This window comes from Allobosea sp. GW821-FHT09G06 (assembly GCF_059416005.1).
Window position 1 is genome coordinate 505,930 of the sequence record NZ_JBWKOI010000003.1, and the last position, 56,428, is coordinate 562,357.

Here is a 56,428-nt window from a genome sequence, read left to right on the forward strand (position 1 = left end):
GCCCGAGCCGCTGCTGCAGGTCGCGCAACTCGCGGCGCACCTGCACGCGCATCTTGGCGTCGAGATTGGAGAGCGGCTCGTCGAGCAGCAGCACCTTGGGCTCGACCGCGACGGTGCGGGCCACCGCGACGCGCTGCTGCTGGCCGCCCGAGAGCTGCGAGGGCCGCCGCTCGGCGAGATGGCCGAGGCCGACGAGGCCCAAAGCCGCCTCGACGCGCCGCTCGACCTCGGCGCGCTTGACGCCGCGTTCCTCCAGTCCGAAGGCGACGTTGCGGCGTACCGTCATATGCGGCCAAAGCGCATAGGACTGGAAGACCATGCCGACATCGCGCTTCCACGGCGGCAGGTCGGTGATCGGCTTGCCGCCGATCCGGACCTCGCCGGTATCCGCATGGTTGAAGCCGGCGATCAGGCGCAGCAGCGTGGTCTTGCCGCAGCCGGAGGGGCCGAGGAAGGCGAAGAACTCGCCGGGCTTGATCGCCAGATTGACGTCCTTGAGCACATGGTTGGTGCCGTAGGACAGGTTGACGCCTTCGATATCGACGGCGACGGCGGGCGTGGTCAGGGAGACGGTCGCGTTCATGATCAGTGGCCCATTCCCTTGGCCTTCTGGCTGCGTTCGATGATGAGGTGGGAGAGGAAGGTGCAGGCCGCGACGAGGATCACCGCGACGACGCCGAGCGCGGCACCGGGGCCGCGCCCCGCCGCCGACTGCATGAAGACATAGAGGCCGTAGGCCAGTGGCGCGTCCGAGTTGGACTGCACCAGCATCAATGTCGCCGAGAGCTCGACAGCGGCCGTCGAGAACGATGTGACGAAGCCGGCAAGGATGCCGCCCGCCATCAGGGGCACGACGATGCGCCTGACCGTGCGCGCCTTGGTGGCTCCCAGGTTCTCGGCCGCTTCCTCGAGCGAAACCGAAATCTGCTGGAGCGCCGCATAGCAGGCGCGCAACGCATAGGGCAGGCGCCTGATCGCCAGCGCCATCACGATGGTGATCCAGAGCGTCGCGAGCGGCGTCCCGTCCGGCAGGGTGATGCCGTAGAAGGTCCTGAGATAGCCGATGCCGAGCACCACGCCGGGGATGGCGAGCGCGGCGGTCGCCATCCAGTCGAGCCATTCACGGCCAACGAGCTTGGTCCGCAGCACGAGATAGGCGATGGCGACGCCGAGCACGACGTCGATGCCGCCCGCGATCGTCGCGTAGATCAGCGTGTTCTTGATGTAGACCGAGCTCTCGCCGAACACGCGGGCGTAATGCGCCGTGGTGAAGGCGTCGGGCAGCGGCGAATACGACCAGATCGTCGCGAAGGAGAGCAGCAGCAGGCCCAGATGCGGCGCCAGCACCAGCGCCAGGATCAGGATGACGATGCCGTAGCCGAACACGGCCTCCATCGGCGTCATCACGCGCTTGGCGAGGCCGCCGCCGCCACGCTGCGTCGTGGCGTAGTCGCGCCCCTTCAGCGCCCGCGCCGAGAGCCACATCGCCAGCACGGAGGCGATGATCAGCACGACCGAGATGACATAGCCCATCGGGTCGGCGATGCCGATCGAGGTCACCCGCAGATAGGCCTGCGGCGCCAGCATGTCCTTGACGTTGAGCAGGAGCGGGGTCGCGAGATCGTCGAAGACCTTGACGAAGACGAGCGAAGCGCCGGCGAGATAGCCCGGCATCGCCAGCGGGAAGACGATGCGCCGGAACAGCCGGAAGCCCGACGAGCCGAGGTTCTGCGCGGCCTCTTCCATGGCGCGGTCGACATTGCGGAGCGCCGCCGAGAGGTTGATCAGGATGAACGGGAAATAGTGGACGGACTGGACGAAGATGACGCCGTTCAGCCCTTCCATGAAGTCGATCTTGAAGCCGAACCAGTCGTCGAGCAGCAGGTTGATCGAGCCGTTGCGGCCGAAGAAGAGCTGCATCGCCACCGCGCCGACGAAGGGCGGCATGATCAGCGGCAGGAAGCCCAGTGTCTGGACGATGGCGGCGCCGCGGAAGACGAAGCGCGTCGTGAGATAGGCCAGCGGCAGGGCGAAGACCGAGGCCCAGACCACCGACATCGCAGAGACATAGAACGAGTTCCACAACGAGCGCATGAACAGCTCGGTGCGGACGAAATCGTAGAAGTTGACCAGCGTGAAGGTCGATGTGCCCTTCTCGGTGAAGGCGACATAGATCACCGTCGCCACCGGCAGCACCAGGAACATCAGCAGGAAGGCGGCGATCGCCAGCGCCAGCGCGATCTGGCCGGGCGTGCCGGCGATGCGACGGGGGCGGGGTGCCGAAGTCGGAATGGCTGTCATGAGATGCGGCCGGGCTGTCATCCCGTGCGCGCTGCGGCATGCAAATGCCGCTGCGCAGACACGGGACCGTTTTCAGGAAAAGGCGCCTATTGGTCACGCGGTCCCGTGTCCGCGCCGCAGCTTTTCACGCTGCAGCGCGCACGGGAAGACACGCGAAACTACGAAGACACGCGCGAGCGAGCCTACTTCGCCGCCTTGAGCGCTTCTTCCGCCTTCGCCTTGGCCTTGGCGTAGTTGTCGCGGGCGAAGCTCGCCCATTGCGCCTCGACCTCGGCTTGGCGGGCACCCTTCTCCTTGCCGCCGGTGAAGGCGCCGCGCAGCTCCGCGCTCGCGGCCTGCGCCTCGCTGACCGGCATGGCGGCGAGCAGCACGCGGGCTTCCTCGGCCAGCGCCTTGGCCTTGTCGTTCGGCTTCTTGGCGAGCGCCGCATCGACCTCGTGCAGCACCTTGTTGACGCCCTTCAGCGCGTCGAGTTGGAAGGAGATGATCTGGTCGAACAGCGTGTCGACGACCGCGGTGCGGCCTTCCGACTTGTCGACGTCGAAGCCGATCATCTTCTGGAAGCGCGGATCGGTGAAGGGGTTCGGATAGTCGGCGCCGGCCTTGGCATAGACCGCCGGGTTGACCGGCAGGCGGCGGATGCCGGGCTCGAGCAGCACTTCCTGGCCGGCGGGCGAGAGCAGGAACTCGACGAAGGCCTCGGCCGCGGCCTTGTTCGGTGGGTTGGCGATGATGCCGACATTGGCCGGGACCACGGTCGTCACGCTCGGATAGACGAATTTGACCGGGAAGCCCGAGGCCTGGGCCGAGAAGGCGAAGAAGTCGATGACGACGCCGACGCCGACCTGACCGGAATTGACCTGCTCCGGCACGCCGAAGGAGCGCTCGTTGATCGAGCGGAAATTGCCGGCCATCTCCTTGATGGTGCGCCAGCCCTTGTCCCAGCCCTCGCCCTGCAGGATCGTCTCGATCGTCAGATGCGTCGTGCCCGAGCGGGACGGGGCCGCGATCGCGACATGGTCGTAGAAGACCGGCTTGGCGAGGTCCTGCCATTCCTTCGGCTCGGGCAGCTTGTTGGCCTTGGCATAGCGGTCGTTCCACATGATGCCGTAGCCGGAGGCGGCGAAGCCGAAATAGAAGCCCTGCGGATCGTTGATCGGATAGGAGCCGATCTTCTCGGGGATGCCGGTCGCCTTGGGCTTGTAGGCGGTGAGCAGCTTCTTGCCCTTCAGCACCTCGAAGGCATCGGGCGCCGAGGCCCAGAACAGGTCGACCTGGTTGTTCGCCTTGGTCTCCTCGACATATTTCACGCCGGCATTGGTGTTGCGGTTCTGCACTTCGAGCGTGACGCCCGGAACCGCCTTCTCGAAGGCCTTCTTGATGGGATCGGTGACGTCCTTGGAGAAGGAGGTGACCACCGTGACCTTGCCGGCCGGCGCCTGCGCCAGCGCGATGGTCATGAACGAGGCGCTCAGCGACAAGCCGAGGGTGGCCGCGAGCGCGGTTCTACGATTCAGCATGGCTTCCTCCCGAAGCGAATTTTTGTGGTCGACGTCGAGGTCGATGCCATTGTCTCAGCAACCGCGATGCCAAATGCCGGCGGCATTGATTTCGTTGCGGAATTCGGGAGGAGGGGTCTTCAGTTACCCCATTTCGGGGGCGTTGCGGTAACCTGCCGAGACCCCGGATGGGTCATTGCGGTAACATCCGGCTCAGTCCGCGAGCGCAGCCGTCCCGCTCAAACCGTAGCGGCGCATCTTGAGGTAGAGCGTCTTGCGGGTGATGCCGAGCGCCGCGGCCGTGACGCCGATGCGCCCGTTATGGCGCTTCAACGCGGCGCCGATCCCCTCCGCCTCGGCGATGGCGACCAGCTCCTCCAGCGTGCGCTCCGCGCCATCGGATGTGCCGGCGCCGGCATCCGCATCCTCGAAATCCTCGTCCATGCCGAGCAGGCTGCGCTCGGCGGCATTGCGCAATTCGCGGACATTACCCGGCCAGTCCTGCCGCGCGAGCCGTTGCAGCAGGTCGCGCCCGAGCAGCGGCGTGGAGCGGCCGACGCGCGCGGCGGCGAGCGCGAGGAAGTGCTGGAACAGCAATGGGATATCCTCGCGCCGGTCGCGCAAAGGCGGCAGGCGCAGCGTCACGACATTGAGCCGGTAGACGAGGTCCTCGCGGAAGCCGCCGGCCTTGGCCAGCGCGGCGAGGTCGGTCTTGGTCGCAGCGACGATGCGGATATCGACCGCGATCTCCTTGTTGGAACCGAGGCGCTCGATCCGCCGCTCCTGCAAGGCGCGTAGCAAGCGCACCTGCGCCGCCATCGGCATCGACTCGATCTCGTCGAGGAAGAGCGTGCCGCCGCTGGCATGCTCGATCTTGCCGATCCGCCGCTCCCGCGCCCCGGTGAAGGCGCCGGCCTCGTGGCCGAACAATTCGCTCTCGATCATCGTCTCAGGGATCGCGCCGCAATTCACCGCGACGAAGCGCCCGCCGCGGCGATTGCCGAGATCGTGCAGCGCGCGTGCCGCGACCTCCTTGCCCGTCCCCGTCTCGCCGAAGAGCAGCACGTCGGTATCGGCATCGGCCAGCAGGGCGAGCCGGCTGCGCAGGCGCGCGACGGCCGGCGAATGGCCGACGACGCGCGCCGCCCACGGGTCTTCGGGATGGGAACCGGCCTTGAGCGAGCGGTTCTCGATGATCAGCCGGCGGTATTCGCTGGCGCGCCGGATCGTCTCGATCAGGCGGACGGGGTCGGCCGGCTTTTCGACGAAATCCCAGGCCCCTTCGCGGATCGCCTTCACCGCCATGGGAACATCGGCATGGCCGGTGATCAGCACGACGGGGATCTCCGCATCGATCGCCGTCACGGCCGCGAGCAGCCCGAAACCGTCGCGGCCGGGCATGCGGACATCGCTGACCAGGACGACGCAAGCCTCGCGGCCGAGCTCGGCCAGCGCCGCATCGCCCGAGCGCTTGGCGATAACCGCAAACCCTTCCAGCTCCAGCGTCAGCCGCCAGGCTTCCAGCACCTCGGCATCGTCATCGACGAGGACGACCTTGGGAGCGCTCATGCGTCGATTTCCAGCGGGGCCATGACGTGGGCTGTCGTCCCTTCGAGGGTGATCAGGAAGCGGGTGCCGGCGGGGCCGGTCTCGGCCACCGCGAGCGTGCCGCCGAGATCCTTGATGATGTTGTAGGACAGCGAGAGGCCGAGGCCGAGCCCCGAGCCCACCGGCTTGGTCGTGAAGAACGGGTCGAAGATGCGCTCCAGATGCGCCCGGTCGATGCCGGGGCCGCTATCGGCGACCCAGATCTCGACCTTGTGCCCGGTACGGCGTGCGCCGATTGCGATCGTCGCATCCTCCATGCCCGCGACGGCGTCGAGCGCGTTGGCGATGAGATTGACCAGCACCTGCTCCAGCCGGATCTCCTCGGCATGGACATGGAGGCGCCCGGCCGGCAGCTCCCGCGTGAGCGTCACGCGCTCGGCTTCGAAACGCGGCTCGAACAGCGACAGCGCGGTTTCGATGGTGTCGCCGACAGAGACGGGGCTGAGCACCACGCCGGGCTTGCGGGCGAAGCGCCTGAGATGCGCGATCAGGTCGGCCGCGCGCGTCGTCAGCGCCTGGATGCGGCCGATGGCCTTCCGCGCTTCCTCCGGTCGCCCGCGGTCCAGCAGCAGAGCGCCGTTATGGGCGTGGGAGCGGATCGCGGCGAGCGGCTGGTTGAGCTCGTGGCTGAGGCCCGCCGCCATCTGCCCGAGTGCGGCGAGCTTGGCCGCCTGGATCAGGTCGTCGCGCGTCTGTCGGAAGACGACGAGAGCACGGGCGAGGTCGCCGAGTTCGTCATTGCCCGCCTTCGGCAGCAGCGCCGAGGACTGGCCGCTGGCGATGCTGGTTGCCGCCTCGGTCAGGACGCGCAGGCGCGCGACGAGATGGCGCCGGACATAGAACCAGCCGATCAAGAGCGCGCCGATGAGCGAGGCCGCCGCGATGGCGAGCAGCAGGTTGCGGCCGAGTCGGATCGCCTCGGCCGAGCGGTCGGCGGCCTCCTTCGCCACGGTTTCCGTGCGCTGCACCTCCTGCGAGACCAGCGTGCCGAGTTCGGTGACGAGGCGGCGGCTTTCCGAGATCAGCCGCTGCGCGTCGGCCAGCGCCGCGAGTTCCGTGCGCTTGAGACCGGGCAGGCCGGTCGTGGTATCGGCGAGCCCGATCAGGCGCTGCGTGATCTGCCGGACCGTGATCGTGTCGGCCCAGCCGGCCAGCGCCTTGGCTTCGATCTCGAGCTGGTCGACGGCCTCGCCGATGACATGGCCGGTCTGCTCCATGTCTTCGCGGGTCTGCACCGTGCCGAGCCGCCCGAACAGGCCGACGATCAGGTTGGCCTGGGCGTTGAGCGTCATCAGCGCTTCGCTCTTGCGGGTTTCCTCGCGGATTGTGTTCGGCTTGCTCGATGACGCTTCGCTGCCGATCTGGCCGAGCGCCGTGTCGATGTTGAAACGGGCATCGTCGGTCAGCGGCTCGATCTCGTCGATCAGATCGGCCTGGAGCCAGCGCAGTTCCTCGCTGACGCCGCGGATGCGCTCGGCCAGCGTGAAGCGGCGTCCCGATACGTCGTCGATGGCGTTGAGGTTGCGGCGGATTTCGGCCGCCACGGCTGTCAGCTGCGGCGCGTCGAAGCCGCTTCCGGTCCGCTCGGACAGAACCTTGTCCAGCTCGCTCAAGCGCTCTCCCACCACGCGCCTGCCGCGATCATAGCCGTCACGCCGCTCTGCGTTGGCGAGTTCCGGCATGCCGGCGATGACGCGAGCACTGGCCTCGGCAAGCCGCGCGGCGGAGGCAAGGCCGGGCAGATGCTCACGGGCAATCGCCGCCAGTTCCTTGCTGAGCCTCTCATAGGAGATGACGCCGACGATGCCGGCGCCGACCGCGAAGAGGCCGACGCCGAGGAAGGCCGCAATGAGACGCCCGCCGATGCCGAATCGTCTTTTGGGCAGGGCAGGCGTCATGGCCGCGCCCCGGTCAGATTATCTTCGCGCCAGCCCAAAGCCGCCAGCCGCTCGGCCGCTTGCTGCAGGCTGTCGCCGGCTTCCGACGCACGAGCCACGATCGCATTGCGGATATCGGCCTCGATCCGCGCCTGTTCGTCAGGGACGGGAAGGCCGCGCGGCACCCGGACGATATTCCGGAAGCGCTCCGTCTTCTCCAGCTCCGCAGCCGAGACAGGCGGTTGTGTCAGCGTGGCGCGTGCCTGTGTCAGCAGCTTGGCTGTCTGCTCGTCGGGGCGGGTGAGCAGCGCCGCCTCCATCGCCTGCAAGCTGCGCCAGAGCCTGGCATGCTCGGTGCGGCGGAAGGTGATCCATTCGTCGAAGATCAGGTTGACCAGCTCGTAGCGCCCGGCCGAGAGCCCGGCATCGAAAGCCGTCCGGTTGAAGATGCCTTCCGTCGCCGAGAGATGGGGCGGCGCCTCGTCCGCCCCATAGGCCGAAGGCGAGACGGCGAGGCGCCCGATCCGCGGCTCGCGCAGCATCGCCTGGCCTTCCGGCGAGAGCACGAAATCGATGAAGATCTCGGCCTCCTTCGGATTGGGGGAGGTCGCGAGCCTCGCGATGCTGGCGGGTGCGAACAGCGTCTCGCCCGGCAGCACGAAGCGATTGCCCTCGCCCTCGGCCGTATTGGCCTCCGTCAGGAAATCGATGGAGATGCCGATGCCGAAGCGGCCGCGGGCGACGCCGGCATTCACGCCGAAGCTGCGCGCCGTGATCGTCGCGAGGTTGCCGCCGATCGCCGACCAGAGCGCCCAGCCGCGTTCCCAGCCCAGCGATTGCAGGAGAGCCTCGACCATCAGATGCGTGGTGCCGGAGCGAGCGGGTGAGGTCAGGCCGATATGCCCGGCATAGACCGGCGCCGCGAGATCGGCCCAGTTGCGCGGCACCGGCAATCCGCGTGCCGTCAGATAAGCCGGGTTGTAGACCAGCCCGTAGCCTGAGACCGCGAAGCCGAGATAGCGGCCGTCGGGATCGTTCACCGGGTAGCCGGCGATGGTCTCGGGCGCGCCGGTCTTGCGCGGCTGTACCGGCGCCAGCAGGTTCGCTCGCTTCAGCAATTCGAAGGCGTCAGGCGCCGAGGCCCAGAACAGGTCGGCTTCCGGCCGCTTCTGAGCGCGGATGTCGATGACGGCGGCCGTCGTCTTCCGCTGCACCACCTCGACTGCGATGTCGGGATGCTTCTTGCGGAAGGCATTGCGGAAGGGCTCGAAGAAGGATGGCGGGAAGGATGTGATGATCTGGACGCGTCGACCCTCGGCCATGCCGCTGGCGGGCCAGCCGAGAGCCAGCAAGGCGAGGAGGACAAGCCTGAGCGTGACGGCGGAACGACCCATGAAGCCGTCATATAGCCGGCTTGCGGGTCCGGCTAGGCTGCCGCGTCTCAGTCGAATTCCTTCTTGAATTTCTCGCTGACGGTCGCGGCCGTGCGGAAGCGCGTAATCGCGAACGGCTCCAGCGGCGTCGGTGTTTCGCCGTCGAGGATCAGCTCGCTGAGACACAAGCCGACGCCCGGCCCGATCTGGAAGCCATGGCCGCAGAAGCCGAAGGCGTGGAACAGGCCGGGCGTCGTCCCGCTCGGGCCGATCACCGGGATCATGTCCGGCAGATAGGCCTCGATGCCGGACCAGACGCGGATGACATGGCATTGCGCCAGCATCGGCGCGACGCGGGCGAGCGCCCGCATTGCCGCCAGCGTCTTGGCGGGGGGCACCGGCGCGCGGTTCGCCTGCGGATCGGCCGCCGTGCGCGGATAGCCGGCGAGGATGATATTGCCGCGCGGGATCTGGCGGAAGATCACGGAGCCGTCGATCGCCTGCACCGAGGGCTCGATCCGGTAGGGGAACGGCTCGGTCACGAATTGCGGCGGCCCGGCCGGAAAGACCGGAGCGGTCTCGCCGAAGCGTTCGGCAATCTCCAGCGCCCAGGCCCCGGCACAATTGACCAGAGCGCCACAGCTTATCCGGCTGCCGTCGGCAAGCGTGAGCGAGAAGCCATCGCCCTCGCGGTCAACGGCTGTGACGCGCGTATTCTCCAGGATGGTGGCGCCCTGCCTTGCAGCGGCCCGCGCCACGGCCGGTGTCGCCAGCCGCGGATTGGAGGTGGCGTCGCGTGCCGAGAAGGTCGCAGCGACGGCGCGTTCGCTCAGCCAGGGCCAGCGCCGGCGCAGATCGGCAGGGCCGATCCGCTCGATCGCGAGCCCGTAGGATTCGGAAACCTCCGCATAGCCTTCGAGCTTTGCGTGCTCTTCCTCGTCATAGGCGAGGTAGAGATGGCCGGTCTGCTCGAATTCGCAGTCCTCGCCGATCAGCGCGTCGAAATCCTCCCACAGCGCCTGCGAGCGCAACGACAGCGGATACTGGCCGGGAAAGCGGCCTTGCAGGCGCAGGTTTCCGAAATTGACGCCGCTCGACTGCTCTCCGACGACGCCCTTTTCGATAAGCGTCACGCGCTGGCCGCGCCTTGCGAGGAAGAAGGCGGTCCAGACACCGATCAGGCCGCCGCCGACGATCGCGACATCTGTGGTGCGCGTGCTCATGCCGGTTCTTCCGCGGCGGCGAGCGCGATCGGCTTGACCGGAGCCTGACCGCGCAAACGGCCGGCGGCTTCGCCGCCTTGCCCGGTCCCGGCCGCGACGATCTCCTGCAAGGCCGGCCCACAGACGCGGCCCTGGCAGCGCCCCATGCCGCAGCGGGTCATCGCCTTGACGCGGTTGACCTCGACCGGGCCGAGCGCCTTCGCCATCGCGGAGCGCACTTCGCCGACGGTGACGTTCTCGCAGCGACAGAGCGTGACGGGATCGGGCAGGGCGGCGATCTGCTCCCTCGGCCAGGCGAAGGCCCGCGCCAGCCCGCGCTGGAAGCTACGCAGCCGCGCAGCCCGCCGCGCCAGCGGCCTGATCGCCGCGATATCCTGTGTTCGCCCGAGATCGGCGAGGATGGCATGGGCGGCGAGCGCCCCGCTGGCCTCCGCCGCATCAGCGCCACCGATCCGCACCCCGTCGCCGGCGAGGTAGAGCCCCGGCCGAGCCCGGCCGAAACCGTCGATCTTCGGCAGGAACAAACGGAAATCCGGATCGTAGGCGAAGTCCGCCCCGGCGAGGTCGGCAAGCTGCGTCTCGGGCTTCAGGCCATAACCCAGCGCGATCGCATCGCAGGCGAAGCGCCGCTCGCGCCCGCTGCCGTCGCGCAGGGCGAGAGCCTCGACGCGGCCATCTCCTTCCACCGTGACCGGCGTCACGCCGTGCAGCATCGGAACACCCGCGCGCAAAGCCGCCGCCATGTACCAGAGCCCGCGCAGCAGCGTGCGTGGCGCCCCGAGCAGGGCGGGCATCGCGGCGAGCTTGGCGGAGAATGGCGTCGTATCGGCGATCACCGCGATCTCGGCGCCCATCGCGCGATACTGCTTCGCTGCCAGCGTCAGCAATGGCGAGGAGCCGAGGAAGGCGACGCGGATGCCGATCAGGCAACCCTGGTCCTTGAGCGCGACCTGTGCCCCGCCGAGCGTGAAGACACCGGGCGTCGTCCAGCCCGGAAAGGGTGCGATCCGGTCCATGGCGCCGCTGGCGATCAGCAGCTTGTCGCATTCGAGCGTCTCGGCCTTGCCGTCACGCAGCAGGTGCAGGCGCTGGCCGTCGATCGCCCAAGCCAATGTCTGGGGCCGGTAATCGATATGCGGATGCAAAGCGGCAAAACGATCGTGAAGGGCCGCGTATCGCCCCGCCTCCGAGCCCATCAGCTTGGTCATGTCGAGGGCGAGGTCGTCGGCTGGGCGGCGATAGCCCTGTCCGCCGGCGCGGGCGCCTTCGTCGATCAGTATGGGTTTCAGCCCGTTGGCGACCAGCAATTCGGCGGCGCTGATTCCGGCCGGGCCGGCACCGATGATAACGATCTCAGCCATGGGCAGGTGCCATGCCCTGCGGTTCGGCGAAGAGCTCCAGCCCATCGCTGACGGGCGTGGTGCAGGCCCTGATCCGGCCGCCAGTCGCGCTCCAGACCCAGCAATCCTGGCAGGCGCCCATCAGGCAGAAGCCGGCGCGCGGCTCGCCCCCGAATTCAAGCCGGCGGACGAACGCACCGTTCTCCAGAAGCGCGGCGAGAATACTGTCGCTTGCGGTCGCGTTTATAGGCCTGCCATCGAAGCTGAGGGTCACCGCCGTTCCAATCCGACGAGCCACACGGCGGAACTGCGCCTGCGAGCGTTCCATTCTGCCTCGAATTTATTTCAATGCGATAGAACTATGTGGATTTTGATAAATCAGATTGCTCCCTGTCAAGGCCGCATGCCCCGTTTTCTCAGACGCGCGAGATGGCGTGGGCGGCCGCGATCACCAGCGAGGAGAAGCGCGAGACGACCTCCTCATGGCTGTAGCGCGAAGTCGAGGTCGCGATGTTGACGGCCGCTTCCGGCCGGCCCTGGTGGTCGACGACCGGCGCGGCGATCGAGGCGTCGCCGATATAGACCTCCTCGAAGGCGGTGGCGTAGCCCTGGGCTGCCGACTGGCGCAGTTTCTCGCGCAACGCCTCGCGCTGCCATGTCGTCGAGGGCGTATGCGCCCGGCGGTCGGAGGCATCGATGATCGCCATCGCCTCGTCTTCCGGCAGGCGCGACAGCATCGCGATGCCCGGCGCCGTGGCATAGGCCGGCATCCGCGTGCCGATGATGACGTCGGTGTTGAGGACGTGCCGGCTGAGGAAGCGCGAGACGAAGATGATCTCGGTCTCCTCGCGCACGGTGAGGTTCACCGTCTCCTCCGTCTCCTTGCTGAGATGCATGAGGTAGGGCATCGCCCGGTCGAGCAGGCGGCTGCTGCGGACGAAATGATAGCCGAGATCGAGCGTTTTCGCCGTCAGTTCGAAGCGCTTGGTCTGCGCGTCCTTGCGGAGATAGCCGAGCTTGGTGAGCGTATGGGTGAAGCGCTGCGCCGCGCTGACATCCATCCCTGTCTCCGAGGCGACCTGCGACAGGTTCAGCGTCTGGTGCTGGCGGCCGAAGGCCGAGAGCACGCGGAACGCCTTCTCCACCGAATTGACCATCAGCGCGTCGTCCTTGCGGCCGGCCTGGTCGGCTGAAGCAGCCGCGCGCTTGCGGCCGGTCTGTGTCTCTTCGGGCATCGTCATCGCGGCTGCTCTCCTTGGCGCGATCAATGGCTGCGGCGGGCGGCCTTGACAAGGTGAGCCGCCTCCGTATTATTTGCAATAGAAATTATCGCATTGTAATAATTACCCATCGGAGGGCGCTATGAAGGACTCTGTTCTGGCTGAAGTGCGTGGCGCGGTCGGCATCATCACCCTCAACCGCCCCGAGATACTGAACGCCTGGAACGCGCCGATGCGTGAGCGGCTGGTGGCCTGCTTCGACGAGATGGAGGCGAACGAGGCGGTCCGCGCCATCATCCTGACGGGTGCCGGCGAGCGCGCCTTCGGCGCCGGCCAGGACCTCAACGAGACCAAGACCTTCGATCCGGACCGCGCCGAATTGTGGATGGGCGAGTGGGAGCGGCTCTATGACCGCATGCGCTCGCTCTCGAAGCCGCTGATCGCCGCGCTGAACGGCGTCGCGGCGGGTTCCGCCTTCCAGGTCGCGCTGCTCTGCGACCTGCGCGTCGGCCATGCCGGCGTCACCATGGGCCAGCCCGAGATCAACTCGGGCATCGCCTCGGTCACCGGTCCCTGGATCATGAAGGAGATGATCGGGATCGCCCGCACCATCGACCTGACCCTGACCGGCCGTATGATGGATGCCGACGAGTGCTTCCGCATCGGCCTGATCAACCGGATCGTGCCGAAGGAGCAGGTGATGCCGGCTTCGCTCGCATTGGCCGAGGAACTCGCCGGCAAGCCGCCGGTTGCCATGCGCCTCAACAAAGCCCGCTTCCGTGAGGTCACCGAGGCGAGCTTCCGCGAATGCCTCACTGCCGGCATCCGCAACCAGCGCGCCGCCTACGCTACCGGCGAGCCGGCGCGGATGATGGAAGCCTTCCTCGCCAAGCGCGCGGCGCGAAAGACGGCCTGACCACGATACCGGACCATCCGATCACCCACGGGGAAATGCGGAAAACCGCTTGAAAGGGGAGTAGACGATGACGAGCCTGACCACGAAGCCGACCCGGCGCACCCTGCTGCAACTCGCGGGCGGCGTCGCTGCCGGCGCGGTTGCCGCGCCCTATCTGACGGGCACGGCGCGCGCCGCGACCCAGATCACGGTCGCCGATCCCGGCGGCCCGTTCGGCCCGGCCTTCCGCAAGGCCTTCTACGATCCCTTCGAGAAGGCGACCGGCAACAAGGTCGTCAACGTCGCCCGCGAGGCTGAGCCCACCGCCCAGTTCAAGGCGATGGTCGAGACCAAGTCCTATACCTGGGACGTCTGCACGCTGACGCTCTCGGCCCGCGACATCCTGAAGGCGCAGGGCCTGCTCGATCCGATCGGCTTCGCGCATGCCGACGTGCCGAAGCTGATGCCGCAGGCGATCTCGCCCGAATTCATGGGCACCGACGTCTACTCGACCGTCTTCGCCTATCGCACCGACCGCGTGAAGAACGCGCCGGCGAGCTGGGCCGACTTCTTCAATGTCGAGAAGTTCCCCGGCCGCCGCGCGCTGCGCAAGAACCCGATCGACACGATCGAGCAGGCGCTGCTCGCCGACGGGGTGCCGCTCGACAAGCTCTATCCGCTCGATGTCGATCGCGCCTTCAAGGTGCTCGACAAGATCAAGCCGCATGTCGCGGTCTGGTGGACCGGCGGGGCGCAGTCCACGCAGCTGCTGCAGAGTGGCGAGGTCGATATGCTGCCGGGCTGGAACGCCCGTTTGCAGGCGGCGATCGATGGCGGCACGCCGGCCAGGATCGTCTGGAACCAGGGCCTCTACTCGGTCGAGGGCTGGGGCCTGCCCAAGGGCGGCCCGAAGGCGGATGTCGCCCGCCAGTTCGTGCGCTTCTGCTCCGATCCGAAGGCGCAGGCCGTCTTCACCGAGGCGCTGGCCTATGGCCCGACCAATCTCGACGCCTATCAGACCATCCCCGCCGAGCGTGCGAAGGTGCTGCCGACCTCGCCGGTGAACCTGAAGCAGATGGCGATCGCCAACGAGGATTGGTGGAGCGCCAACCGCGCCAAGGTCTCCGAGCGCTTCAACGCCTGGCTCCTGACCTGACGGCGATGGGGACGGGTGCCGGAATGACCGCGATCCAGCCGAAATCGGCCAAGCTCGTCGTAGAGGGGCTGTGTAAGCGCTATGGCGCGACCACGGCCCTCGAGCCGAGCTCGCTCAGCGTCGCCGAGGGCGAGTTCCTCACCTTGCTGGGGCCTTCGGGCTCCGGCAAGACGACGCTGCTCCAGCTCATCTGCGGTCTGGTCGAAGCCAGCGAGGGCAGGGTGGTGATCGACGGGCGCGACCAGTCGAACATGCCGGTCCACCAGCGCGATATCGGCCTCGTCTTCCAGCACTATGCGCTCTTCCCGCATCTGACGGTGGCGGAGAACATCGCCTTTCCGCTCAAGATGCGCGGACGCCCCTCGGCCGAGATTACCAATCGGGTCGCATCCACGCTCGATATGGTCCATCTCGGCCATCTCGCCGGGCGCTTCCCGCGCGAATTGTCGGGCGGCCAGCAGCAGCGCGTCGCGCTGGCGCGCTGCTTCGTCTACCAGCCCTCGATCATTCTGATGGACGAGCCGCTCGGCGCCCTCGACAAGAAGCTGCGCGAGCACATGCAGATCGAGATCAAGCGTTTGCACCGCGAGAGCGGCGCGACCATCGTCTATGTCACGCATGATCAGGAGGAGGCGCTCGCGATGTCCGACCGCATCTGCCTGATGAACCATGCGAAGATCGAGCAGCTCGGCACGCCGCGCGAGATCTACGAGCGCCCGCGCACGGCCTTCGCCGCCGATTTCATCGGCATCTCCAACATCTTCCGCGGCCAATGGGACGGCAACGGCGCGCTCGATACGCCGCATGGCCGCTTCGCCCTGCCGAGCGGCGCCAATTGCCAGAGCAAGGACGCGGCGCTGGTCATCCGGCCGGAGAACCTCCATCTCGGCGAACGCGACGGCAACGCCGTCCGCGGCCGGGTCAGCGAGATCGTCTATGCCGGCTCGGAGACGCGCGTCATCGCCGCGCTCGGCGATGGCAGCCCGCTCGTGCTGCGGCTGGGTCCGGACGATCCGGTGCCCGCCATTGACCAGGCCATCGTCGCCGGCTGGGCCCGCGACAAGGCGGTGCTGGTCGCATGAGCGCTGTCGCGGCAGGCACGGCTCCGTCGCGCCGGAGCAAACTGAAGTTCGGCCCGCTCTGGCTGGCGGTGCCCGGCCTCGCGTTCCTCGCGGTCTTCTTCGCCTGGCCGGTGGCGCAACTGCTCGGCCTCAGCCTCGTCGATCCCGAGACCGGCGGCTTCTCGGGCGGCGCCTATCAGCGCATCGCCGCGACCGATGTCTATCTGCGCGTGCTCGGCATCACCTTCCGCATCGCCGGCTGGACGGCGTTCTGGTCGCTGCTGATCGGCTACCCGCTGGCCTATTGGCTGGCGCGCCTGCCCGATATGTTCCGCGGCCGGATGCTGCTCTTCGTCATGGTGCCGTTCTGGACGAGTTATCTCGTCAAGACCTTCGCCTGGATGATCGTACTCGGCCGCAGCGGCATCATCAATTCGCTGGCGACCGGCTCCGGCCTCGTCGACCAGCCCCTGCCGCTGCTGCACAACATGTTCGGCGTCATGGTCGGCATGGTCCATGCGATGGTCCCGCTCGCGGTGATGACCATGCTGCCGGTGATGACCGGCATCGATCGCCGCCTCGTCCAGGCCGCGCAGACGCTCGGCGCCGCGCCGGCACGGGCCTTCTGGCTGGTCTATTTCAAGCTCTCCCTGCCGGGCGTGGCGGCGGCGGGGCTGCTCGTCTTCATCTCCTCGCTCGGCTTCTTCATCGTGCCGGCCTTCCTCGGCGGGCGGCAGGAGACGATGCTCGCGCAGCTCATCATCACCCAGGTGCAGGAACTGCTGAACTGGTCCTTCGCCGGGGCGCTCGCGGCCATGATGCTGGCAGCGGCACTGGTCTCCTGCTGGGTCTACGACCGGCTCTTCGGCATCTCGACCATTGCTGGCGGCTCGGCGCAGGTCGGGGGCGGGCGCATCCGCGATCTCGGCATCGCCATCCTCGGCCTTGTCGGCGATATCGCCGGGCGCGCCGCCGCCGTGGCGCAGCGCGTACTGGGCAAGCGCGTCTGTGCCGCGCTGCTGCCGGGCTTCTGCTGGCTCGTCATCGGCTTCCTCGTGCTGCCGACGCTGCTGGTGATCCCGCTCGCCTTCACCTCCTCGCAGTTCCTCGAATTCCCGCCGCCGGGCTACGGTCTCAACTGGTTCCGCACCTATTTCGAATCGCCGCTCTGGCTGCAGGCAACGCTGCGCTCCTTCGGCGTCGCCTTTGTCACGGCGCTGGCTGCGACCGCGATCGGCGGCTTCGCGGCGCTGGCTCTGGCCCATAGCCGCACGCGCTGGGGCGGGCTGATCTTCGCCTTCTTCCTCGCGCCGATGATCGTGCCGCGCATCGTCATCGCGGTCGGGCTGTTCTATCTCTTTGCCCGGATGGGCCTGATCGCGACCGATCTCGGCCTGATCATCGGCCACACCGTGCTGGCGATCCCGTTCACGCTCGTCACCATCGCCGCTGTGCTCAAGACCTATGACCAGCGGCTCGACCAGGCGGCGGCGACACTGGGCGCCAACCGCGTCCGTACCCTCACCGGCGTGACGATCCCGCTGGTGAAGGGTGGCCTCGTCGCGGCCTTCCTCTTCGCCTTCATCACCTCCTTCGACGAGCTCACCATCGCGATCTTCGTCTCGGGCGGCGTCAAGACGACCCTGCCGAAGCAGATGTGGGACGACATGATCCTGCAGCTCAACCCGACGCTGGCCGCAGTCTCGGTCGTCGTCTTCGTGGTGGTGACGGTGATGCTGCTGCTGGCCGAACGCTTCCGCTCCTCCTCTTCTTCCTGATCCTGACGACCGAAGCGCAACCATGACCTCTCCTGACAAAGACGGCTTCGTTGGCCTTCTGACCGCGCGCGCCGCCGCCGAGCCGGACCGCGTCTATGCCCGCTTCAATGGCGAGCCGCTGAGCTATGGCGAACTCGAGCGGCGCTCAGCGGCCTTTGCCTTGTATCTGCGGGCGCGGGGCATCGTCGCGGGCGACCGCGTCGCGGTGATGATGCGCAATTCCATCGCCACCATCGCCGTGGTCTTCGGCCTCGCGCGGGCCGGTGTCGCCTGGGTCCCGGTCAATGCCCAGCAGCGCGGCGAGGGGCTGAACTATCTCCTGACCCATTCCAGCCCGCGCCTAGTCGTCGCGGACATCGAGCTCGCACCTCAGATCGCCGAGGCGATGGGGCCGGACGCGACCCTGCCGGTGCTGCTGCATGCGCCGGGCGGCGATCTCGATGCAGTGCTCGCCGGAACCGTCAGCTTCGATGAGCCGGCGTCTCCCGCGAATGCCGTCTTTGCGATCATGTACACCTCCGGCACGACCGGGCGGCCGAAGGGCGTCATCGTCTCGCACCGCATGCTGCGGCTGGCGGCCGAGAGCGTGCTCTATCTATCGGACGCCAAGCCCGGCGAGGTCTTCTTCGTCTGGGAGCCGCTCTATCATATCGGCGGGGCCCAGCTCCTGCCGCTGCCGATGATCCGCGACATAACGCTGGCCATGGTCGAGCGCTTTAGCGCCAGCCGTTTCTGGGCGCAGGTCCGCGAGGAGGGCGCGACCCATATCCATTATCTCGGCGGCATCCTGCAGATCCTGCTGAAGCAACCGCCTTCCGCTGGAGATCGCGAGCATGGCGTGCGCATCGCCTGGGGCGGCGGCTGCCCGGCCGATATCTGGACGCAGTTTCGCGACCGCTTCGGCGTCGAGATCCGCGAGTGCTACGGCATGACCGAAGCCTCCAGCCTGACCACCTGTAACACCAGCGGCGTGGTCGGCTCGGTCGGGCGCCCGATGCCCTGGTTCACCGTCAGGCTGCTCGACGGTGAGGGCAGGCCGGTCGCGGCCGGCGAGCGCGGCGAGATCGTGGTCGAGACCAGCATCCCCGGCGCGATCTTCCCCGGCTATCTCGACAATCCCGACGCGACCGCGAAGGCCCTGCGCAACGGCGCCCTCCATACCGGCGATCTCGGCTCCTTCGATGCCGACGGCAACTTGTATTTCCACGGCCGCATGACCGACAGCGTGCGCTGCCGGGGCGAGAACGTCTCGGCCTGGGAGGTCGAACATGTCGCGGCCGAGCATGACGCGGTCGAGGATTGCGCGATGATCGGCGTCGCCGCCGATATCGGCGAGCAGGACATCAAGCTCTTCGTCAAGCCGCGCCATGGCGCGATCATCGACCCGCAGGCCTTGTCAGGCTGGCTCGGCCAGCGCCTCGCACCCTACCAGAACCCGCGCTACATCGCCCTGGTCGATGAGTTCGAGCGCACGGCGAGCCAGCGCATCATGAAGCACAAGCTCTCGCCCCGGCTCGACGATTGCTGGGACAGGGCCGCGACGGGGCGCTGACATGGCCGGCTGCGACATCCTGATCTCCGGCACCGGCGGCTTCGCTGCCCGCATCGCCTTCGATATCGCCGCGACAGCCCGCGAGCCGGTCGAGGTGATCATCGCCGGGCGCAATCTCGAACGGTTGAACTGGCTGCGCACGGCTTCCAATGCCCGCGCCGCGCTCTTCGGAGCCAAGGCACGCTTCACCACCCATGCGATCGACCTGCTGGCGCCGGACGCTTCCGACGCGCTGTTGGCTGCCACCAGCCCGCGTATCGTGGTGCAGGCCGCTTCGATCCAGACCTCACAGGTCATCGCCCAGAGCGGCAATGCCTGGACGCGCCTGGTTGCCGAGGGGGGCTTGAGCGCGACCGCCGTCTTCCAGGCGTTGATCAGCGCCCGCGTCGCCGCCGCGATCACGCGTGCCGGCAAGCCGGTGACGCTGGTCAATTGCAGCTTCCCCGACGTGGTCAACGGCATCATCGCCGCGCTCGGCCATGGCGTAGCCTGCGGTATGGGCAATGTCGCGATCCTGTCCAATGTCTTCGCCGGCTCGGCCGCGACACCCGCCGGGGCCGAGGTCAAGGTGCTCGCCCATTACCAGAACCTCGCCGCCTGGCGTCGTCGCCCGGAGGAGCGTGGCGGGCGCGCGCCGCGCGTCTGGCTGGACGGCAAGGAGGTGGCGGATGTCTACGCCCTCTTTGCCGATATCCAGCTCACGCCCGAACCGGTGATCGAGATTTCCGGCGCGAGCGGCGTGCCGATGCTGCTCGCCATGGCGGCAGGCAAGCCCTGGCAGGGTCATGTACCCGGCCCCGACGGCTTGCCCGGCGGCTATCCGGTCAAACTTGTCGGAGGCAGGCTCGAACTCGACCTGCCCGCTGGATTGGCCCGCGAGGAGGCCATCGCCTGGAACGCCTCTTTCGAAGCGGCCAACGGCCTCGTCGTCTCGCCGGAGGGCAGGGCGAGCTTCACGGGGCTTCTCGGCGGCAGGATCGCCGGCCACATCCCGGAACTGCGGGATGGGTTCGACGTCCGCGATCTGGAATCCGTGTGCGAGACGCTACTCGGCTTGCGCGAGACCTTGATGCGAAGTGCATAACCTGCACTCCGTCGTGGTTCCTACGACTGCCCGGCGGCCTTCGACTGGTGCTGCCGCGCGATCAGGTTGAGCGCGTTCAGCGTCACCTGCGCGGCGAGCAGCGCCGACATGCCACCGACATCATGCGGCGGGCTGACCGTGTTGATGTTCACGCCCACCAGATTGAGCCCGGCGCAGGCTTCCAGAACCGCGAGGCCCTCGCGCGAGGTGGCGCCGCCCCAGGTCGGCGTGCAGACGCCCGGCGCGACTGAGGGGTCGAAGAAATCCATGTCGTAGGAGAGATAGACCGGCCGGTCGCCGATATGGGCGCGGATCTCGGCGAAGACCTTGGCGATGCCGCGCTCCAGCAATTCCGCCAACGGGATCACGTTATAGCCGAGGCTGCGGCCATATTCGCCGACGCCGGGCAGCATCGTCGTGCCGCGCATGCCGACCTGATAGGAGCGGGTCGCGTCGACGAGGCCTTCCTCGGCGGCGCGCCCGAAGGCGGTCGCGGTGTTGTAGCCCTCGATCGGATAGGCGTCGGTATGGGCGTCGATATGGATGGTGACGAGATCGGGATAGACCCGGTGCAGCGCCCGCATCTCCGGCAGGGCGATCGCCCCATCGCCGCCGAGCGTCACGGCTACGGCCCGCGTCTCGGCGATGGCGCCGACGGCGGCCTCGATCGCGACATAGGAGGCTTCGAGATCGCCGGGGCTGACCTTGGCATCGCCGACATCGACCACGCCGAGCGACTCCAGCGGGTTGATGCCGTTGACGAAGTCGAAGGCGCGCAGCAGCAGCGACTGCTCGCGGATCGAGGACGGTCCGAGCCGAGAGCCGACGCGCTGCGGATGCGTGCCGCAATCGAAGGGCAGGCCGAGGACCACCGCCTTGGCGTCGCCGATCTCGGTGCGATGCGGGACGCCCATGAAGGTCTGGGCGAGCGAAAACGGCGCCGTTGTCATCAGTCTACCTGTGTCTTTGTCGGGAGGCAGGGACGGGCGGCGCGGTGCCGCCCGTCAGGATCGAGGCTCAGGACGCGATCGCGTCCATGTAGCGGGCGAGGATCGTTGCGTAGTGCTGCGCGTACCACTCGTTGTCGACGGCGACCTGGCGCGCGAAATTCTCCGGCGAGCCGCAGTCCAGCGCCTTCATCTCGGCCGGCACCAGCCCGGCGGCGGCCGGGTTCACCGGCCCGTTGCCGACGCGCTTGAACAGTTCGATCTGGCTCTTCGGGTCCTGCGCCGAGGCGATGAACTTCCAGGCGCCGGCCTTGGCCGGGTTGCCCTTCGGCACGATCCAGGCGCCGGGGAACAGGATGCCGTCCTCGAAGGTGAACTTGATGTGGTCGCCGACCTCCTTGGCGAGCAGCATCGAGCGCGTGTGCCACAGGTTCCCCATCACGACCTCCTGGTTGCGGAAGAGCTGCTGGCTCTCCGCGCCGGTGGTCCAGAAGATCGTATGCGGCTTGATCTCCTTGATCTTGGCGAGCGCCCGGTCGACATCGATCGGGTAGATCTTGTCGCGGCTGACGCCGTCGGCGAGCAGCGCCGCCTCCAGCATGCCCTCGATATTGTTGCGCAGCGTGCGCTTGCCCGGGAATTCCTTGACGTTCCAGAAATCCTTCCAGTTCTTAGGCGCCGGTCCCTTCAACGCCTTGGCGTCGTAGGTCAGCACGAAGGAATAGAGATACGCGCCGACGCCCCAGTCCGAGCGATGCGCGGCGCGGACCTTGTCCTGCGACACGATTGACCAGTCGACCTTCTCCAGCAGGTTCTGGCGGCCGAGCTCGATCGAGGCCGGCACCGTGCGGTCGCAGACGTCCCAGGTCACCGCGCCGCTCTCGACCATCGCCTTGATCTTGCCGGAGCTGGGCCCCGAGCCGTTGATCAGCGCCTTGGCGCCGGGATTGGCGGCGTTGAAGGGCTGGGCCCAGATCGCGTCATAGGCCGGCACGGCATCGCCGCCCCAGTTCACGATGACGACCTCACTGGTTTGTGCATGGGCCGGCGTCAGCCGCAGGCCGGCCGGGATCGCGCCCAGCATCGCCAGGGCCTGGAGGAAGCGACGGCGATGGACGCGCTTGCCTTCGGTCTGCACACGCAGGATCGCGAGGCAGTCGTCACGGAACTCCTGATGCTCTCTGGTCATGCTGGTCTCCCCTTTGTTGTCAGGCTTTTGCGGAGTTGCTGCGCAGCGTCGAGATCGCGACGGCGGCGAAGGTCAGGACGATCATCACCGTGCCGAGCGCGGCGATGGCCGGGTCGATATTGTCGGCGAGCCCTTCCCAGATTCGGCGGGGCAGGGTGGTGACGGCCCGGCTGGTGACGAAGAGCGCGACGATGGTCTCGTCCCAGGAGGTGATGAAGGCGAAGGCGGCCCCGGCGACGATGCCGGCCTTGATCTGCGGCAGCACGACCCAGCTCATCGCCTGCCGCGGATTGGCGCCGAGGCTGCGCGCAGCCTGCTCAAGCCTTGGATCGACATTGGCGAGCGTGCCGGCGACGGTCAGCACGACGAAAGGCAGCCCTTTCATCGCGTGGATCAGGATCAGCCCGAGATAGGTGTCGAGCAGGCCGAGCGTCGCCCAGGCGCGGTAGAAGGCGACCGCATGCACGATAGGCGGCACGATGATCGGCGCCAGCAGTAAAAGGCGCAGGCGCTTTGCTAACGGCGCTCCGAGACGCCAGGCCCCGACAGCGAAGGCGACGCCGAGCACGGTCGCGAGCACGGTCGCGCCGATGCCGACAATGAGGCTGTCGACGATGCTCTTCGTCCAGCGGCCGTCGGTCACGAGGCTGTTGTAATGGCGAAACGAGATCGCGCTGGTCGGCAGCGAGAGATAGCGCTCCGGCGTCAGTGAGATCGGGATGATGACGAGGATCGGCAGCAGCAGGAACGAGGCCGCGAGCCAGGCGACGATCCGGTTGAGCGAGGGTGCATTGCGGGTCGAGGGGACGCTGAGCGCTGCCATGGCTATTTCCTCAGCGCCTGTTCGACATCCATGAAGCGACTGAGCCACATCACGAGCAGCAGCACGGCACCGAGCAGCACGGTCGCCAGCATCGCCGCGAGCCCCCAGCGCAGCGTCTCGGAGATCTGCACGCTGATGAATTCGGCCACCATGATCGTGCGCCCGCCGCCGAGGATGGCCGGGGTGATGTAGAAGCCGAGCGAGAAGATCATCACGATCACGCCCGCGCCGATCAGGCCGGGCAGGCTCAGCGGCAGGAAGACCCAGCGGAAGGCCTGTCCTGGTGTCGCGCCGAGCGCGCGCGCCGCCGGCACCAGCCGGTCGTCGATGCCGCGCAGGCTCGTATAGAGCGGCAGGATCGCATAGGGCAGCATGTAGTGGACCATGCCGATGATCACGCCGAGCTCGTTGCGCACGAGGCTGAGCGGGCTCTCGATCAGCCCGGTCGACATCAGGATCGAATTGACCAGCCCCTTCGACTGCAGCAGCGCGACCCAGGCGAAGGCGCGGATCAGCGCGCTGATCCAGAAGCTCGCCACCACGATGCCAAGCAGGATCTGGCGCTCGCGCGGCCCGCATTGCAGCAAGGCATAGGCGACGACATAGCCGATCCCCAGCGCCAGCACCGTGGTGATCGCCCCGATCCTGAGCGTCGTCCAGAGCACGCGCTGCACGGCGCCGTTGCTGGCGAGCTCGGCATAGTTCGCGACACCGGGCTTCGGCACGGTGAAGCTCAGCACCAGCACGTTGAGCACCGGCACGAGGTAGAACAGCGCCAGGAAGGCGCAAGGCGCCAGCAGCATCAGCCAGTAGAGCCGCTCGCTTCCGCCGGTGCTGGTGGCAGCCGTCGCGCTCACGGCGAGGCCTCGTTGCCGCGCACGAGGATCGCGGCATCCGGCGCCCAGGAGGCGAGGATCTCCTCGCCCTCCGCGAAGCTGCGCTGCCCGGCCGGCACCGTCGCCAGCAGCGTCTCGCCATCTGCCAGCCTGACCTCGACCTCGATGGAGGAGCCGAGATAGGTGATGTCGGCGACGCGGCCGCTCACCGAACAGGAGGCGGCCCCGGCGCCGGTCGCCGGCGCCGCCAACCTGATCTTCTCCGGCCGGAGCGCGGCGACGGCTGCTTCGCCGGCCTGTGCCGTGATGCCGTTCCCGTTAGCCGTTGCGGCGAAGCCGGGCATGTGGATCTCGACCTGCCCGCCGCTGGTCGCGGCGACCTTGCCGCGCAGGAAATTGCTCTTGCCGAGGAAGCCCGCGACGAACTCGGTGGCCGGCCGCTCGTAGAGCTCGGCCGGCGGGGCGATCTGGAGAATGCGGCCGCGATCGAGGATGACGATGCGGTCCGACATCGTCAGCGCCTCCTCCTGATCATGCGTGACATAGATGAAGGTCGAGCCGACCTCGCGGTGGATCGAGCGGAACTCGGTCTGGAATTCCTTGCGCAGGGCCTTGTCGAGCGCGCTCAGCGGCTCGTCGAGCAGCAGCAATTCCGGCGCAAAGACCAGCGAGCGGGCAAGCGCGACGCGCTGCTGCTGCCCGCCCGACAACTGGCGGGGGTAGCGATGGGCGAAGGCCTGCAGCTTCGCCATCTCCAGCGCGGCCATGATCTTCGGCCGGGCGGCGTCTCCGGTGATGCCGCGCGCCCTCAGGGGGAAGGCGACATTGTCGTAGACGCTGAGATGCGGGAACAGCGCATAGCCCTGGAAGACCACGCCGAAATTGCGCCGCTCCGGCGGCAGCCCGGTCACGTCGCGGCCATCAAGCAGCATGCGCCCGCTGCTGGGCGCGACGAAGCCGGCGATGCTCATCAGGATCGTCGTCTTGCCCGAGCCGGAAGGGCCGAGCAGCGTGATGAACTCGCCGGCCTTGATCGTCAGATCGGTCGGTTCGAGCGCGACGAAATCGCCATAGCGCTTCCCAACCTTGTCGAGGACAAGCGAGTCTTTCACCGATGCGGTCCCATTCCCCATGCCGTTCAGGCTTGGATCCATGGTCCCGTTTTCGCCGCTTACGTCAAAAACGAAATGAGTTAAAAGGTATAAATCTGGGTTATATCTTTTGAGCGGAACAGAGCTTGGACACGCGGCATCTGGAAGCCTTTCGCGCCGTCATCGAGACCGGCTCGATGAGCGCTGCTGCAACCCTGCTGGCGAAGTCGCAGCCGGCGATCAGCAACCTGATCACGCGGCTGGAGGACGAGCTCGGCGTCTCCCTGTTCGAGCGCAAGAAGGGCAGGCTGCAGGTCACGCCCGAGGCGACTTTGTTTTACGAGGAGGCGCGGCGCACGCTCGGCGTGCTCGAACGCACCCGGCAGGTCGCGCGCGACCTCAAGGGCCTGCGTTCCGGGACGCTCTCGCTGGCGAGCCAGCCCGGCCTCGCCACCTATGCCTTGCCGCCGATCATCGCCCGATTGCTGACGCGCTGGCCGGACGGCACGGTGCGCTTCATCACCCGCTCATCGCCGACCGTGCGCGATCTCGGCCGGATCGAGGCCTTCGATATCGGCTTCGCCGAGCATCCGATCGAGAGCCCGGCCTCGATCATCGAGACGATCGAGGTGCCTTGCGTCTGCATGCTGCCGGCCGATCATCCGCTGGCGGCCGAGCCGGTCATCACGCCGGCCCATCTCGATGATGCGCCCTTCATCTCGCTCTATGCCGACCATTTCCTGCATGAGGCGATCGAGCGCGCCTTCGCCGAGCAATCGGCGCGGCTGCGCATGGCGGTGCATGTCGAGTTCTTCGGCACGGCCTGCGCCTTGGTGATGGAGGGCGTCGGCGTGACCATCGTCGACGTCGTCACCAGCCTGCATTTCCGGAAGGTCGGGCTGGTCGCGCGGCCCTTCGCGCCGCGCCTGTCCTATCGCTATGCGATGTTCCAACCGGCGCCGCGGCCGCTCTCGCGCATCGCCCGCGAATTCGTCGAGGCCTTCCGCGAGCACAATGCGGCGCTGATCCGCGAGCACAGCCCCTACGAGGATTGAAGCCGGCGAGGATATCCCCGCCGGCTCCGAAGTGTCAGTTCAGGCTGGCGCGCTTCATGAAGGCGCCGCCCTTCATGATCAGCGGGATATGCCGGCCCTGGCGGGTCAGCAGCGAGAGGTCCTTCAGCGGGTCGCCGTCGACGACGATCAGGTCGGCATGGGCGCCGGCCGAGACCGTGCCGATCAGGCCTTCCATCTTCAGGAGCTTGGCCGCGATATGGGTCGCCGAGGCGATGACCTCATGCGCCGGCAGCGCGCGGCCGCGGATCACGAACTCCTCGGACTGATACTTGTGCATCTCGCCGAGCAGGTCGCTGCCATAGGCCATGGTCAGGCCGGCCTTCTTCATGATCGCGAGCGATTCCATGCCGGCCGAGCGCACGACATCGACCTTGGCGACCGAATCCGGCGGGAAGCCGAGCTTCGGCCCGTCAGAGACCAGCTTGTCATAGGTCACCAGCGTCGGCACGGCGACGGCGCCCTTCGAAGCGGCGAGCTTTGCCGTCTCGGCCTTGATCAGGTTGCAATGCTCCAGCGAATGCACGCCGGCCTCGACGCAGCGGCGGATGGCATCGTCCGTGTAGACATGGGCCGAGACATAGGTGCCGGCCATCCGGGCTTCCTCGACCACGGCCTCCAGCTCGCTCACCGAGAAGCCGAGGAAATGGATCGGGTCGGTCGGTGAGGCACAGCCGCCATTGGCCATGATCTTGATGAAGTCGGCGCCGCCCTTGAGCTCCTCGCGCGCGGCACGGCGCACATTGTCGACGCCGTCGCAGATGCGGCCGAGCGCGCCAAGGCGATGGCGCTCGATCACGCTCGGGCGGTCGTCATAGCGGCCGCGGAAATCGGCATGGCCGCCGGTCTGGCTCAGCGCCTTGCCGGAGATGACGAGGCGCGGCGTCGGGAAATCGCCTTCCTCCGTCGCCTGCTTCAGGCCGAAATCGGCGCCGCCGACATCGCGCACCGTGGTGAAGCCGCGCATCAGCATCGCCCGCATGATGCCGAAGGAGCGGGCGGTGACCAGCGAATCCGGCAGGCGGGCATTCGCGCCGAGATCGGCGACACCGGCGACGACATGGACATGGGCGTCGATCAGGCCGGGCATCAGCGTCTTGCCCTTGAGGTCGACGACCTTGGCCTTGGCCGAGGTCACGGACTTGCCGACCTCGCGGATGGTGCCGCCCTCGACGAGGACGCTGACGGGCGCGCCCGCTTCCGGCGCCGAGCCGTCGACGATGCGGGCATTGGTGAAGAGGGTAGAAGCCACGGGCTTGTTCCTTCGGTCAGGATGCGTCGGGGAAATGGATCAGGCGGCCTTGTTGGCGGCGCGCGCGGCGAGGAAGGCGGGCACCAGCAGCGGTGCGAGACGCTCGACCGGCGCGACATGCTCCTCACGGTAATGGTGCTCGGGCGCGAGCAGGTTGATCGTGCCGACGACCTTGCCGTCATAGATCGCGGGGATGTTGATGACGGAGCCGAGCCCCATGCTCTCGATCAATTCATGATCGAAGAAGGCCCATCGGATGCCGGCCTTGTCCTTGCCGAGATAGGGCTGGCGACCGTCCAGCACATGCTTGCCCCAGGGCGTCGGGCCCATCGTCTTGCGGCCGGAAACCGGGTATTCCGCCGGCCGGTTTGAATAGATGCGCGCAACCTCCTGCCCGTCGACATAGAGCAGCGTGAACAATTCATGGCCGACGAGGCGGCGGGTGATGTCCTCGAAGGCCTTGAACACCGTGTCGGGCTGGCCGGGCTCCTTGATGAGTGCGGAGAGTGTGGCGAGATCGTCGGACATGGGCAGGCCTTCGGTTTAAGCAGCGGTCGGAGGGACCGGCGCCTTCGGGATGCGCTCGGGCAGGATGCCTTGCGGCTTGAGATGCAGGACGAGGATGAGGGCGATGCCGATCAGCATCTCGCGCGTGGCGGCGAGCTGGACCGGCTGCAGGCCCGGCACCCATTCGGTGACGAAGCGCGTCGCCTCCAGGAAGATCACGACGAGATAGGCGCCGAGCACGGCCCCGCTCGGTCGTCCGACACCGCCGGCCGTGACCGCAAGGAAGATGTAGATCGTGATCAGCGGCTGGAAATGATCCGGCGAGACATAGGACTGGAAATGCGCGTAGAGCGCGCCCGCCAGCGCCGCGATCGCGGCCGAGAGCGCGAAGGCCTGGAGCTTGAAGCGCAGCACCGGCTTGCCGGCGAAAGACGCGAGCTGCTGGTCCTCGCGGATCGCCTTGAGCGCCCTTCCATAGGGCGAGGCGTCGAGCCGGCGCAGCAGCGCCCAGACGATGACCAGCACCAGCGTCGCGAGGCCGAGATAGAAATACGCGAAGTTCTGCGTGCCGAGCTCGGCCTTGAGCGGCGCCTTGATGCCGGAGATGCCGTCCGAGCCGTTGGTCAGCCAGCGCTCGTTCAGCGCCACGAGGCGGATGACTTCGGCGAAGCCGAGCGTGACGATCGCGAGATAGTCGTCGCGCAGGCGCAGTGTCGCGAAGGTGACGACGAGCCCGACCGCGGCACCGACGACGAGTGCGGCGCCCCAGCCGATCAGGACCGGCGCGCCGGCACCTGTCGCCAGCGCCGAGGCATAGGCACCGACCGCGAAGAAACCGGCGAGGCCGAGATTGACGAGGCCGGCGCTGCCCCAGATCAGGTTGAGGCTGAGTGCGAGCAAGCCGTAGATCGCGCAGAGCGTCAGGGTGAAGATCAGATAGGACAGCATCAGGCGGCCCTTTCCCCGAGGAGGCCGCGCGGCCGGAAGGTGAGCATCAGCAAGATCGCGACGAAGCCGACGCCGGTGCGGTAGGTCGCGGGCACGACGAGCAGTGCCAGCTCCTCGGCGATCCCCAGCATCAGTGCACCGGCGACTGCGCCGGGGATCGAGCCTAGCCCGCCGAGCACGGCGGCGGCGAAGACCGAGAGCAGCACGCGATAGCCGGTGAGCGGATCGATCGAGGTGTCGAGGCCGATCAACACCCCCCCGACGCCGGTCAGCCCGGCACCCAAAAACAGCGTGACGATCGCGATCTTCGCGGGATCGATGCCCTTGAGCCGGGCGAGGTCGGGATTGTCGGCGACGGCGCGCATCGCCTTGCCGAAGCGGGTGTAGCGCAGGAACAGGAACATCGCCGCCATGATCGCGACGGCCAGCAGCAGGCTCTGGAGCTGCTGCGGGCCGATGCGCAGGTCGCCGAAGCGCATGTCGCGCGCGATCGGCAGGTCGTAGCCGCGCATCTCGTTGCCGAAGATGAAGCGGACGATGTTCTCCAGTACGAGATTGAGCGCGATCGAGGCGATGGCCACGATCAGCGCGCCGTTATTGCGCAGGCGCTTCAGCGAGGTCTCTTCCGCGACGACGCCGACGATCCCCGTCACCGCGAAGGCGACGAGGAGCGCGGCCGGCACCGGCAGCCCCATCGCCACATTCGCCCACCAGGCCGCGAAGGCGCCGATGGTGGCATAGGCCGCGATGGCGAAGTTCGGATAGCGCAGCACCGCGAAGATGGCGGAGAAGCCGATGGCCGGGACGGCGATCAGCGTCCCGCTCATCACCCCGTTGACGAGCGCCTGCAACAACTGGCTCACGCGATCTTCACCAGCGTCAGCTTGCCGCCCTGGACCTGCTCGTAGCGGAACTGGCAATCGGCGATGTCGCCGGTCTCGGTGAAGTCGCAGGGGCCGCTGGCGCCGTCATAGTCGACCGGCTGCTTGGCGGCGATGGCCTTGAGCCCGTCAAGCGCGTTGTCGACCTTGGCGCCGCCCTGAGCCTGGCTGACCTTACGGACCGCGTCCTTGATCGCGGTGCCGGACGTGTCGCCGGCGATGGCGATCGCCATCAGGATCAGGTTGATCTGGTCGTAGACCTGCGTGGTGTACGGATCGGGCGAGGCGACGCCAATCATCTTGACCAGCCGCGCATAGGCCTTGGAGCCTTCGGCCGGCGAGGGGGCGATGGTGAAGGTCTTGTCGACCACCTCGGCCGGCACGCTCTCGACCAGCTTCTGGTTGACCGCATAGCCGAAGGCGACCTTCAGGCCGCCATAGCCGGCGCGATAGGCGTCCTTGAGCATCACCGCGGTGTCGGGCGTGTAGCCGCCGAAGATGATCGCGTCGGGCTTGAAGCGCAGCACCTCGTCGATCTCGCTGCGATAGGCCGGCTTCTTGTCGTCATAGATCAGCGAGCCGGTCTCGCCGCCGGCCTTCTTCACGGCTTCGGTGATGTTGTCGAACTGGCTCTTGGCGAAAGGCGTCTGCGGGGAGAGGAAGAAGACGCGCTTGGCTTTCTCGGCAACGCAGAACTCGCCGAACTTGCGGCCCTGCAGCGTCGTGTTCGGCTGGGTGCGGATCAGGTAGCCCTGATGCGGCAGCTGCGTGATCGAATCGGCGCCGGAGACGGTCGCGAGGAAGGTCTTCGATTCCCAGCACAGCGGCGCCACGGCCGTGGTAACCGCCGACGACCATGTGCCGAGGATGGCCGAGACCTTGTCGACGTCGATCAGCTTGCGGGCGGCGCGCACGCCGGCTTCCGGATTGGTCTGGTCGTCTTCCGAGATCAGCTCGACCTTGCGGCCGAGCACGCCGCCGGCGGCATTGACCTCGTCGACGACGGCCTTGACCGCCTTGACCATGACCGGGCCATAAGGGCCGCCGGCGCCGGTGAGCGGCGTCAGCGTGCCGATCCGGATCGGGGCGCCCTGGGCGAGCGCGCGGCCGGGCAGGGCGGAGAGGCCGGCAAGCGCGGCGGCGCCGGCCAGAAGCGTGCGGCGGTCGGTCGTGAACTCGGTCATGCTATTCCCCTGTTGGTCTTGTTGGTTTGCTGTCGTGTCGTCGTCGTCCTAGCCGCCGAGGAAGAGGCGGCGGATTTCGGGGTCGGTGGCGAGCGCAGGCCCCGCGCCCTCGCGGCTGTTGCGGCCGGAGACCAGCACATAGCCGCGCGTCGAGATCTGCAGGGCTTCGAGCGCATGCTGCTCGACCATCAGGATCGGCAGGCCGCCCTTGTTGAGCGCGACGATGGCGTCGAACAACTCGTCGGCCGCTTTCGGCGAAAGCCCGGCCGTCGGCTCGTCGAGCAGGAGCAGGGCAGGGGCGTTCATCAGCCCCATGGCCATGGCGAGGATCTGGCGCTGGCCGCCGGAAAGCGTGCGCGCCAGCGCCTTGCGTTTCTCGGCCAGCATCGGATAGCGCGCATACATTTGCTCAGCTCGCTCTCCGACCTTGCCGGGCTCCTGGAAGCCGCTGATCTCGAGATTCTCGGCGACCGTCATCGCGCCGAAGACATTGCGCTCCTGCGGCACGAAGCCGATGCCGGCTTTGGCCCGGCCGAGCGCGCTCTCGCGGGTGACGTCGTCGCCCTTGAGCCGGATCGTGCCGTCGCGCGCCTGGACCAGCCCGGCGATGGTCTTGAGCAATGTCGACTTGCCGGCGCCGTTGGGGCCGATGATCGAGACGATCTCGCCCGGCGCGACCGTGAGCGAGGTGCCCTTCAGGATCTGCTCGGCCGCGCCATAGCCGGCGACGACGCCGTCGACGGCGAGCAATTCGCCCTGTGCCGCGCTCAATGACGCCTCCCGAGATAGGCTTCCTGCACGCGGGTGTCAGTGGCGACCTCGTCGAACGTGCCCTGTGTCAGCGTCTTGCCCTCGGCCATGACGATGACGGGCGCGCAGAGCTTCTTGATCAGCCCCATGTCGTGCTCGATCAGGCAGATCGTCAGCCCGTGGCGGTTGAGCGCGACGAGGTGTTCGGCGATCTGCTCGGTCAGGCTTGGATTGACGCCCGCCATCGGCTCGTCGAGCAGCAGCAGCTTCGGCTCGGCCATCAGCGCCCGGCCGATCTCGACCAGCTTCTTCTGGCCGCCCGAGAGCGCGGTCACGGGGTTATCGAGCACATGGTCGAGTTTCAGTCGGCGGGCGATGCCGAAGGCGCGCTCGGACATCTCCGCCTCGCGCCGTTTGGCTCCACCCGTGCCGATCAGACCGGCCAGCAGGCCTTCGCCCGGCTGGTCGGCGCCGTAGAGCATCAGGTGCTGGAAGACGCTGAGCTTGGGAAAGCCGCGCGCGAGCTGGAACGACCGCACCAGCCCCGCGGCGACGAGCTTCTCCGGCGGCATTCCGGCCGTCTCGGTTTCGCCCAGCCGGACCGAGCCGGCTTGCGGCCGGTAGAGCCCCGAGACCGCATTGAACAAGGTCGACTTGCCGGCGCCGTTCGGCCCGATCAGCCCGGTGAAGGAGCCTTGCGGCACCGCGAAATCGACGCCGCGCAGCACCTGCACGCCGTAGAAGCCGAGCTTCAGGCCCTGGATGGTCAGTGCAGCCGTCATGCCGTCGCCGTCTTGCGCGCGCCGGGCACGGCGGCTGGTTTCATCGGGAAATGCTGCCGCACCTGCTGCTTCCAGAACCGTTGCATGCCTTCGTAGTAGGCGGGGTCGTGGGGCCGCAGCACGGTCTGGCTGATCATGCCCCGGAACAGGCACATCGTCGCGTTCATCACCGTGCGGGTATGGTCGGGATCGGTGCCGGCGCGGGCCGCGAGCGCGGTCCAGATCGCGTCGAGCCCGGCGTGGAATTCCTTGACCAGCGGGATCAGGTCGGCGCGGAAAGCCGGGTTGTGTCGGGCTTCCGGCAGATATTCCATGGTCACATAGAACAGCCGGTCGTCCATCATCCGCCAGATGTAGTCGACGATCTCGTCGCTGGAGCCGCCACGCTCGACGAAATCCTCGGCGAAGCGGTGCAGGTCGCGGGTCGACTTGCCGAGCAGGTCGGCGACCGAAGCGGTGATGATGGCCTCGCGGCTGGCGAAATGGTGGGTCAGCGCACCACGGGAGACTCCGGCGACACGGGCGATCTCCGGCGTGGTGGTGCGGGCCAGCCCCAGGTCGTGCAGCAGGTCGATGGTCGCGTTCATCAGCCGCGCGGATGTCTCCGCGCTGCGTTCCTTCTGCGATCGTCGCTTGCCGGTACCGCTCATTCCGACTCGCTCCCCTTGACGATGGGGAAACGGTGCGACTCAACTTACAAACAGTCAAGCCTGTTTTTTGATGATCAAAGAAAGAGCATGCTGCTGGGCGCCGCGCAGGCAAAACCTGCGCGGCTTACCATCACCAGGGCCGGCGCGGCCCGGTATCGATATGGATCAGCCCGTTCCAGTAGACATGGTTGCCGCCGACCTCGGGCAGGGCGCGCACCCATTCCAGCACCACTCGCGGCCTGACGCCGGGGACGCGGAAATCCATCGCCTGGCAGCCCTTGTGATAGGAGCCGCGCCGGGCGCGCCAGGGCGGCCGCCAGGTCGAGGTCACCTTCACCGCCCCGTATTTGTCGGAGATCTTGCCGAGAATCTGTTTCAGCTCCTGCGGCAGGCAGGCGATCGAGGTGCCGGGGTCCGTCGAGATGCCCGGCCGCTCCGGCTTCTCGTTCGGATCGAAATCGGGCTCGGCGCCGGCCTTCTGGCCGGGCGTCAGCTTCGGCCATTCGACGCCCTCGTCGTCATCCGGCTCGCCAGGTTGGGGCGGAGTGGCCTCGGCGGCCGGGGTTTCCGGAGCCGGGGTCGCAGCAGGCGTCTCCTGCGAGGAGGCCGGCACCGGCGTATCCGGAGCAGAGGCGCGCGGCGTCGGTGGCGGCACCACGATCGGCGGCAGCTTGGGCGTGCCTTCCAGGTCGAGGTCGAACGGGCGCTGTGGCGGCAGCGGCGCGCGCATCGGCTCGCCCTCCTGAGCGCAGATCGCGGTGGTCGAGAGCAGCAGGGCGAGCGCTGGCATGGCCAGCACGCGCGGGAGGCGGGCCAGGCTCATCGCGCGGCCGGGCGCCCACGCAAGAAGGGCTGGCGAGCGGGGCGGGGATCACGAAACATCGAAGGCCTTTCGGGATAAAGCGCTCGCGCAGCCGGCAACGATTCGGCACGGTGAACGGATTGCTGCCGCTGCCGCATGCCGAAAGCACGCGGTTTTGTCGATTTTTCGCCGATGCATGGCAGGGCTGCGGCGAGACGTGGCCGGATTTTGCCGCAATCTGCGCTGGGTTCAACCCGGATGCGGCGATTGTGCGGCGCGGCGGAGTCTTGCTTCATTCTAATCGAGGGTCTAAGCGACTGGGACAGCGAGCCGCGCCACGGCCGCCTGAAATGAGTTCGACCATGCAAGCTGCCACGGTGCCTTCCATCCTGAGCGACTACCTGCCGCTGGTGCTGTTCATCGGCGTCTCGGCGGTGATCGGCCTGGCCCTGCTGATCGCGCCCTTCGCGATCGCCTATTCCAAGCCGGATGCGGAAAAGCTCTCGGCTTACGAGTGCGGCTTCAACGCGTTCGACGATGCCCGCATGAAGTTCGACGTCCGCTTCTATCTGGTCGCGATTCTCTTCATCATCTTCGATCTCGAGGTCGCGTTCCTGTTTCCCTGGGCCGTCGCCTTCGGCGGGCTCGGCTGGTATGGTTTCTGGTCGATGATGGTCTTTCTCGGCGTGCTCACCGTGGGTTTCATCTACGAGTGGCGCAAGGGCGCGCTGGAGTGGGACTGACTGTCGGGTTGCGAGGCGGCGTTTCGCATTCGATCCGGCAGGCAAAGGTTCACGAGGAATAGGTCATGGCAGTCACAGCGATCGATCGTGGTGATCCGCTCGTCGCGCAGGCGCCGAGGGGCTTGCTCGGTCCCGACGGCAAGCCGTTGGGGGCGCGTGATCCGTTCTTCGTCGAGATCAACAACGAGCTCGCCGACAAGGGCTTCCTCGTCACCGCGACCGACGACCTGATCAACTGGGCCCGCACGGGCTCGCTGATGTGGATGACCTTCGGTCTGGCCTGCTGCGCCGTCGAGATGATGCAGCTCTCGATGCCGCGTTACGATGTCGAGCGCTTCGGCTTCGCGCCACGCGCCTCACCGCGCCAGTCGGACGTGATGATCGTCGCGGGCACGCTGACCAACAAGATGGCCCCGGCTTTGCGCAAGGTCTACGACCAGATGCCGGAGCCGCGCTACGTCATCTCGATGGGCTCCTGCGCCAATGGCGGCGGCTACTACCACTACAGCTATTCGGTGGTGCGTGGCTGCGACCGCATCGTCCCGATCGACATCTATGTCCCGGGCTGCCCGCCGACGGCCGAGGCGCTGCTTTACGGCGTCCTGCTGCTGCAGAAGAAGATCCGCCGCACCGGCACGATCGAGCGCTGAGCGCTCCGTCGGTCGATGCTGCAGGCGATGAAGGTGAGACGATGAGCGAAGCGCTCGTACAACTCGGCGAAGAGATCAAGGCCGCGCTGCCCGGCGCGGTGACGGAGGCCGTCGTCGCCTTCGAGGAGCTCACGATCCATGCCGAGGCGGCTTCGATCGTCACGGTTCTGCGCACGCTCTACAGCGACCCGCGCTTCCGCTTCGTGAACTTCACCGACCTCGCCGGTGCCGACTATCCCGGCCGCGAGAAGCGCTTCGACGTCGTCTATCATATGCTGGCGCCGCACCATAACCGCCGCATCCGCGTGAAGGTGCAGACCGACGAGGCGACACCCGTCCCCTCCGTGATCGAGGTCTTCCCGGCGGCGAACTGGTTCGAGCGCGAGGCCTACGACTTCTACGGCATCCTGTTCTCCGGCCACCCGGACCTGCGCCGCATCCTCACCGATTACGGCTTCGAGGGTTATCCGCTGCGCAAGGACTTCCCGCTGACCGGTTTCGTCGAGGTCCGTTACGACGACGAGCAGAAGCGCGTCGTCTACGAGCCGGTGAAGCTCAACCAGGAATTCCGCAACTTCGATTTCCTCTCGCCCTGGGAAGGCACGGATTACGTGCTGCCGGGCGACGAGAAGGCGAAGGGAGCCTGATTGATGGCGGCGGGCCTCCAAACCCAGTCCGGCGGCTGTCTCTGCGGCGCGGTGCGTTTCACCGCCGTGCCCGAGAAGGCCGAGATGGATGTCTGCCATTGCGGGATGTGCCGGAAATGGAGCGGCGGCGTCTTCATGGCCGTGCCCTGCACCGATGTGTCGGTCGCGGACGAACAGGCGCTCGGCGTCTACCCGTCCTCCGACTGGGCCGAGCGGGTCTTCTGCAAGACCTGCGGCACGAGCCTGTTCTGGCGCCTGCGCGAAGGCGGTGACGGCCATGTCGCGGTCGCCTTCCAGAGCCTCGACGATCAATCGTCCTTCACCTTCGCCGAAGAGATCTTCATCGACGAGAAGCCTGCCCTCTACGCCTTCGCGGGCGAGCGGCGCCGCAAGACCGGCGCGCAGGTGATCGCCGAATTCGCCGAAAAACAGGCGGACTGAGCATGACCGAGCACAATATCCGCAATTTCTCGATCAATTTCGGACCGCAGCACCCGGCCGCGCACGGCGTGTTGCGCCTCGTGCTGGAGCTCGACGGCGAAATCGTCGAGCGCGTCGATCCGCATATCGGCCTGCTGCATCGCGGCACCGAGAAGCTGATCGAGGCCAAGACCTATCTTCAGGCCGTGCCCTATTTCGACCGGCTCGACTATGTCGCGCCGATGAACCAGGAGCATGCCTATGCGCTCGCGGTTGAGCGCCTCGTCGGCGTGACCGTGCCGCGCCGCGGCCAGCTCATCCGCGTGCTCTATTCCGAGATCGGCCGCATCCTCTCGCATCTGCTGAACGTCACCACGCAGGCGATGGACGTCGGCGCCCTCACGCCTCCGCTCTGGGGCTTCGAGGAGCGCGAGAAGCTGATGATCTTCTACGAGCGGGCCTGCGGCGCGCGCATGCACGCGGCCTATGTCCGCCCCGGCGGCGTGCATCAGGACATCCCGGTCTCGCTGATCCACGACATCGCCGAGTGGTGCGATCCGTTCCTCAAAGTCTGCGACGACCTCGAAGGCCTGCTCAGCGACAACCGCATCTTCAAGCAGCGCAACGTCGATATCGGCGTGGTCGATCTCGAGACCTGCTGGAAATGGGGCTTCTCGGGCGTGATGGTGCGCGGCTCCGGCGCGCCCTGGGACCTGCGCAAGTCGCAGCCCTACGAGTGCTACGAGGAGATGGAATTCGACATCCCCGTCGGCAAGAACGGCGACTGCTTCGACCGCTACCACATCCGCATGGAAGAGATGCGCCAGTCGGTGCGCATCATGAAGCAGTGCTGCGACAAGCTCCTGGCGCCCGATGGCGGCGGCCCGGTCTCCTCGCTCGACGGCAAGATGGTGCCGCCCAAGCGCGGCGAGATGAAGCGCTCGATGGAAGCGCTGATCCACCATTTCAAGCTCTATACCGAGGGCTACAAGGTGCCGGCCGGTGAGGTCTATGCAGCGGTCGAGGCGCCGAAGGGCGAGTTCGGCGTCTATCTGGTCTCCGACGGCACCAACAAGCCCTATCGCTGCAAGATCAAGGCCCCGGGCTTCGCCCATCTCCAGGCCATGGATTTCATGTGCCGCAAGCACATGCTCGCCGACGTCTCCGCGATCCTCGGCTCCCTCGATATCGTCTTTGGTGAGGTGGACCGCTAATGTCCGTCCGTCGTCTCGCGCCCGATCCGGTCCAGCCCGCTTCCTTCGCCTTCACCGCGGCGAACGAGAACTGGATCGACCAGCAGATCGCCAAGTACCCCGAAGGCCGCCAGGCGTCCGCCGTCATCCCGCTTCTGTGGAAGGCGCAGGAGCAGGAGGGCTGGGTCTCGCGCGCCGTGATCGAGACCGTCGCCAAGCGTCTCGGCATGGCGCCGATGCGGGTGCTGGAGGTCGCGACCTTCTACACGATGTTCAACCTGCAGCCGGTCGGCGAGTTCTTCGTCCAGCTCTGCGGCACGACGCCTTGCGCGCTCCGCGGCGCGGAAGCGCTGAAGAAGGTTTGCGAGGACGTGATCGGGCCGCAATCGACCGTGACCGCCGACGGCAAGCTCTCCTGGCTCGAAGTCGAATGCCTCGGCGCCTGCTGCAACGCCCCGATGGCACAGATCAATGTCGACTACTACGAGGACCTGACGCCGGCGAATTTCCGCCAGCTCCTCGACGATCTCCGCAACGGCCGCGCCACCAAGCCTGGCCCGCAGAACGGCCGCACCGGCTCCGAGCCGGAAGGCGGCCCGCAGACGCTGACCGACAAGGCCCTCTATGACGGCTCGATGATCGGCGCCGGCGATTGGCAGAAGCGCATCGCCGAGCAGCGCAAGGCCGCTGCCGAAGCCGCCGCCGCCAAGGCCGCCGCCGAGGCGGAAGCCAAGAAGGCAGCCGAAGCCGAAGCCAGGAAGGCCGAGGCGACCCCGGCCGCCGTCGCCGAGAAGCCCGCCACCGAGACGGCCGCAGCCGGCCGTCCGCAGCCCTCGGCCCCGGCTCAGCCGTCCAATGCGGCCAAGGATACTCCGGCCGCCAATGGCAAGGTCGAGAAGAAGGACGTCGCCGAGGCTGCCAAGCCTGCCGCTCCTTCTGCGGGGAAAGCCGAGCCGGCGCCGGCTGCTGCTGCCGAGAGCAAGCCCGAACTGCTCAGCGCCGCGCGCGGTGGCAAAGGCGACGATCTCGAACTGATCTGGGGCGTCGGGCCGAAGCTCGGCAAGATGCTCAACGAGATGGGGGTCTGGCATTACGACCAGATCGCCAAATGGACACCGGCGGAGCTCGCCTGGGTCGATGCGCGGCTGACCGGCTTCAAGGGCCGAGCGCTGCGTGACGACTGGATTGCTCAGTCGAAGAAGCTCGCGACGGGTTGGCGCCCGGAGTCGAAGCTTGGCGATAAGCCGGCAGAGTGAGGCACTAGGACATGCTCGCAGATCGCGATCGCATCTTCACTAATCTCTACGGCCTGCATGACCGTACCCTGAAGGGTGCGATCCAGCGCGGCGCCTGGGATGGCACCAAGTTCATCCTGGAGCAGGGCCGGGACTGGATCATCGACGAGATGAAGAAGTCCGGCCTGCGCGGCCGTGGCGGCGCCGGCTTCCCGACCGGGCTGAAATGGTCGTTCATGCCCAAGCAGAGCGACGGGCGCCCGCATTATCTCGTCGTCAATGCCGACGAGTCGGAGCCGGGCACCTGCAAGGATCGCGAGATCATGCGCAACGACCCGCATACGCTGGTCGAGGGCTGCCTGATCGCCTCCTTCGCCATGGGCGCGCATGCGGCCTATATCTATATCCGCGGCGAATATGTCCGGGAGCGCGAGGCGCTGCAGCGCGCCGTTGACGAGGCCTATGAGGCCAGGCTCATCGGCAAGGACAACGTCCACGGCTATCCCTTTGATCTCTATGTGCATCACGGCGCCGGCGCCTATATCTGCGGCGAAGAGACGGCGCTGCTGGAGAGCCTCGAGGGCAAGAAGGGCATGCCGCGGCTGAAGCCGCCATTCCCGGCCAATATGGGCCTTTATGGCTGTCCGACCACGGTGAACAACGTCGAGTCGATCGCGGTCGCCCCGACCATCCTGCGCCGCGGCGCCGCCTGGTTCTCCTCGCTCGGCACGCCGAACAATGTCGGCACCAAGCTCTTCTGCGTCTCCGGGCATGTGAACAAGCCCTGCAACGTCGAAGAGGCGATGGGCATTCCGTTCCGCGAATTGATCGACAAGCATTGCGGCGGCATCCGCGGCGGCTGGGAAAATCTCAAGGCGGTCATCCCCGGCGGTTCCTCGGTGCGCATGGTCCCGGCCGAGCAGATCATCGACACGCCGATGGATTTCGACTCGCTCTCGAAGCTGCGTTCCGGCCTCGGCACGGCGGCGGTGATCGTGATGGACAAGTCGACCGACATCGTCCGCGCCATTGCCCGCATCAGCCATTTCTACAAGCACGAGAGCTGCGGCCAGTGCACGCCCTGCCGCGAGGGCACGGGCTGGATGTGGCGCGTCATGGAGCGCATGGCTGAGGGCCGCGCCCAGAAGCGCGAGATCGACATGCTGCTCGACGTCACCAAGCAGATCGAAGGCCACACCATCTGCGCGCTCGGCGACGCCGCTGCCTGGCCGATCCAGGGCCTGATCGCGCATTTCCGTCACGAGATCGAGCAGCGCATCGACGACTATGCCGCCAACCCGCACAGCGAGCCTGTGCGCCTGATGGCGGCGGAGTGAGACCATGACGAAACTCCTCATCGACGGCATCGAGGTCGACGTTCCCGCTGAGTACACGGTGCTCCAGGCCTGTGAGGCCGCGGGCGTCGAGGTGCCGCGCTTCTGCTTCCACGAGCGCCTCTCGATCGCCGGCAACTGCCGCATGTGCCTCGTCGAGGTGAAGGGTGGCCCGCCGAAGCCGCAGGCCTCCTGCGCCATCGGCGTGCGCGACCTGCGCCCCGGCCCGAACGGCGAGCCGCCGGTCGTCCTGACCAAGTCGCCGATGGTCAAGAAGGCCCGCGAAGGGGTGATGGAGTTCCTGCTCATCAACCACCCGCTCGATTGCCCGATCTGCGACCAGGGCGGCGAATGCGACCTGCAGGACCAGGCGATGGCCTATGGCGCGGATACCTCGCGCTATGCCGAGAACAAGCGCGCGGTCGAGGACAAGTATATCGGCCCGCTGGTCAAGACGACGATGACACGCTGCATCCAGTGCACGCGCTGCGTCCGCTTCACCACCGAGGTCGCCGGAGCCTCCGACCTCGGCGCCATCGGCCGCGGCGAGGACATGGAGATCACGACCTATCTCGAGCAGGCGATGGCGTCGGAGCTCCAGAGCAATGTCGTCGATCTCTGCCCGGTCGGCGCGCTGACCTCGAAGCCCTACCAGAACAAGGCCCGTCCCTGGGAGCTCTCCAAGACCGAGAGCATCGACGTGATGGACGCCGTCGGCTCGGCCATCCGCGTCGACTCGCGCGGCAAGGAAGTGATGCGCATCCTGCCCCGTCTCAACGAGGCGGTGAACGAGGAGTGGATCTCCGACAAGACCCGCCATGTCGCCGACGGTCTGAAGACCCAGCGTCTCGACCGGCCCTATATCCGCGAGAACGGCCGCCTGCGTCCGGCAAGCTGGAACGAGGCTTTCGCCGCCATCGCCGGCAAGGTGAAGGCGACCAGCCCTGAGAAGATCGGCGCCATCGCCGGCGATCTCGCGGCTGTCGAGGACATGTTCGCGCTGAAGAGCCTAGTTGCCTCGCTCGGCTCCGCCAATCTCGACGCCCGCCAGGACGGCACCAAGCTGCATCCGAAATTCGGCCGCGCCTCCTACGTCCTCAACGCCGGCATCGCCGGCATCGAGGATGCGACCTCGCTGCTGATCATCGGCTCGAACCCGCGCCGCGAGGCGCCGATCCTGAACGCCCGCATCCGCAAGCGCTGGCTGCGCGGCGACTTCAAGGTTTCCGTCATCGGCGAGAAGGCCGACCTGACCTACACCTATGATTACCTCGGCGCCGGCCCGGAGACGTTGGCTGAGGTCGTGAAGTCGGCCCAGGCCGCTGGCGGCAAGCCGATGGTGCTGGTCGGGCAGGGCGCTCTCGCCCGTGCGGATGGCGAGGCCGTGCTCTCGCTCGCCGCCAAGGCGGCGCAGGCGCTCGGCGCCATCACCGAAGGCTGGAACGGCTTCGGTGTGATCCACACCGCTGCGTCCCGCGTCGGCGCGCTCGATCTCGGCTTCGTGCCGGGCGCGGGTGGTCTCGATGCGGCTGCGATGGTCAAGCCGGGTGCGCTCGACCTGCTCTTCCTGCTCGGCGCCGACGAGATCGAGGTGCCGGAAGGCGCCTTCGTGGTCTACCAGGGCACGCATGGTGACAAGGGCGCCCATCGCGCCGACGTCATCCTGCCGGGCGCGGCCTATACCGAGAAGTCCGGCACCTATGTGAACACGGAAGGCCGCGTGCAGATGGGCGACCGCGCCACCTTCCCGCCGGGCGATGCCCGCGAGGACTGGGCGATCTTGCGTGCGCTCTCCGCGACGCTCGGCAAGACGCTGCCCTTCGACTCGCTCGCCGGCCTGCGCAAGGCGCTCTACGAGGCGCATCCGCATTTCGCGGCGCTCGACGGCCTGCCGGTCAATGACGCTGCGGAGATCGGCTCGCTCGCCGGGCTCGGCGGCAAGACCGACAAGGCGGGCTTCGCGCCCGTCGTCGCCGATTTCTATCAGACCAACCCGATCGCGCGTGCCTCCGCCATCATGGCGGAATGCTCGGCGCTGGCCTCCGGCCGGCATCAGCAGGCGGCGGAGTAAGCGGCCATGAACTGGGACCTCGTCCTCGATATCGCGATCATCCTCGGCAAGAGCCTGCTGCTGCTGGTCTGCCTGCTGGTCTTCATCGCCTATATCCTGCTGGCCGACCGCAAGGTCTGGGCGGCGGTGCAGCTCCGCCGCGGCCCGAACGTGGTCGGACCCTGGGGCCTGTTCCAGAGCTTCGCGGACCTGATCAAGTTCGCGCTCAAGGAGCCGATCATCCCGTCCGGCGCCAACAAGGGCATCTTCCTGCTGGCGCCCTTCATTTCCTGCCTCTTGGCGCTCGGCGCCTGGGCGGTGATCCCGGTGGCGGAAGGCTGGGCGATCGCCGACATCAATGTCGGCGTGCTCTACATCCTCGCGATCTCCTCGCTCGGCGTCTACGGCATCATCATGGCCGGCTGGGCCTCGAACTCGAAATACCCGTTCATGAGCGCGCTGCGCTCGGCGGCACAGATGGTGTCCTACGAGGTCTCGATCGGCTTCGTCATTATCACCGTGCTGCTCTGCGTCGGCTCGCTCAACCTCTCGGCGGTGGTCGAGGCTCAAGCGAACCGGGGCCTGGCCCACGCGCTCGGCGTGCCGTGGCTCTCGATCCTGAACTGGTACTTCATCCCGCTCTTCCCGATGTTCGTGGTCTTCTTCATCTCGGCGTTGGCCGAGACGAACCGGCCGCCCTTCGATCTGGCCGAGGCGGAATCCGAGCTCGTGGCGGGCTTCATGGTCGAGTATTCCTCGACCCCGTATCTGCTGTTCATGCTCGGCGAATACGTGGCGATCATGACCATGTGCTCGCTGACCACGATCCTCTTCCTCGGCGGCTGGGCTCCCCCGGTCGCGCTGCCGCCCTTCACCTGGCTGCCCGGCGTGTTCTGGTTCGCGCTCAAGGTCTGCCTCGTGTTCTTCATGTTCGCGCTGGTGAAGGCCTTCGTGCCGCGCTACCGCTACGACCAGTTGATGCGCCTGGGCTGGAAGGTCTTCCTGCCGCTCTCGCTCGCCTGCGTGGTGATCGTGGCGCTGGTGCTGCAGTTGACCGGCTGGGGCCCGGTCGCGGGATGAGTTGGGCCGGCCCGCTCGGTGCCCTGATCGGCTTCGGGCTCGGCCTGCTGGAATACCGGCTGATGTCGGCCGTGGTGATCGGGGCGCTCCGGCGCACGGATCGCTCGGAGACGCAGGCGGAGAAAGACGATTACGAGCGCCGTATCCGCATCCTGCGGGCGGTGCTGGTTGTGATGACGATCGGCTTGATGCCGATCCTGGGTTTCGTGATCGGCCGGGCGTTGTTCGGCTGAGGATGTAAAGGACGAAGGCGATGTCACTCGCGCAAGCCGCAAGGGGCCTGCTGCTGAAGGAGTTCGTCGGGGCTATCGGCCTGTCGATGCGCTATTTCTTCAAGCCGAAGGCGACGCTGAACTACCCGTTCGAGAAGGGCCAGCTCTCGCCGCGCTTCCGTGGCGAGCACGCTTTGCGCCGCTATCCGAACGGCGAGGAGCGCTGCATCGCCTGCAAGCTCTGCGAGGCGATCTGCCCGGCGCAGGCCATCACGATCGAGGCCGGCCCGCGCCGCAACGACGGCACGCGCCGCACCACCCGTTACGACATCGACATGACCAAGTGCATCTACTGCGGCTTCTGCCAGGAAGCCTGCCCGGTCGATGCCATCGTCGAGGGGCCGAATTTCGAGTTCGCGACCGAGACCCGCGAGGAGCTGTTCTACGACAAGGACAAGCTGCTCGCGAACGGCGCGCGCTGGGAACGCGAGATCGCGCGCAACATCGCGATGGACGCGCCCTATCGGTGATTGACCGACCACCGGTGCCATCCCGCGATGGTGCCGAAGGACGTGACTGAGGATGCAGACCCGCCGCGCGGTTGTCCCGCCCGGCGGGCCTGATTATAGACGCTCCAAATTGCTCGGGGTCTTTTGAGTCCCGGAGCACGAACCAAACGAGGACCGCGCCGAAAAGGGGCGGGAAGGGCTGGCCGAGATGAATGCCGCAGCGGCTTTCTTCTATCTCTTCGCAGGGGTGACCGTGGCATCCGCCTTCATGGTGGTGACCTCGCGCAATCCCGTGCATTCGGTGCTCTACCTGATCCTGGCCTTCGTCAACGCGGCCGGGCTGTTCATGCTGCTCGGCGCCGAGTTCCTCGCGATGCTGCTGATCGTCGTCTATGTCGGCGCGGTCGCGGTGCTCTTCCTGTTCGTGGTGATGATGCTCGACGTCGATTTCGCCGAGTTCCGTCAGGGCTTCCTGAACTACCTGCCGATCGGCGCGCTGATCGGCTTCATCTTCGCCGTCGAACTCCTGCTGGTCGTCGGCGCCTGGGTCATCGATCCGCAGATCGTCAAGGCGCCGGTCGCCGCGATCCCGGCGGGCATCTCGAACACCGAGGCGCTCGGCCGCGTGCTCTACACCCAGTATGTCTACTACTTCCAGGCGGCCGGCCTCGTGCTGCTCGTCGCCATGATCGGCGCGATCGTGCTGACGCTGCGCGACCGTCCCGGCATCAAGCGCCAGCACGTCCCGACCCAGAACGCCCGCACCAAGGACGCGGCGATGGCGGTCAAGCAGGTGCCTTCGCGCACTGGGGTTCCCGAGGAGATGGCGTGATGACGATCGGACTGGGCCATTATCTCGCGGTCAGCGCCATCCTGTTCACGCTCGGCGTGCTCGGCATCTTCGTCAACCGCAAGAACATCATCGTCATCCTGATGTCGGTCGAGCTCATCCTGCTCTCGGTCAACCTGAACTTCGTCGCCTTCTCGAGCTTCCTGAACGACATCGTCGGCCAAGTCTTCGCGCTGCTCGTGCTCACGGTGGCGGCGGCTGAGGCCGCGATCGGCCTCGCCATTCTCGTCGTCTACTTCCGCAACCGCGGCACGATCGCGGTGGAAGACATCAACATGATGAAAGGCTGAGCGCGCCCCCGCGCCTGGACCTCACTGCCATGTATCACGCGATCGTCTTCCTCCCTCTCATCGGCTTCCTGATCGCCGGCCTGTTCGGCCGGCTGATCGGCGCGCGCGGCTCCGAGATCGTCACGACCTCGCTGCTGATCGTCTCCGCCCTGCTGTCCTGGGTCGCCTTCTTCAATGTCGGCTTCGGCTCCGGCACCACCCGCGTGCAGATCGCGAGCTGGATCTCGTCGGGCCAGCTGCAGGTCGACTGGGCCTTCCGCGTCGATACGCTGACAGTGGTGATGCTGGTCGTGGTCAACACGGTCTCCAGCCTCGTTCACCTCTACTCGATCGGCTACATGCACGAGGATCCGCACCGTCCGCGCTTCTTCGCCTATCTCTCGCTCTTCACCTTCGCGATGCTGATGCTGGTGACGTCGGACAACCTCGTCCAGATGTTCTTCGGCTGGGAAGGCGTGGGTCTCGCCTCCTATCTGCTGATCGGCTTCTGGTACCAGAAGCCCTCGGCCAATGCCGCGGCGATGAAGGCCTTCATCGTCAACCGCGTCGGCGATTTCGGCTTCTCGCTCGGCATCTTCCTCGTCTTCGTGCTGTTCGGCTCGGTCGGCTTCGACGCGATCTTCCCGCGTGCCGGCGAGCTGGCGAGCCAGAGCTTCCGCTTCCTCGGCTATGACTGGAACGCGATGACCCTGACCTGCCTGCTGCTCTTCATGGGCGCGATGGGCAAGTCGGCGCAGTTCCTGCTGCACACGTGGCTGCCGGACGCGATGGAAGGCCCGACCCCGGTCTCCGCGCTCATTCACGCTGCGACCATGGTCACCGCCGGCGTCTTCATGCTGGCGCGTCTGTCGCCGGTCTTCGAATACGCCCCGGTCGCGCTGACCGTCGTCGTCGTCATCGGCGCCACCACCGCCTTCTTCGCGGCGACGGTCGGCCTCGTGCAGAACGACATCAAGCGCGTCATCGCCTATTCGACCTGCTCGCAGCTCGGCTACATGTTCGTCGCGCTCGGCGTCGGCAATTACGGCGCCGGCATCTTCCACCTCTTCACCCACGCCTTCTTCAAGGCGCTGCTCTTCCTGGGCGCCGGCTCGGTCATCCACGCGATGCATCACGAGCAGGACATGCGCCACATGGGCGGCCTCAGGAAGCATATCCCGATCACTGCCGCTGCCATGACGATCGGCACGCTGGCTCTGACCGGCTTCCCGTTCTTCGCCGGTTATTTCTCGAAGGACGCGATCATCGAGAGCGCCTATGCCTCGGTGGCGCATGGCGGCTTCGCCTCGTCCTATGCCTTCGTGCTGCTGGTCGTCGCGGCCTGCATGACCTCGTTCTACTCCTGGCGGCTCTATTTCATGACCTTCGAGGGCGCGCCGCGCTGGGGGCATGGGCATGACTCGCATGGTCACAGCCATGACGACCACGCGCATGCCGCACACGGTCAAGACGACCATGCGCATGGCCATGACGACCACGGCCACGGCCACGGTCATGACCATACGCCGCATGAGAGCCCCTGGGTGATGCTGATCCCGCTCGCCGTGCTTTCGGTCGGTGCGGTCGCGGCCGGCTTCGTCTTCAAGGAAGCCTTCATCGGCCACGACTTCGAGAAGTTCTGGAAGGCGGCCCTGTTCATGGGCAAGGACAACCACATCCTGCACGCCATGCATGAAGTGCCGAAATGGGTCGTCTGGTCGCCCTTCGTGGCGATGGTGATCGGCTTCGTGCTGGCCTATCTGATGTATGTCCGCTGGCCGGAAATCCCGGGCAAGCTGGCGGCCGCCAATCCCGCGCTCTACAAATTCCTGCTCAATAAGTGGTATTTCGACGAGCTCTACGACTTCCTGTTCGTGCGTCCGTCGAAATGGCTCGGCCGCTTCCTCTGGAAGAAGGGCGATGGCCTGGTCATCGACGGCTTCGGCCCGGACGGCGTCTCGGCCCGTGTGGTCGACGTCACCAATCGGGTGGTCCGGCTGCAGACCGGCTATCTCTATCACTATGCCTTCGCCATGCTGATCGGCGTCGCTGGGCTCGTGACCTGGTATCTCGTGGCGCGCGGGTGAGATGATGTTGGGTTTCGGTATCCTCACCGGTCTTCTGATCCTGCCGCTGGTCGGCGCTGCCCTGATCCTGGTGCAGCGTGGCGATCAGTCGGCCGTCGATTCCAATGCGCGCTGGATCGCCCTGTTCACCACGGGCCTGACCTTCCTGCTGGCCTGCGTCGCCTGGTATCGCTTCGACATCGCCAATCCCGGCTTCCAGCTGGTCGAGACGCACGCTTGGGTCTCGGACGCCATCAAGTTCAAGCTCGGCGTCGATGGCTTCTCCTTCCCCTTCATCGTGCTGACGGCCTTCCTGATGCCGTTCTGCATCGTCGCGTCCTGGACCTCGGTCGAGAAGCGGGTGCGCGAATACATGATCGCGTTCCTCGTGCTGGAAGCGCTGATGATCGGCGTCTTCGCGGCGCTCGACCTCGTGCTGTTCTACCTGTTCTTCGAGGCAGGCCTGATCCCGATGTTCCTGATCATCGGCATCTGGGGCGGCAAGCGGCGCGTCTACGCCTCCTACAAGTTCTTCCTCTACACGCTGCTCGGCTCGGTGCTGATGCTGCTGGCCGTGATGGCGATGTACTGGAACGCCGGAACCACTGACATCCCGACGCTGCTGGCGCATAAGTTCCCGTCGCAGATGCAGCCCTGGCTGTGGCTTGCCTTCTTCGCCTCCTTCGCCGTGAAGATGCCGATGTGGCCGGTCCATACCTGGCTGCCCGACGCCCACGTCGAGGCGCCGACCGCAGGTTCCGTCGTGCTGGCGGCGATCCTGTTGAAGATGGGCGGCTACGGCTTCATCCGCTTCTCGATCCCGATGTTCCCGGAAGCCTCGGCGCTGTTCGCGCCGCTGGTCTTCGCCCTCTCGGTCGTCGCCATCGTCTACACCTCGCTGGTGGCGCTGATGCAGGAGGACATGAAGAAGCTGATCGCCTATTCCTCGGTCGCCCATATGGGCTTCGTGACGATGGGCCTCTTCACCCTGACGCCGCAGGGCATCCAGGGCGCGATGTTCCAGATGGTCAGCCACGGGCTGGTCTCCGGCGCGCTCTTCCTCTGCGTCGGCGTGATCTACGATCGCATGCATACCCGCGAGATCGCGGCCTATGGCGGCCTCGTGAACCGGATGCCGGCCTATGCCGTCGTCTTCATGGTCTTCACCATGGCCAATGTCGGGCTGCCCGGCACAGCCGGCTTCGTCGGCGAGTTCCTGACGCTGCTCGGCGCCTTCCGCGCCAATCCCTGGGTGGCGTTCTTCGCGACCTCCGGCGTCATCCTCTCGGCGGCCTACGCGCTCTGGCTCTATCGCCGGGTCGTGTTCGGCGAGCTGGTCAAGCCCGAGCTGAAGGACATCAAGGATCTGAACGTCCGCGAATACGTGACGCTGGTTCCGCTCGTCCTGCTGACGATCTGGTACGGCATCCAGCCGCACACGATCCTCGACGCCTTCGCGGCGCCGACCGAAGCGCTCATCAAGAACTATCAGGCAGCCCTCGCCGTCGCGAAGACGGCGCTGGCGGTCGCGCAGTAAGGTCTCGTCATGGCTCTGCCCGCTCTCGGCCCGGCCCTGCCGGAAATCATCCTCGCCCTCGGTGCCATCGCGATGGTGCTGGTCGGCGCGATCCAGGGCGAGCGCTCGACGCGCCTGCTCGAAGGGCTGGCGCTGGCACTGCTCGCGGTCGCGCTGGTCATGGTCGTGTCCGGCACCGGCAAGATGCTGACCTTCAATAACGGCTTCATCGTCGACGGCTTCGCCCGCTTCATGAAGGTTCTGACGCTGCTTGGCGCCGGTGCGGCCATCCTGCTCTCGGCCGACACGCTGCGCCGCCAGGGCACGATGCGTTTCGAGTTCCCGATCCTCGTCGTGCTCTCGACCATCGGCATGATGATGATGATCTCGGCCAACGATCTCATCAGCCTCTATGTCGGTCTGGAGCTGCAGTCGCTGGCGCTCTATGTCGTCGCTGCCTTCGACCGCGACAACGCCAAGTCGACCGAGGCCGGCCTGAAGTATTTCGTGCTCGGCGCGCTTTCCTCCGGCATGCTGCTCTATGGCGGCTCGCTGGTCTATGGCTTCACCGGGACCGTCACCTTCCCGGGCATCGCCGCGGCGACGGCCGGCGGCCATGCCGGCATCGGCCTGATCTTCGGGATCGTCTTCATCGCGGCCGGCGTCGCCTTCAAGATCTCGGCCGTGCCGTTCCACATGTGGACGCCGGACGTCTACGAGGGCGCGCCGACCCCGGTCGCCGCCTTCTTCGCCTCGGCGCCGAAGATGGCTGCCATGGCGATGGTGATCCGCGTCTTCATCGGCGCCTTCCCGGGCGCGATCCATGATTGGCGCCAGATCATCGTCTTCATCTCGATCGCCTCGATGGGCCTCGGCGCCTTCGCCGCGATCGGCCAGACCAACATCAAGCGCCTGCTCGCCTATTCCTCGATCGCCAATATGGGCTATGCGCTGGTCGGCCTCGCTGCTGGCACGGCCGAGGGCGTGCAGGGCGTGATGACCTATATGGCGATCTATCTCGCCACGACGCTTGCCGCCTTCGCCTGCGTGCTGATGATGCGTCGCGACGGCAAGCTGGTCGAGGACATCTCGGAGCTGGCCGGCCTGTCCCGCACCAATGGCTGGATGGCCTTCGCGATGGCGATGATGATGTTCTCGCTCGCCGGCATCCCGCCGCTCGCCGGCTTCTGGGCCAAGTGGTACGTCTTCCTCGCCGCGATCAACGCGAAGCTCTATGTGCTCGCCGTCATCGGCGTGCTGACCAGCGTGGTCGGCGCCTATTACTACCTGCGCCTCGTCAAGGTGATGTATTTCGACGAGCCGAAGCCGGCCTTCGAGAAGGCTGATCTCGGCGTGCGCACCGTGCTGCTGATCTCCGCGCTCTTCGTGCTGGTGCTGTCGCTGGTGCCGGCGCCGCTGTTCGACTCGGCGGCCGCCGCGGCGAAGTCGCTGTTCTGAGCTGACGACGCGTGCTCGGTGAGGCCGCCCGCGCCGCGGGCTATCGTTTGATCGTCCGCGATGAGGTCGGCTCCACCATGGAGGAGGCCCGTCGCGCGCTCGATCAGGGCGAGCCGGGCAGGCTTTGGATCGTCGCCCGCAGCCAGAATTCCGGCCGTGGCCGCCACGGCCGGCAATGGGGCTCGCCGCCCGGCAATCTCTACGCCAGCCTGCTGCTGACCGATCCATGCGAGCCGGCCCTGGCGCCGCAGCTCGGCTTCGTCGTGGGGCTCGCCCTGCACGATGCCGCCGCGAAGCTGCTCGGCCCGGCCGCCTCCGGCCTCAGGCTGAAATGGCCGAACGACCTGCTGCTCGACCGCGCCAAGACCTCAGGCCTGCTGCTGGAGGGCGAGAGCCGGGCAGGGCGCTTCAACGTCATCGTCGGCTGCGGGGTCAACATCGCCTCCTGCCCGACGGATACGCCCTATCCGGCGACCTTCCTGAAGGCCGCGGCGCCGCAGGCCAATGTCGAGGCCATGCTGACCGGCCTGAGCGATGCCTTCGCCCAGCGCTTCGCCGTCTGGTCGCAGCCCGGCGGCTTCGGGCCGACCCGCGCCGCCTGGCTGGAACGCGCCGCCTTCCTTGGCGAGACCATCACCATCCGCCTGCCTGAAGGGCCGCTCACCGGCATCTTCATCGGTCTCGATCCGACCGGGCGCCTCGAACTCGAAACAGAAGCCGGCCGCCGCATCATCGATGCCGGCGACCTCTTCTTCGGCCCGCCCGCCTGATCGTGCGACCCCGCTCGACCTCCGTCGATCTGGAGGCGGCCCTTTGGGCATGCTAGGGCTCGTTGCCATCACGCGGCATTAGATCAAGCCATTGCCAGAATCAGGATTGCCAGTGACCCGCTCCAGCGACCAGCTCGTCTTCGTTCCCCTCGGCGGCCTCGGCGAGATCGGCATGAACGCCGCTCTCTACGGCTTCGGGCCCGAGGGGCGACGAAAGTGGATCCTGGTCGATTGCGGCCTGTCCTTTGCCGGGCCGGAGGCGCCGGGCGTCGATATCGTGCTGCCCGACCTGCGTTACATCATCGAGGAGCGGGCGAACCTCCTCGGCATCGTCATCACCCATGCCCATGAGGACCATATCGGCGCGCTCGCCGCGCTCTGGCCGTCCCTGCGCGCGCCGGTCTACTGCACACGCTTCGCCGCTGGCCTCCTCGCGACGCGCCGCCTCTCCGAACCCGGCGCGCCGAGTGTCGAGCTCAATGTCGTGCCGCAGGGCGGGGCGATCACGCTCGGCCCCTTCGACATCGAGTTCGTGCCGGTGGCGCATTCGATCCCGGAATCGAACGCGCTCGCGATCCGTACGCCGGCCGGTCTCGTCGTCCATACCGGCGACTGGAAGATCGATCCGACCCCGCGCGTCGGCCTGCCGACCGACGAGAAGCGCCTGCGTGAGCTTGGCGACGAGGGGGTTCTGGCGCTGGTCTGCGATTCGACCAATGTCATGCGCGACGGCACGAGTCCAAGCGAGGCCGATGTCGCCGCCAAGATGAAGGAACTGGTCGCCTCGGCGCCGGGGCGCGTCGCCGTCACCACCTTCGCCTCCAATGTTGCGCGCCTGCGCGCCGTCGCGGAAGCCGCGATGGCCAACGACCGCGAGGTCGTTGTCGTCGGCCGCGCCATGGACCGCGTTATCGATGTCGCGCGCGAATGCGGCTATCTCGACGGCATTCCCGGTTTCCGGCCGGTCGATGCCTATGGCTACCTGCCGCGCGACAAGGTCGTGGCACTGGTCACCGGCAGTCAGGGCGAGCCACGCGCCGCGCTCTCGCGCATCGCCTCGGACGACCATCCCGAGATCGCGCTCTCGCCCGGCGACCGCGTGATTTTCTCGTCGCGCACCATTCCCGGCAACGAGAAGGCTGTCGGCAACATCCTGAACGCGCTGGCCCGCGACAAGATCGAGATCATCACGGACCGGACCCATCTGGTCCATGTCTCCGGCCATCCGCGCCGCGAGGAGATGGCCCGGCTCTATGGCTGGTTGAAGCCGCAGATCGCGATCCCCGCCCATGGCGAGGACCTGCATCTGGCCGAGCACGAAACCTTCGCCCGCAGCCTTGGCGTGAAACATGTCCTGCGCGCCGGCAATGGCGACGTCGTCGCGATTTCGGCCGAGGGCGCCCGCAAGGTCGACGAGGTCCAGCATGGCCGGCTCTACCAGGATGGCTCGCTGCTGGTGAACGCTTTTGAGAAGACGATTCAGGAGCGCCGCCGCCTGTCCTTCGCCGGCATCGTCTCGATCGCGGTTGCCATCGACGAGAAGGGCGGCATTGCCGGCGAGCCGGAGATCGCCGTGCTCGGCCTGCCGCCGCGTACCCTCGGCGGCATCGATTTCGACGAATTCGTCGCCGATACGGTCGGAGACCTCCTCGACAATATCCCCAAGGCCCGCCGCCGCGACCCCGAGGCGCTGCGCAATGCGCTGGAGCGCGGCGTCCGCAGTGCGGTCAACGAGGAGTGGGGCAAGAAGCCGCTGGTGCATGCGCTGGTGGTCGAGGTGTAGAAAGGCAGCACGGCCACGCCGGAGAGGATGAAGATGATCGGACGCCTGAACCACGTCGCCATTGCGGTGAAGGACTTGGAAGCCTCGACGGCGCTCTATCGCGACACGCTGGGCGCACGCGTTTCCCAGCCGCAGGCCGAGCCGGAGCACGGCGTCACCGTCGTCTTCGTCGAACTGCCCAACACCAAGATCGAGTTGCTGGAACCGCTCGGCGCCGACTCGCCGATCGCGAAGTTCCTGGAACGCAATGCCGATGGTGGCATCCACCACATCTGCTACGAGGTCGACGATATCCTCGCGGCGCGTGATCGCCTGAAGGCGCAAGGCGCGCGCGTGCTCGGCTCCGGCGAGCCGCGCATCGGCGCCCATGGCAAGCCGGTGCTGTTCCTGCACCCCAAGGATTTCCTGGGCACGCTGGTCGAGCTTGAACAGGCCTGACGACGATGACCGACATCGCATTTCTCGGCCAGCCGGAAGCCGGCTCGCCGCGTCCCTTCAGCGCCGCCACCGTCGCGGGTGGGCTCGTCTTCGTCTCCGGCCATTCGGCGCCGCATGACCCGGCGCGCGGCATCCATCGTGGCGAGACGCCCGCCGAGGAGGTCCGCAATGCGCTCGGGCGTGTTGCCGAGATCCTGGCCGAGGCCGGGAGTTCGCTCGATCGCGTCGTCCAGATGACGATGCTGATCACTGACCCCGCCGACTACGCCGCCTGCAACGCCGAATACGTGAAGCATTTCCCCGTCGGCCTGCCGGCCCGCCATACCGCGCGCTTCGGCGTGCCGACCGAGGCGAAGGTTGCCTTTTCCTGCATTGCGCTCGCGGGGAAGGCGGCATGAACGTCGTCGGCGGCCTCGCCCTCTATTTCGTGATCTGGTGGATCACGCTCTTCGCGGTGCTGCCCTTCGGCATCCGCAGCCAGGAGGAGGCGGGTGATGTCGTGGCCGGCACGGAGCCGGGCGCGCCCGTGCTGCCGGGCCTGCTGAAGAAGGCCGTCATCACCTCGCTGATCGCGGCGGTGATCTTCGCCGGCGTCTGGTATGTCTGGGTGACCTACGACATCTGAAGCCGCCTCACGCAGGGTTGGTTTAGCGCGACGTTGCAGAATTATCCCATGTCGCGGTTCTTCCCCCTTCGGGCCGCGCAGGGCTCCCGTCGAAGCGGATCGCCTGCTATGGCTGGCGTCGAAGAGCATTGGCGCGTCGAGGTAGGCTTTGCCTAAGTAAGTCCGGTCTCAATCCAGTTCACCCGTACGGCCGATGGCGCTCCGCCATCGGCGTATGAATACGTTCGTCGGGTGGTGGCGAGAGACCGGTTTGGCATTGTTCCACCGTGCCAGTGCAGCCTCCGCTGTCTCTGCTCTTCGACCACCTGAAGCACCGCCACACCGCGCCCGACAAGGGGTTCTCACGCGCCATCTTGGTGAACTTCCGCATGGAAGACCAAGACTGCTATGTGCGCGAAACTTCGGGTCCGATGGACCATCACGCCGCAAATCCCTCCCCAGCCCTGGATCACCTGTAATGGCTGCGGTGGGCCGAGAGCCTTCCGCGCCAGCGGAAAGGCGAGGCTCAACGCCAATGGCCGCAGTCTCGATGCCTGGCTGATCTACAAATGCATCGATTGCGACAAGACCTGGAACCGTCCGATCTTCGAGCGGCGGAACATCCGCGACATCGAGCCCCGCATTCTCGCGGCGCTTCAGTCCAACGACCCGCTCTGGCTTCAGGCGGAGGCGTTCAATCTCGACGCCTTGCGGCGCAAGGCGCAGCGGATCGACGAGTTCCCGGAACGCGATATCGCCAAGGATATCCTCTGCGAAACGCGCGACTGGACGCATCTGGAGATCGAACTGAAGGTTCCGCTTCCGTCGAGCGTGCGCCTCGACCGCTTGCTGGCCTCCGAACTGGAATTGTCGCGCACGCAGCTTCGCGTGCTCCACGAGCAGGGCGGGCTTTGCATTGCTTTGGGGCACGCCGACAGCCTGCGGCGACGGGTCAAAGCCGGCAGCCTTGTCGTGCTCGACCTGACGGCGGAGGCCGGAAGGGAGCAACTCTGGCGGTCTAGGGCAGCAGGGATTGCATGTTGAAGATGATCACGGGGGCTGGTTCGCGCCTCCGTGGTTCCATGGCCGAGCTTCATCTCGGCTTACAGCGGGGAGTGTTCAAAGTAGCGGCTCAAGGTACCGCCCAAGAAAAAAGGCAAGGCCGATGCCTTGCCTTTGGTAGTCCGCTTTTACCGCTGCACCGGCACACGTCTCAGAAAGCGTGCGACTCATTTTGCAAGGCGGGCGTTTGTTCCTCCCAAGACCTGGTCCGCAGCGCTTCGACTGGCGAGGCGCTCCCAGCACCGGAAGGATTAGCCGATTGTGACGGCGCTGTCATCAGTTTAGGCAGCGTCAGCCTGGAATTTTTGCAAGATTAGTCTCCATTGCACTTGTGCAGTGCAGCAAGGGCAGCAGGCTGGCCGACTTGGTGCCTTGTTCCGGCCAAAGGATAGGGCTATCGACCGGCATCCGCCGGGCTCGCCGGCGGCCATGGAGATTTTCATGCTGCGCAGCTCGCTCGCCGCCATTGCCGTCGTCGCCTCGCTCGGTTTCGCCCAGGCACAGACGCCGAAGCCCGATCCCGAGAACACCGTCATCCTCGAGACCAAGGACGGCCCGGTGACGATCCGCCTGCGGCCGGATCTGGCGCCGAAGCATGTCGCCCAGATCAAGGCGCTGGTGAAGCGCGGCTTCTATGACGGCATCGCCTTCCATCGCGTCATCGACGGCTTCATGGCCCAGACCGGCGATCCGACCGGCACCGGCACCGGCAAGTCCGACCTGCCGAACCTGCCCGCCGAATTCACCCCAACGCCTTACACGGCCGGCTCGCTCGGCATGGCCCGTTCGTCCTCGCCGGATTCGGCCAATTCGCAGTTCTTCATCTGCTACGAGGGCTGCGGCTCCCTGACCGGCCAGTACACGCTGTTCGGCGAGGTCGTCTCGGGTATGGACGCCGTGCGCAAGATCAAGAAGGGCTCCAGCGCCAATAACGGCCAGGTCAGCGGCCCCGACAAGATCGTCCGCATGCGCATGCAGGCCGACGCAAAGTAAGAGCCGGCGCGCTTGCGCGTGGGGCGAGCCGGGGAGGGTACGGCGATGGTTCGGACGGCCCTGATCGGGATCGCCCTGGCGCTCAGCCTGAGCGGGGCGTTCGCGCAGGATACGCGCGATCTCGGCCTGCCGCCGCCCTCCGGCTCGCAGAATCCGGTCCTGCCCCCGCCTTCGGGCTCGCAGAACCCGATCCTGCCGCCGCAGAGCGGCCAGCGCTACAATCCCGGGATTGGCGGCCCCTTCACGGGCGGCGACATTCCCGGCCTCGATCAGCGTGGGCTCGGTGCGCCGCGCCCGCTGCGCGGTGGCGGCGAGATCGGCCTGATCGGGTCGATCACGCCCGATAGTCCGCGTGACGGAACCGAAACGGTCGATCGGCTCGACGAGATCGCCCCGGCCATCCAGCGCTGCTGGAACCCGCCGCCATTGCCCGGCGACCTGACCGGCGCGATGGTCTCGCTCCGCTTCAGCCTGCGCCGCGATGGCAGCCTCTTCGGCCAGCCTCGCGTCACCTGGGAGACCAAGCGCGGCGATGCCGAGTTCCAGCAGCGCTTCAGCGACTCCGCCGTCGCCGCCATCCGCTCCTGCACGCCGATGAGGTTGTCGGCGGGCCTCGGAGCGAGTATCGCGGGGCGACCCTTCACCATTCGCTTCCACGGCCGCACGCGGCTCAATGAAAGGCAGACCTGATGTCGCTGGATCCCGAGAACACCATCGTCATGGAAACCACCAAGGGCAAGGTGGTGATCAAGCTGCGTCCCGACCTTGCGCCGGGCCATGTCGAGCGCATCAAGCTGCTCGCCCGCGAGGGCTTCTATGACGGCATCGTCTTCCACCGCGTCATCGACGGCTTCATGGCCCAGG

56 protein-coding genes (2 of these 56 running past the window's edge) are annotated in these 56,428 nt (G+C 66.9%); 32 read left to right on the forward strand and 24 right to left on the reverse strand.

Going from position 1 to position 56,428, the window contains the following annotated elements; translation table 11 throughout:
- The 10 genes from AC07NY_RS18605 to AC07NY_RS18650 form a co-directional block, all read right to left on the reverse strand.
- Window positions 1-583: the 5' portion of an ABC transporter ATP-binding protein gene (locus AC07NY_RS18605; protein ID WP_494585065.1), read on the reverse strand. Its footprint begins 515 nt before the window's first position; only the first 583 of its 1,098 coding nucleotides appear in the window; it begins with the start codon at window positions 581-583; its stop codon lies off the left edge, out of view.
- 2 nt (window positions 584-585) lie between these two features.
- On the reverse strand, window positions 586-2,301 hold the full coding sequence (locus tag AC07NY_RS18610; RefSeq protein ID WP_492283483.1) for an ABC transporter permease: 1,716 nt from the start codon (window positions 2,299-2,301) through the stop codon (window positions 586-588).
- Window positions 2,302-2,483: 182 nt separating this feature from the next.
- A complete protein-coding gene (locus tag AC07NY_RS18615) occupies window positions 2,484-3,818 on the reverse strand; it encodes an ABC transporter substrate-binding protein (RefSeq protein ID WP_494585144.1) in 1,335 nt (444 codons plus the stop codon).
- A 195-nt stretch (window positions 3,819-4,013) separates the two neighbouring features.
- Entirely contained in the window at window positions 4,014-5,369 is a 1,356-nt protein-coding gene (locus AC07NY_RS18620) for a sigma-54-dependent transcriptional regulator (RefSeq protein ID WP_494585066.1), read from the reverse strand.
- A complete protein-coding gene (locus tag AC07NY_RS18625) occupies window positions 5,366-7,306 on the reverse strand; it encodes an ATP-binding protein (protein ID WP_494585067.1) in 1,941 nt (646 codons plus the stop codon). The genes AC07NY_RS18620 and AC07NY_RS18625 overlap by 4 nt, the downstream gene beginning before the upstream one ends.
- Window positions 7,303-8,679: an ABC transporter substrate-binding protein gene (locus AC07NY_RS18630; RefSeq protein ID WP_494585068.1), complete on the reverse strand. Its 1,377-nt coding sequence runs from the start codon at window positions 8,677-8,679 to the stop codon at window positions 7,303-7,305. The genes AC07NY_RS18625 and AC07NY_RS18630 overlap by 4 nt, the downstream gene beginning before the upstream one ends.
- A gap of 47 nt (window positions 8,680-8,726) precedes the next feature.
- Window positions 8,727-9,881, reverse strand: a complete 1,155-nt coding sequence (locus AC07NY_RS18635) for an NAD(P)/FAD-dependent oxidoreductase (RefSeq protein ID WP_494585069.1) — start codon at window positions 9,879-9,881, stop codon at window positions 8,727-8,729.
- Window positions 9,878-11,242 (reverse strand): FAD/NAD(P)-dependent oxidoreductase, encoded by a 1,365-nt coding sequence (locus tag AC07NY_RS18640; protein ID WP_494585070.1) that lies wholly within the window; start codon window positions 11,240-11,242, stop codon window positions 9,878-9,880. Before AC07NY_RS18640 ends, AC07NY_RS18635 begins: the two co-directional genes overlap by 4 nt.
- Window positions 11,235-11,495 (reverse strand): (2Fe-2S)-binding protein, encoded by a 261-nt coding sequence (locus AC07NY_RS18645; RefSeq protein ID WP_494585071.1) that lies wholly within the window; start codon window positions 11,493-11,495, stop codon window positions 11,235-11,237. Before AC07NY_RS18645 ends, AC07NY_RS18640 begins: the two co-directional genes overlap by 8 nt.
- Before the next feature lie 142 nt (window positions 11,496-11,637).
- A complete protein-coding gene (locus tag AC07NY_RS18650) occupies window positions 11,638-12,462 on the reverse strand; it encodes an IclR family transcriptional regulator (protein WP_494585072.1) in 825 nt (274 codons plus the stop codon).
- Between the two features lie 121 nt (window positions 12,463-12,583).
- On the opposite strand from AC07NY_RS18650, the gene AC07NY_RS18655 reads away from it, so the two are divergent.
- The 6 genes from AC07NY_RS18655 to AC07NY_RS18680 all read left to right on the forward strand — a co-directional run bounded on the left by AC07NY_RS18655 (window position 12,584) and on the right by AC07NY_RS18680 (window position 19,967).
- The gene (locus tag AC07NY_RS18655; RefSeq protein WP_494585073.1) at window positions 12,584-13,357 is read left to right on the forward strand and encodes an enoyl-CoA hydratase/isomerase family protein; all 774 of its coding nucleotides are present in this window, start codon (window positions 12,584-12,586) and stop codon (window positions 13,355-13,357) included.
- Window positions 13,358-13,424: 67 nt separating this feature from the next.
- On the forward strand, window positions 13,425-14,492 hold the full coding sequence (locus AC07NY_RS18660) for an ABC transporter substrate-binding protein (protein ID WP_494585074.1): 1,068 nt from the start codon (window positions 13,425-13,427) through the stop codon (window positions 14,490-14,492).
- A 23-nt stretch (window positions 14,493-14,515) separates the two neighbouring features.
- Window positions 14,516-15,574 (forward strand): ABC transporter ATP-binding protein, encoded by a 1,059-nt coding sequence (locus AC07NY_RS18665; RefSeq protein WP_494585075.1) that lies wholly within the window; start codon window positions 14,516-14,518, stop codon window positions 15,572-15,574.
- Window positions 15,571-17,331, forward strand: coding sequence for an ABC transporter permease subunit (locus tag AC07NY_RS18670; protein WP_494585076.1), 1,761 nt, complete (start codon window positions 15,571-15,573; stop codon window positions 17,329-17,331). Before AC07NY_RS18665 ends, AC07NY_RS18670 begins: the two co-directional genes overlap by 4 nt.
- A 22-nt stretch (window positions 17,332-17,353) precedes the next feature.
- Window positions 17,354-18,883, forward strand: a complete 1,530-nt coding sequence (locus AC07NY_RS18675) for a class I adenylate-forming enzyme family protein (RefSeq protein ID WP_494585077.1) — start codon at window positions 17,354-17,356, stop codon at window positions 18,881-18,883.
- Window position 18,884: 1 nt separating this feature from the next.
- Complete coding sequence (locus AC07NY_RS18680; protein ID WP_494585078.1) at window positions 18,885-19,967, forward strand: hypothetical protein; 1,083 nt, start codon at window positions 18,885-18,887, stop codon at window positions 19,965-19,967.
- 20 nt (window positions 19,968-19,987) lie between these two features.
- Here the strand turns inward: AC07NY_RS18680 and AC07NY_RS18685 are convergent, their stop codons facing one another.
- From AC07NY_RS18685 to AC07NY_RS18705, 5 genes are all read right to left on the reverse strand, one after another.
- On the reverse strand, window positions 19,988-20,917 hold the full coding sequence (locus tag AC07NY_RS18685) for an arginase family protein (RefSeq protein WP_494585079.1): 930 nt from the start codon (window positions 20,915-20,917) through the stop codon (window positions 19,988-19,990).
- Window positions 20,918-20,984: 67 nt separating this feature from the next.
- Complete coding sequence (locus AC07NY_RS18690) at window positions 20,985-22,103, reverse strand: ABC transporter substrate-binding protein (RefSeq protein ID WP_494585080.1); 1,119 nt, start codon at window positions 22,101-22,103, stop codon at window positions 20,985-20,987.
- Between the two features lie 19 nt (window positions 22,104-22,122).
- Complete coding sequence (locus AC07NY_RS18695; protein ID WP_494585081.1) at window positions 22,123-22,926, reverse strand: ABC transporter permease; 804 nt, start codon at window positions 22,924-22,926, stop codon at window positions 22,123-22,125.
- A gap of 2 nt (window positions 22,927-22,928) precedes the next feature.
- Complete coding sequence (locus AC07NY_RS18700; RefSeq protein WP_494585082.1) at window positions 22,929-23,783, reverse strand: ABC transporter permease; 855 nt, start codon at window positions 23,781-23,783, stop codon at window positions 22,929-22,931.
- Window positions 23,780-24,874: an ABC transporter ATP-binding protein gene (locus tag AC07NY_RS18705; RefSeq protein WP_494585083.1), complete on the reverse strand. Its 1,095-nt coding sequence runs from the start codon at window positions 24,872-24,874 to the stop codon at window positions 23,780-23,782. Before AC07NY_RS18705 ends, AC07NY_RS18700 begins: the two co-directional genes overlap by 4 nt.
- A 125-nt stretch (window positions 24,875-24,999) precedes the next feature.
- Between AC07NY_RS18705 and AC07NY_RS18710 the strand changes: the two genes are divergently transcribed.
- Entirely contained in the window at window positions 25,000-25,908 is a 909-nt protein-coding gene (locus AC07NY_RS18710; protein ID WP_494585084.1) for a LysR substrate-binding domain-containing protein, read from the forward strand.
- Between the two features lie 34 nt (window positions 25,909-25,942).
- Here AC07NY_RS18710 and AC07NY_RS18715 read toward each other — a convergent pair whose 3' ends face one another.
- The 9 genes from AC07NY_RS18715 to AC07NY_RS18755 form a co-directional block, all read right to left on the reverse strand.
- Window positions 25,943-27,178 carry a metal-dependent hydrolase family protein gene (locus tag AC07NY_RS18715; RefSeq protein ID WP_494585085.1) on the reverse strand — a complete coding sequence of 412 codons (1,236 nt, stop codon included), beginning with the start codon at window positions 27,176-27,178 and terminating at the stop codon, window positions 25,943-25,945.
- A 39-nt stretch (window positions 27,179-27,217) separates the two neighbouring features.
- A complete protein-coding gene (locus AC07NY_RS18720; RefSeq protein ID WP_494585086.1) occupies window positions 27,218-27,706 on the reverse strand; it encodes a GAF domain-containing protein in 489 nt (162 codons plus the stop codon).
- Window positions 27,707-27,721: 15 nt separating this feature from the next.
- Window positions 27,722-28,633 (reverse strand): branched-chain amino acid ABC transporter permease, encoded by a 912-nt coding sequence (locus AC07NY_RS18725; RefSeq protein WP_306226167.1) that lies wholly within the window; start codon window positions 28,631-28,633, stop codon window positions 27,722-27,724.
- Window positions 28,633-29,496 (reverse strand): branched-chain amino acid ABC transporter permease, encoded by an 864-nt coding sequence (locus tag AC07NY_RS18730; protein WP_492283459.1) that lies wholly within the window; start codon window positions 29,494-29,496, stop codon window positions 28,633-28,635. The genes AC07NY_RS18725 and AC07NY_RS18730 overlap by 1 nt, the downstream gene beginning before the upstream one ends.
- Window positions 29,493-30,698 (reverse strand): ABC transporter substrate-binding protein, encoded by a 1,206-nt coding sequence (locus AC07NY_RS18735; protein ID WP_494585087.1) that lies wholly within the window; start codon window positions 30,696-30,698, stop codon window positions 29,493-29,495. Before AC07NY_RS18735 ends, AC07NY_RS18730 begins: the two co-directional genes overlap by 4 nt.
- A 48-nt stretch (window positions 30,699-30,746) precedes the next feature.
- Complete coding sequence (locus AC07NY_RS18740) at window positions 30,747-31,469, reverse strand: ABC transporter ATP-binding protein (RefSeq protein ID WP_494585088.1); 723 nt, start codon at window positions 31,467-31,469, stop codon at window positions 30,747-30,749.
- Window positions 31,466-32,230, reverse strand: coding sequence for an ABC transporter ATP-binding protein (locus tag AC07NY_RS18745; RefSeq protein WP_494585089.1), 765 nt, complete (start codon window positions 32,228-32,230; stop codon window positions 31,466-31,468). The genes AC07NY_RS18740 and AC07NY_RS18745 overlap by 4 nt, the downstream gene beginning before the upstream one ends.
- The gene (locus tag AC07NY_RS18750) at window positions 32,227-32,880 is read right to left on the reverse strand and encodes a TetR/AcrR family transcriptional regulator (protein ID WP_494585090.1); all 654 of its coding nucleotides are present in this window, start codon (window positions 32,878-32,880) and stop codon (window positions 32,227-32,229) included. The genes AC07NY_RS18745 and AC07NY_RS18750 overlap by 4 nt, the downstream gene beginning before the upstream one ends.
- A 130-nt stretch (window positions 32,881-33,010) precedes the next feature.
- Window positions 33,011-33,703: a YcbK family protein gene (locus AC07NY_RS18755; protein ID WP_494585091.1), complete on the reverse strand. Its 693-nt coding sequence runs from the start codon at window positions 33,701-33,703 to the stop codon at window positions 33,011-33,013.
- Window positions 33,704-34,044: 341 nt separating this feature from the next.
- On the opposite strand from AC07NY_RS18755, the gene AC07NY_RS18760 reads away from it, so the two are divergent.
- The 25 genes from AC07NY_RS18760 to AC07NY_RS18880 form a co-directional block, all read left to right on the forward strand.
- Window positions 34,045-34,425, forward strand: a complete 381-nt coding sequence (locus tag AC07NY_RS18760; protein WP_374678812.1) for an NADH-quinone oxidoreductase subunit A — start codon at window positions 34,045-34,047, stop codon at window positions 34,423-34,425.
- Between the two features lie 65 nt (window positions 34,426-34,490).
- Window positions 34,491-35,075: a NuoB/complex I 20 kDa subunit family protein gene (locus tag AC07NY_RS18765; RefSeq protein WP_173046135.1), complete on the forward strand. Its 585-nt coding sequence runs from the start codon at window positions 34,491-34,493 to the stop codon at window positions 35,073-35,075.
- Between the two features lie 41 nt (window positions 35,076-35,116).
- Window positions 35,117-35,722, forward strand: coding sequence for an NADH-quinone oxidoreductase subunit C (locus tag AC07NY_RS18770; protein WP_492283453.1), 606 nt, complete (start codon window positions 35,117-35,119; stop codon window positions 35,720-35,722).
- A 3-nt stretch (window positions 35,723-35,725) separates the two neighbouring features.
- Entirely contained in the window at window positions 35,726-36,163 is a 438-nt protein-coding gene (locus AC07NY_RS18775; RefSeq protein ID WP_494585092.1) for a GFA family protein, read from the forward strand.
- A 2-nt stretch (window positions 36,164-36,165) separates the two neighbouring features.
- Window positions 36,166-37,356, forward strand: coding sequence for an NADH-quinone oxidoreductase subunit D (locus AC07NY_RS18780; RefSeq protein ID WP_199092713.1), 1,191 nt, complete (start codon window positions 36,166-36,168; stop codon window positions 37,354-37,356).
- A complete protein-coding gene (gene nuoE / locus AC07NY_RS18785) occupies window positions 37,356-38,591 on the forward strand; it encodes an NADH-quinone oxidoreductase subunit NuoE (RefSeq protein ID WP_494585093.1) in 1,236 nt (411 codons plus the stop codon). The genes AC07NY_RS18780 and nuoE overlap by 1 nt, the downstream gene beginning before the upstream one ends.
- Before the next feature lie 11 nt (window positions 38,592-38,602).
- Window positions 38,603-39,907: an NADH-quinone oxidoreductase subunit NuoF gene (gene nuoF / locus AC07NY_RS18790; RefSeq protein ID WP_494585094.1), complete on the forward strand. Its 1,305-nt coding sequence runs from the start codon at window positions 38,603-38,605 to the stop codon at window positions 39,905-39,907.
- Between the two features lie 4 nt (window positions 39,908-39,911).
- Entirely contained in the window at window positions 39,912-41,975 is a 2,064-nt protein-coding gene (nuoG, locus tag AC07NY_RS18795; protein ID WP_494585095.1) for an NADH-quinone oxidoreductase subunit NuoG, read from the forward strand.
- 6 nt (window positions 41,976-41,981) lie between these two features.
- A complete protein-coding gene (gene nuoH / locus AC07NY_RS18800) occupies window positions 41,982-43,034 on the forward strand; it encodes an NADH-quinone oxidoreductase subunit NuoH (RefSeq protein WP_047575231.1) in 1,053 nt (350 codons plus the stop codon).
- Window positions 43,031-43,267: a hypothetical protein gene (locus AC07NY_RS18805; protein ID WP_494585096.1), complete on the forward strand. Its 237-nt coding sequence runs from the start codon at window positions 43,031-43,033 to the stop codon at window positions 43,265-43,267. The genes nuoH and AC07NY_RS18805 overlap by 4 nt, the downstream gene beginning before the upstream one ends.
- A gap of 20 nt (window positions 43,268-43,287) precedes the next feature.
- Complete coding sequence (nuoI, locus tag AC07NY_RS18810; protein ID WP_038367698.1) at window positions 43,288-43,776, forward strand: NADH-quinone oxidoreductase subunit NuoI; 489 nt, start codon at window positions 43,288-43,290, stop codon at window positions 43,774-43,776.
- Window positions 43,777-43,963: 187 nt separating this feature from the next.
- The gene (locus tag AC07NY_RS18815; protein WP_494585097.1) at window positions 43,964-44,587 is read left to right on the forward strand and encodes an NADH-quinone oxidoreductase subunit J; all 624 of its coding nucleotides are present in this window, start codon (window positions 43,964-43,966) and stop codon (window positions 44,585-44,587) included.
- On the forward strand, window positions 44,587-44,895 hold the full coding sequence (nuoK, locus tag AC07NY_RS18820; RefSeq protein WP_336812933.1) for an NADH-quinone oxidoreductase subunit NuoK: 309 nt from the start codon (window positions 44,587-44,589) through the stop codon (window positions 44,893-44,895). Before AC07NY_RS18815 ends, nuoK begins: the two co-directional genes overlap by 1 nt.
- Before the next feature lie 29 nt (window positions 44,896-44,924).
- Window positions 44,925-46,961 (forward strand): NADH-quinone oxidoreductase subunit L, encoded by a 2,037-nt coding sequence (gene nuoL, locus AC07NY_RS18825; protein WP_494585098.1) that lies wholly within the window; start codon window positions 44,925-44,927, stop codon window positions 46,959-46,961.
- A gap of 4 nt (window positions 46,962-46,965) precedes the next feature.
- Window positions 46,966-48,477, forward strand: a complete 1,512-nt coding sequence (locus tag AC07NY_RS18830; protein WP_494585145.1) for an NADH-quinone oxidoreductase subunit M — start codon at window positions 46,966-46,968, stop codon at window positions 48,475-48,477.
- 9 nt (window positions 48,478-48,486) lie between these two features.
- The gene (gene nuoN, locus AC07NY_RS18835; protein ID WP_494585099.1) at window positions 48,487-49,914 is read left to right on the forward strand and encodes an NADH-quinone oxidoreductase subunit NuoN; all 1,428 of its coding nucleotides are present in this window, start codon (window positions 48,487-48,489) and stop codon (window positions 49,912-49,914) included.
- Window positions 49,915-49,925: 11 nt separating this feature from the next.
- Window positions 49,926-50,684 (forward strand): biotin--[acetyl-CoA-carboxylase] ligase, encoded by a 759-nt coding sequence (locus AC07NY_RS18840; RefSeq protein ID WP_494585100.1) that lies wholly within the window; start codon window positions 49,926-49,928, stop codon window positions 50,682-50,684.
- A 112-nt stretch (window positions 50,685-50,796) separates the two neighbouring features.
- The gene (locus AC07NY_RS18845) at window positions 50,797-52,467 is read left to right on the forward strand and encodes a ribonuclease J (protein ID WP_494585101.1); all 1,671 of its coding nucleotides are present in this window, start codon (window positions 50,797-50,799) and stop codon (window positions 52,465-52,467) included.
- 33 nt (window positions 52,468-52,500) lie between these two features.
- Window positions 52,501-52,905: a methylmalonyl-CoA epimerase gene (gene mce / locus AC07NY_RS18850; protein ID WP_047575196.1), complete on the forward strand. Its 405-nt coding sequence runs from the start codon at window positions 52,501-52,503 to the stop codon at window positions 52,903-52,905.
- A 5-nt stretch (window positions 52,906-52,910) separates the two neighbouring features.
- Window positions 52,911-53,303 carry a RidA family protein gene (locus AC07NY_RS18855; protein ID WP_494585102.1) on the forward strand — a complete coding sequence of 131 codons (393 nt, stop codon included), beginning with the start codon at window positions 52,911-52,913 and terminating at the stop codon, window positions 53,301-53,303.
- Window positions 53,300-53,530, forward strand: coding sequence for a DUF1467 family protein (locus AC07NY_RS18860; RefSeq protein WP_492283442.1), 231 nt, complete (start codon window positions 53,300-53,302; stop codon window positions 53,528-53,530). Before AC07NY_RS18855 ends, AC07NY_RS18860 begins: the two co-directional genes overlap by 4 nt.
- A 387-nt stretch (window positions 53,531-53,917) precedes the next feature.
- On the forward strand, window positions 53,918-54,553 hold the full coding sequence (locus AC07NY_RS18865; RefSeq protein WP_494585103.1) for a DUF1062 domain-containing protein: 636 nt from the start codon (window positions 53,918-53,920) through the stop codon (window positions 54,551-54,553).
- Between the two features lie 459 nt (window positions 54,554-55,012).
- Entirely contained in the window at window positions 55,013-55,564 is a 552-nt protein-coding gene (locus tag AC07NY_RS18870) for a peptidylprolyl isomerase (RefSeq protein WP_494585104.1), read from the forward strand.
- Window positions 55,565-55,609: 45 nt separating this feature from the next.
- Entirely contained in the window at window positions 55,610-56,254 is a 645-nt protein-coding gene (gene tolA, locus AC07NY_RS18875; protein ID WP_494585105.1) for a cell envelope integrity protein TolA, read from the forward strand.
- Window positions 56,254-56,428: the 5' portion of a peptidylprolyl isomerase gene (locus tag AC07NY_RS18880; RefSeq protein ID WP_293806363.1), read on the forward strand. Its footprint extends 296 nt past the window's final position; the window shows 175 of its 471 coding nt (coding positions 1-175); it begins with the start codon at window positions 56,254-56,256; its stop codon lies off the right edge, out of view. Before tolA ends, AC07NY_RS18880 begins: the two co-directional genes overlap by 1 nt.

Coding starts and splice junctions, on each gene's coding strand:
- AC07NY_RS18665 (WP_494585075.1), top strand. CDS start 14,516: ATGACCGCGATCCAGCCGAAATCGGCCAAGCTCGTCGTAGAGGGGCTG.
- AC07NY_RS18755 (WP_494585091.1), bottom strand. CDS start 33,703: ATGAGCCTGGCCCGCCTCCCGCGCGTGCTGGCCATGCCAGCGCTCGCC.
- AC07NY_RS18655 (WP_494585073.1), top strand. CDS start 12,584: ATGAAGGACTCTGTTCTGGCTGAAGTGCGTGGCGCGGTCGGCATCATC.
- AC07NY_RS18865 (WP_494585103.1), top strand. CDS start 53,918: ATGTGCGCGAAACTTCGGGTCCGATGGACCATCACGCCGCAAATCCCT.
- AC07NY_RS18760 (WP_374678812.1), top strand. CDS start 34,045: ATGCAAGCTGCCACGGTGCCTTCCATCCTGAGCGACTACCTGCCGCTG.
- nuoF (WP_494585094.1), top strand. CDS start 38,603: ATGCTCGCAGATCGCGATCGCATCTTCACTAATCTCTACGGCCTGCAT.
- AC07NY_RS18750 (WP_494585090.1), bottom strand. CDS start 32,880: ATGAGCGGTACCGGCAAGCGACGATCGCAGAAGGAACGCAGCGCGGAG.
- AC07NY_RS18860 (WP_492283442.1), top strand. CDS start 53,300: ATGAACGTCGTCGGCGGCCTCGCCCTCTATTTCGTGATCTGGTGGATC.
- AC07NY_RS18695 (WP_494585081.1), bottom strand. CDS start 22,926: ATGGCAGCGCTCAGCGTCCCCTCGACCCGCAATGCACCCTCGCTCAAC.
- AC07NY_RS18855 (WP_494585102.1), top strand. CDS start 52,911: ATGACCGACATCGCATTTCTCGGCCAGCCGGAAGCCGGCTCGCCGCGT.
- nuoH (WP_047575231.1), top strand. CDS start 41,982: ATGAACTGGGACCTCGTCCTCGATATCGCGATCATCCTCGGCAAGAGC.
- AC07NY_RS18640 (WP_494585070.1), bottom strand. CDS start 11,242: ATGGCTGAGATCGTTATCATCGGTGCCGGCCCGGCCGGAATCAGCGCC.
- AC07NY_RS18725 (WP_306226167.1), bottom strand. CDS start 28,633: ATGCTGTCCTATCTGATCTTCACCCTGACGCTCTGCGCGATCTACGGC.
- AC07NY_RS18780 (WP_199092713.1), top strand. CDS start 36,166: ATGACCGAGCACAATATCCGCAATTTCTCGATCAATTTCGGACCGCAG.
- AC07NY_RS18815 (WP_494585097.1), top strand. CDS start 43,964: ATGAATGCCGCAGCGGCTTTCTTCTATCTCTTCGCAGGGGTGACCGTG.
- nuoL (WP_494585098.1), top strand. CDS start 44,925: ATGTATCACGCGATCGTCTTCCTCCCTCTCATCGGCTTCCTGATCGCC.
- nuoE (WP_494585093.1), top strand. CDS start 37,356: ATGTCCGTCCGTCGTCTCGCGCCCGATCCGGTCCAGCCCGCTTCCTTC.
- AC07NY_RS18830 (WP_494585145.1), top strand. CDS start 46,966: ATGTTGGGTTTCGGTATCCTCACCGGTCTTCTGATCCTGCCGCTGGTC.
- AC07NY_RS18675 (WP_494585077.1), top strand. CDS start 17,354: ATGACCTCTCCTGACAAAGACGGCTTCGTTGGCCTTCTGACCGCGCGC.
- AC07NY_RS18670 (WP_494585076.1), top strand. CDS start 15,571: ATGAGCGCTGTCGCGGCAGGCACGGCTCCGTCGCGCCGGAGCAAACTG.
- AC07NY_RS18635 (WP_494585069.1), bottom strand. CDS start 9,881: ATGAGCACGCGCACCACAGATGTCGCGATCGTCGGCGGCGGCCTGATC.
- tolA (WP_494585105.1), top strand. CDS start 55,610: ATGGTTCGGACGGCCCTGATCGGGATCGCCCTGGCGCTCAGCCTGAGC.
- AC07NY_RS18680 (WP_494585078.1), top strand. CDS start 18,885: ATGGCCGGCTGCGACATCCTGATCTCCGGCACCGGCGGCTTCGCTGCC.
- nuoK (WP_336812933.1), top strand. CDS start 44,587: ATGACGATCGGACTGGGCCATTATCTCGCGGTCAGCGCCATCCTGTTC.
- AC07NY_RS18775 (WP_494585092.1), top strand. CDS start 35,726: ATGGCGGCGGGCCTCCAAACCCAGTCCGGCGGCTGTCTCTGCGGCGCG.
- AC07NY_RS18765 (WP_173046135.1), top strand. CDS start 34,491: ATGGCAGTCACAGCGATCGATCGTGGTGATCCGCTCGTCGCGCAGGCG.
- AC07NY_RS18610 (WP_492283483.1), bottom strand. CDS start 2,301: ATGACAGCCATTCCGACTTCGGCACCCCGCCCCCGTCGCATCGCCGGC.
- AC07NY_RS18735 (WP_494585087.1), bottom strand. CDS start 30,698: ATGACCGAGTTCACGACCGACCGCCGCACGCTTCTGGCCGGCGCCGCC.
- AC07NY_RS18620 (WP_494585066.1), bottom strand. CDS start 5,369: ATGAGCGCTCCCAAGGTCGTCCTCGTCGATGACGATGCCGAGGTGCTG.
- nuoI (WP_038367698.1), top strand. CDS start 43,288: ATGTCACTCGCGCAAGCCGCAAGGGGCCTGCTGCTGAAGGAGTTCGTC.
- AC07NY_RS18690 (WP_494585080.1), bottom strand. CDS start 22,103: ATGACCAGAGAGCATCAGGAGTTCCGTGACGACTGCCTCGCGATCCTG.
- AC07NY_RS18805 (WP_494585096.1), top strand. CDS start 43,031: ATGAGTTGGGCCGGCCCGCTCGGTGCCCTGATCGGCTTCGGGCTCGGC.
- AC07NY_RS18770 (WP_492283453.1), top strand. CDS start 35,117: ATGAGCGAAGCGCTCGTACAACTCGGCGAAGAGATCAAGGCCGCGCTG.
- AC07NY_RS18625 (WP_494585067.1), bottom strand. CDS start 7,306: ATGACGCCTGCCCTGCCCAAAAGACGATTCGGCATCGGCGGGCGTCTC.
- nuoN (WP_494585099.1), top strand. CDS start 48,487: ATGGCTCTGCCCGCTCTCGGCCCGGCCCTGCCGGAAATCATCCTCGCC.
- mce (WP_047575196.1), top strand. CDS start 52,501: ATGATCGGACGCCTGAACCACGTCGCCATTGCGGTGAAGGACTTGGAA.
- AC07NY_RS18870 (WP_494585104.1), top strand. CDS start 55,013: ATGCTGCGCAGCTCGCTCGCCGCCATTGCCGTCGTCGCCTCGCTCGGT.
- AC07NY_RS18720 (WP_494585086.1), bottom strand. CDS start 27,706: ATGTCCGACGATCTCGCCACACTCTCCGCACTCATCAAGGAGCCCGGC.
- AC07NY_RS18650 (WP_494585072.1), bottom strand. CDS start 12,462: ATGACGATGCCCGAAGAGACACAGACCGGCCGCAAGCGCGCGGCTGCT.
- AC07NY_RS18630 (WP_494585068.1), bottom strand. CDS start 8,679: ATGGGTCGTTCCGCCGTCACGCTCAGGCTTGTCCTCCTCGCCTTGCTG.
- nuoG (WP_494585095.1), top strand. CDS start 39,912: ATGACGAAACTCCTCATCGACGGCATCGAGGTCGACGTTCCCGCTGAG.
- AC07NY_RS18685 (WP_494585079.1), bottom strand. CDS start 20,917: ATGACAACGGCGCCGTTTTCGCTCGCCCAGACCTTCATGGGCGTCCCG.
- AC07NY_RS18745 (WP_494585089.1), bottom strand. CDS start 32,230: ATGACGGCTGCACTGACCATCCAGGGCCTGAAGCTCGGCTTCTACGGC.
- AC07NY_RS18660 (WP_494585074.1), top strand. CDS start 13,425: ATGACGAGCCTGACCACGAAGCCGACCCGGCGCACCCTGCTGCAACTC.